The organism is Vibrio sp. B1-2 (assembly GCF_963888445.1).
Classification (GTDB): Bacteria; Pseudomonadota; Gammaproteobacteria; order Enterobacterales; family Vibrionaceae; genus Vibrio; species Vibrio anguillarum.
In genome coordinates, this window is the sequence record NZ_CAWPJH010000005.1 from 1 (window position 1) to 57,671 (window position 57,671).

44 protein-coding genes and 1 other annotated feature (1 of these 45 running past the window's edge) are annotated in these 57,671 nt (G+C 45.5%); of the genes, 27 read left to right on the forward strand and 17 right to left on the reverse strand.

The genetic code is table 11. The features are described from left to right. Positions 1 to 173: 173 nt before the first annotated feature. A complete protein-coding gene (locus AACQ75_RS02470) occupies positions 174 to 629 on the reverse strand; it encodes a DUF721 domain-containing protein (RefSeq protein WP_170889427.1) in 456 nt (151 codons plus the stop codon). Positions 630 to 953: 324 nt separating this feature from the next. On the opposite strand from AACQ75_RS02470, the gene secA reads away from it, so the two are divergent. The 6 genes from secA (at position 954) to AACQ75_RS02500 (ending at position 10,989) form a co-directional block, all read left to right on the forward strand. Beyond that, positions 954 to 3,680, forward strand: coding sequence for a preprotein translocase subunit SecA (secA, locus tag AACQ75_RS02475; protein WP_170889428.1), 2,727 nt, complete (start codon positions 954 to 956; stop codon positions 3,678 to 3,680). A 104-nt stretch (positions 3,681 to 3,784) separates the two neighbouring features. Beyond that, positions 3,785 to 4,183: an 8-oxo-dGTP diphosphatase MutT gene (gene mutT, locus AACQ75_RS02480; protein ID WP_026027953.1), complete on the forward strand. Its 399-nt coding sequence runs from the start codon at positions 3,785 to 3,787 to the stop codon at positions 4,181 to 4,183. A gap of 104 nt (positions 4,184 to 4,287) precedes the next feature. Then, positions 4,288 to 5,097, forward strand: a complete 810-nt coding sequence (gene dapB, locus AACQ75_RS02485) for a 4-hydroxy-tetrahydrodipicolinate reductase (RefSeq protein WP_026027267.1) — start codon at positions 4,288 to 4,290, stop codon at positions 5,095 to 5,097. Between the two features lie 482 nt (positions 5,098 to 5,579). After that, on the forward strand, positions 5,580 to 6,719 hold the full coding sequence (gene carA, locus AACQ75_RS02490) for a glutamine-hydrolyzing carbamoyl-phosphate synthase small subunit (RefSeq protein ID WP_170889429.1): 1,140 nt from the start codon (positions 5,580 to 5,582) through the stop codon (positions 6,717 to 6,719). A gap of 16 nt (positions 6,720 to 6,735) precedes the next feature. Further along, positions 6,736 to 9,966 carry a carbamoyl-phosphate synthase large subunit gene (gene carB, locus AACQ75_RS02495; RefSeq protein ID WP_017046523.1) on the forward strand — a complete coding sequence of 1,077 codons (3,231 nt, stop codon included), beginning with the start codon at positions 6,736 to 6,738 and terminating at the stop codon, positions 9,964 to 9,966. Between the two features lie 243 nt (positions 9,967 to 10,209). Beyond that, entirely contained in the window at positions 10,210 to 10,989 is a 780-nt protein-coding gene (locus AACQ75_RS02500; RefSeq protein WP_017047462.1) for a TSUP family transporter, read from the forward strand. Here the strand turns inward: AACQ75_RS02500 and AACQ75_RS02505 are convergent. The 10 genes from AACQ75_RS02505 to gltB (AACQ75_RS02550) all read right to left on the reverse strand — a co-directional run bounded on the left by AACQ75_RS02505 (position 10,913) and on the right by gltB (AACQ75_RS02550) (position 28,187). After that, a complete protein-coding gene (locus AACQ75_RS02505; RefSeq protein WP_170889430.1) occupies positions 10,913 to 11,785 on the reverse strand; it encodes a LysR family transcriptional regulator in 873 nt (290 codons plus the stop codon). The genes AACQ75_RS02500 and AACQ75_RS02505 overlap by 77 nt on opposite strands. A gap of 102 nt (positions 11,786 to 11,887) precedes the next feature. Beyond that, positions 11,888 to 12,508 carry a TRIC cation channel family protein gene (locus AACQ75_RS02510; protein ID WP_017046526.1) on the reverse strand — a complete coding sequence of 207 codons (621 nt, stop codon included), beginning with the start codon at positions 12,506 to 12,508 and terminating at the stop codon, positions 11,888 to 11,890. Between the two features lie 74 nt (positions 12,509 to 12,582). After that, positions 12,583 to 13,407, reverse strand: coding sequence for a vitamin B12 ABC transporter substrate-binding protein BtuF (gene btuF / locus AACQ75_RS02515; RefSeq protein ID WP_017046527.1), 825 nt, complete (start codon positions 13,405 to 13,407; stop codon positions 12,583 to 12,585). Beyond that, complete coding sequence (locus tag AACQ75_RS02520) at positions 13,408 to 14,361, reverse strand: cobalamin biosynthesis family protein (protein WP_094163208.1); 954 nt, start codon at positions 14,359 to 14,361, stop codon at positions 13,408 to 13,410. Positions 14,362 to 14,378: 17 nt separating this feature from the next. Continuing rightward, positions 14,379 to 15,074: a 5'-methylthioadenosine/S-adenosylhomocysteine nucleosidase gene (gene mtnN, locus AACQ75_RS02525; RefSeq protein WP_013856098.1), complete on the reverse strand. Its 696-nt coding sequence runs from the start codon at positions 15,072 to 15,074 to the stop codon at positions 14,379 to 14,381. A gap of 222 nt (positions 15,075 to 15,296) precedes the next feature. Further along, positions 15,297 to 15,722, reverse strand: a complete 426-nt coding sequence (locus AACQ75_RS02530) for a DUF1499 domain-containing protein (protein WP_170889431.1) — start codon at positions 15,720 to 15,722, stop codon at positions 15,297 to 15,299. 140 nt (positions 15,723 to 15,862) lie between these two features. Further along, a complete protein-coding gene (locus AACQ75_RS02535; protein ID WP_170889432.1) occupies positions 15,863 to 17,275 on the reverse strand; it encodes an FAD-dependent oxidoreductase in 1,413 nt (470 codons plus the stop codon). Positions 17,276 to 17,293: 18 nt separating this feature from the next. Next, positions 17,294 to 21,757, reverse strand: a complete 4,464-nt coding sequence (gene gltB, locus AACQ75_RS02540; RefSeq protein WP_170889433.1) for a glutamate synthase large subunit — start codon at positions 21,755 to 21,757, stop codon at positions 17,294 to 17,296. A gap of 412 nt (positions 21,758 to 22,169) precedes the next feature. Further along, positions 22,170 to 23,639, reverse strand: a complete 1,470-nt coding sequence (locus AACQ75_RS02545; protein WP_094165092.1) for a glutamate synthase subunit beta — start codon at positions 23,637 to 23,639, stop codon at positions 22,170 to 22,172. Continuing rightward, positions 23,640 to 28,187, reverse strand: a complete 4,548-nt coding sequence (gene gltB, locus AACQ75_RS02550; protein WP_170889434.1) for a glutamate synthase large subunit — start codon at positions 28,185 to 28,187, stop codon at positions 23,640 to 23,642. Between the two features lie 538 nt (positions 28,188 to 28,725). Between gltB (AACQ75_RS02550) and AACQ75_RS02555 the strand changes: the two genes are divergently transcribed. The 3 genes from AACQ75_RS02555 to AACQ75_RS02565 all read left to right on the forward strand — a co-directional run bounded on the left by AACQ75_RS02555 (position 28,726) and on the right by AACQ75_RS02565 (position 32,551). Beyond that, a complete protein-coding gene (locus AACQ75_RS02555; RefSeq protein WP_170889435.1) occupies positions 28,726 to 29,661 on the forward strand; it encodes a TIGR01212 family radical SAM protein in 936 nt (311 codons plus the stop codon). 99 nt (positions 29,662 to 29,760) lie between these two features. Further along, entirely contained in the window at positions 29,761 to 32,100 is a 2,340-nt protein-coding gene (gene arcB, locus AACQ75_RS02560; protein ID WP_170889436.1) for an aerobic respiration two-component sensor histidine kinase ArcB, read from the forward strand. 4 nt (positions 32,101 to 32,104) lie between these two features. Further along, positions 32,105 to 32,551 (forward strand): hypothetical protein, encoded by a 447-nt coding sequence (locus AACQ75_RS02565; protein WP_013856107.1) that lies wholly within the window; start codon positions 32,105 to 32,107, stop codon positions 32,549 to 32,551. A gap of 92 nt (positions 32,552 to 32,643) precedes the next feature. On the opposite strand, the gene arcA is transcribed toward AACQ75_RS02565, so the two are convergent. After that, positions 32,644 to 33,360 carry a two-component system response regulator ArcA gene (gene arcA / locus AACQ75_RS02570; RefSeq protein WP_013856108.1) on the reverse strand — a complete coding sequence of 239 codons (717 nt, stop codon included), beginning with the start codon at positions 33,358 to 33,360 and terminating at the stop codon, positions 32,644 to 32,646. 697 nt (positions 33,361 to 34,057) lie between these two features. Between arcA and AACQ75_RS02575 the strand changes: the two genes are divergently transcribed. Then, entirely contained in the window at positions 34,058 to 34,543 is a 486-nt protein-coding gene (locus tag AACQ75_RS02575) for a putative 4-hydroxy-4-methyl-2-oxoglutarate aldolase (protein WP_010318275.1), read from the forward strand. On the opposite strand, the gene AACQ75_RS02580 is transcribed toward AACQ75_RS02575, so the two are convergent. Continuing rightward, entirely contained in the window at positions 34,540 to 35,043 is a 504-nt protein-coding gene (locus AACQ75_RS02580) for a hypothetical protein (RefSeq protein WP_017047473.1), read from the reverse strand. The two genes, AACQ75_RS02575 and AACQ75_RS02580, sit on opposite strands and share 4 nt — an antisense overlap. Positions 35,044 to 35,280: 237 nt before the next feature. Between AACQ75_RS02580 and thrL the strand changes: the two genes are divergently transcribed. From thrL to thrC, 4 genes are all read left to right on the forward strand, one after another. Further along, entirely contained in the window at positions 35,281 to 35,358 is a 78-nt protein-coding gene (thrL, locus tag AACQ75_RS02585; RefSeq protein WP_100208354.1) for a thr operon leader peptide, read from the forward strand. Beyond that, positions 35,296 to 35,413, forward strand: a sequence feature (Thr leader region). Its footprint overlaps the gene before it by 63 nt. Before the next feature lie 29 nt (positions 35,414 to 35,442). Then, on the forward strand, positions 35,443 to 37,902 hold the full coding sequence (thrA, locus tag AACQ75_RS02590; RefSeq protein WP_026027387.1) for a bifunctional aspartate kinase/homoserine dehydrogenase I: 2,460 nt from the start codon (positions 35,443 to 35,445) through the stop codon (positions 37,900 to 37,902). A gap of 18 nt (positions 37,903 to 37,920) precedes the next feature. Then, positions 37,921 to 38,877, forward strand: a complete 957-nt coding sequence (gene thrB / locus AACQ75_RS02595; RefSeq protein WP_170889458.1) for a homoserine kinase — start codon at positions 37,921 to 37,923, stop codon at positions 38,875 to 38,877. After that, positions 38,874 to 40,157 (forward strand): threonine synthase, encoded by a 1,284-nt coding sequence (gene thrC / locus AACQ75_RS02600; protein ID WP_170889437.1) that lies wholly within the window; start codon positions 38,874 to 38,876, stop codon positions 40,155 to 40,157. The genes thrB and thrC overlap by 4 nt, the downstream gene beginning before the upstream one ends. A 109-nt stretch (positions 40,158 to 40,266) precedes the next feature. Here the strand turns inward: thrC and grcA are convergent, their stop codons facing one another. Then, positions 40,267 to 40,644: an autonomous glycyl radical cofactor GrcA gene (gene grcA, locus AACQ75_RS02605; RefSeq protein ID WP_170889438.1), complete on the reverse strand. Its 378-nt coding sequence runs from the start codon at positions 40,642 to 40,644 to the stop codon at positions 40,267 to 40,269. Between the two features lie 298 nt (positions 40,645 to 40,942). On the opposite strand from grcA, the gene nfo reads away from it, so the two are divergent. The 3 genes from nfo to AACQ75_RS02620 all read left to right on the forward strand — a co-directional run bounded on the left by nfo (position 40,943) and on the right by AACQ75_RS02620 (position 43,451). Beyond that, positions 40,943 to 41,860 (forward strand): deoxyribonuclease IV, encoded by a 918-nt coding sequence (gene nfo / locus AACQ75_RS02610; protein ID WP_064625854.1) that lies wholly within the window; start codon positions 40,943 to 40,945, stop codon positions 41,858 to 41,860. 271 nt (positions 41,861 to 42,131) lie between these two features. Beyond that, positions 42,132 to 42,812, forward strand: coding sequence for a uracil-DNA glycosylase (gene ung / locus AACQ75_RS02615; protein WP_170889439.1), 681 nt, complete (start codon positions 42,132 to 42,134; stop codon positions 42,810 to 42,812). Between the two features lie 87 nt (positions 42,813 to 42,899). Next, the gene (locus AACQ75_RS02620; RefSeq protein ID WP_017047477.1) at positions 42,900 to 43,451 is read left to right on the forward strand and encodes a hemerythrin domain-containing protein; all 552 of its coding nucleotides are present in this window, start codon (positions 42,900 to 42,902) and stop codon (positions 43,449 to 43,451) included. Positions 43,452 to 43,501: 50 nt separating this feature from the next. On the opposite strand, the gene AACQ75_RS02625 is transcribed toward AACQ75_RS02620, so the two are convergent. Further along, positions 43,502 to 43,681 (reverse strand): DUF3545 family protein, encoded by a 180-nt coding sequence (locus tag AACQ75_RS02625; protein WP_010318284.1) that lies wholly within the window; start codon positions 43,679 to 43,681, stop codon positions 43,502 to 43,504. A 710-nt stretch (positions 43,682 to 44,391) separates the two neighbouring features. On the opposite strand from AACQ75_RS02625, the gene AACQ75_RS02630 reads away from it, so the two are divergent. The 9 genes from AACQ75_RS02630 to deoD all read left to right on the forward strand — a co-directional run bounded on the left by AACQ75_RS02630 (position 44,392) and on the right by deoD (position 54,020). After that, positions 44,392 to 45,816 carry an alanine/glycine:cation symporter family protein gene (locus AACQ75_RS02630; protein WP_013856119.1) on the forward strand — a complete coding sequence of 475 codons (1,425 nt, stop codon included), beginning with the start codon at positions 44,392 to 44,394 and terminating at the stop codon, positions 45,814 to 45,816. A 109-nt stretch (positions 45,817 to 45,925) separates the two neighbouring features. Next, positions 45,926 to 46,699, forward strand: coding sequence for a peroxide stress protein YaaA (yaaA, locus tag AACQ75_RS02635; RefSeq protein ID WP_026027382.1), 774 nt, complete (start codon positions 45,926 to 45,928; stop codon positions 46,697 to 46,699). A gap of 16 nt (positions 46,700 to 46,715) precedes the next feature. After that, on the forward strand, positions 46,716 to 46,853 hold the full coding sequence (locus tag AACQ75_RS02640; RefSeq protein WP_013856121.1) for a DUF5363 family protein: 138 nt from the start codon (positions 46,716 to 46,718) through the stop codon (positions 46,851 to 46,853). Continuing rightward, positions 46,840 to 47,628 carry a TatD family hydrolase gene (locus tag AACQ75_RS02645; protein ID WP_170889440.1) on the forward strand — a complete coding sequence of 263 codons (789 nt, stop codon included), beginning with the start codon at positions 46,840 to 46,842 and terminating at the stop codon, positions 47,626 to 47,628. Before AACQ75_RS02640 ends, AACQ75_RS02645 begins: the two co-directional genes overlap by 14 nt. A 208-nt stretch (positions 47,629 to 47,836) precedes the next feature. Then, entirely contained in the window at positions 47,837 to 49,096 is a 1,260-nt protein-coding gene (locus AACQ75_RS02650; RefSeq protein WP_013856123.1) for a NupC/NupG family nucleoside CNT transporter, read from the forward strand. Positions 49,097 to 49,742: 646 nt separating this feature from the next. Beyond that, entirely contained in the window at positions 49,743 to 50,519 is a 777-nt protein-coding gene (deoC, locus tag AACQ75_RS02655; protein ID WP_013856124.1) for a deoxyribose-phosphate aldolase, read from the forward strand. Between the two features lie 95 nt (positions 50,520 to 50,614). Continuing rightward, the gene (gene deoA, locus AACQ75_RS02660) at positions 50,615 to 51,976 is read left to right on the forward strand and encodes a thymidine phosphorylase (protein WP_017043061.1); all 1,362 of its coding nucleotides are present in this window, start codon (positions 50,615 to 50,617) and stop codon (positions 51,974 to 51,976) included. A gap of 21 nt (positions 51,977 to 51,997) precedes the next feature. Next, on the forward strand, positions 51,998 to 53,221 hold the full coding sequence (locus AACQ75_RS02665; protein WP_170889441.1) for a phosphopentomutase: 1,224 nt from the start codon (positions 51,998 to 52,000) through the stop codon (positions 53,219 to 53,221). A 79-nt stretch (positions 53,222 to 53,300) separates the two neighbouring features. Continuing rightward, on the forward strand, positions 53,301 to 54,020 hold the full coding sequence (gene deoD, locus AACQ75_RS02670) for a purine-nucleoside phosphorylase (RefSeq protein WP_013856127.1): 720 nt from the start codon (positions 53,301 to 53,303) through the stop codon (positions 54,018 to 54,020). Between the two features lie 58 nt (positions 54,021 to 54,078). Here deoD and AACQ75_RS02675 read toward each other — a convergent pair whose 3' ends face one another. Continuing rightward, entirely contained in the window at positions 54,079 to 54,696 is a 618-nt protein-coding gene (locus tag AACQ75_RS02675; RefSeq protein ID WP_026027378.1) for a YtjB family periplasmic protein, read from the reverse strand. Positions 54,697 to 54,885: 189 nt separating this feature from the next. Between AACQ75_RS02675 and serB the strand changes: the two genes are divergently transcribed. Beyond that, on the forward strand, positions 54,886 to 55,866 hold the full coding sequence (gene serB / locus AACQ75_RS02680; protein WP_170889442.1) for a phosphoserine phosphatase: 981 nt from the start codon (positions 54,886 to 54,888) through the stop codon (positions 55,864 to 55,866). A gap of 86 nt (positions 55,867 to 55,952) precedes the next feature. Here the strand turns inward: serB and AACQ75_RS02685 are convergent, their stop codons facing one another. Continuing rightward, on the reverse strand, positions 55,953 to 57,671 hold the 3' portion of the coding sequence (locus tag AACQ75_RS02685; protein WP_170889443.1) for a PilZ domain-containing protein. 627 nt of this gene lie beyond the right edge of the window; the window shows 1,719 of its 2,346 coding nt (coding positions 628-2,346); its start codon lies beyond the right edge, outside the window — the gene reads right to left on this strand; the stop codon is at positions 55,953 to 55,955.

A 57,671-nucleotide genomic window follows, 5' to 3' on the forward strand; every position in this document is an offset into this window, starting at 1 on the left:
CACAACATGGCTGAAAGCTTAATACTTGAAGGGCGAAGGGAAAGAACATTCCCTAGAACAGTTAAGCCTAGACCACAACGGTATGCTAAGAACAAAAATGCCGTTCACTCTTAAGTGAACGGCATTAAGACAACTGTCTGGCCTTTTTATTTGTACTAATTCATTGATGACGCTTATTTGGGCCTAGCCAATTTCGCCAAATTTTCCAAACGTTTTTTGACTTTAGGGGAAGCGCTACTCGCCACCATCAATAATGCTTGCGCCGTATTTTCAGATAGTGGTGGGCGAGCGACCGTTTCTTTTTCTTCTTTCATACCACGATTACGATAGAGCGCTGGGTTTATCTTGAGCTCAATGCTGATCAATTTGGCAAATCCTTGGTTGCGTAACTGATTCAAAATGTGTAATCGGTCATAATCAAGCTTCATTTTTATTGATGCACTGGCCACTTCAACGATTAAGTGACCACCGCGCACATTAGCGGCTCGGGCATGATCGGCCGTTCCTTTAGGAAGCAACTTATTGAGCACTTTATTTAAAGCGAGGATCTCGGTGGCATGTTGCTGTATTTTTTTCAGAGATGAATCGCTGATCAGCTCTTTCGTTAACGTGGGACGGTGATCGCGCATGGTGTCTCCCTCTTAAGTTGCCATTCAATTCTATTGTGGTGCCTATGATGCGTATAGTAATAAATCCATGTTATTGCTTAAACAGTGCTCAAAAAGCGTAAAAATATTAAGTGTGCTTCAAACAAATAGTTTTGCTATTGGTTGTTGCCGCAAAAATTCCTTACACTATGCGTTACATAATTATTTAATACCTTGAAAATAAACCTCACCGTCACAATATCTGTGATACATGATTTATCTCAGTATCCTTAGTTCAAAACTGGTAGAGACTGACGGCATTAAGAGTAGATCGAAAACGATCTAATAAAGAGAGATTCCTGACACATGATAACTAAGCTACTGACAAAGGTTATTGGCAGTCGCAATGACAGAACGCTGCGCCGCCTTAAAAAAATTGTCAAAGAGATCAACAACTACGAGCCTACTTTTGAAGCACTAACTGATGAAGAATTAAAAGCCAAAACGGTTGAGTTTCGTCAACGTTTAGAGCAAGGTGAAACCTTAGACCAATTACTTCCTGAAGCATTTGCCACCGTGCGTGAAGCGTCCAAGCGCGTATATGGTATGCGTCACTTCGACGTACAGTTGATCGGCGGTATGGTTCTCAACGCGGGTCAAATCGCAGAAATGCGCACTGGTGAAGGTAAAACGTTAACCGCGACTTTACCTGCGTATCTCAATGCCTTGCCTGGCAAAGGCGTGCACATTGTTACTGTCAACGATTATCTTGCTAAACGTGACGCAGAAACAAACCGCCCACTGTTTGAATTTTTAGGCATGACGGTCGGTATTAACGTACCCAATATGCCACCACAAGAGAAAAAACTTTCTTATCAAGCCGATATTCTTTACGGGACCAATAACGAGTTTGGTTTCGATTACTTACGCGACAACATGGCTTTCCGTAAAGAAGATCGTGTACAGCGTGAACGTTTCTTTGCCGTAGTCGATGAAGTGGACTCGATTCTTATTGATGAAGCGCGAACGCCGTTGATCATCTCAGGTCCTGCAGAAGATAGTTCTGAGTTGTACATCCGCATTAATACCCTCATTCCACTTCTGCAAAAGCAAGATAAAGAAGATTCTGAAGAGTATCGTGGTGATGGTCACTACACGGTTGACGAAAAATCAAAACAAGTTCATTTGACTGAAACGGGTCAAGAATTTGTTGAAGAGTTAATGGTGAAAAATGGTTTGATGGAAGAGGGCGATACTCTTTATTCACCCACGAACATTAGCTTACTTCACCACGTCAATGCCGCATTGCGTGCGCATGTGTTATTTGAGAAAAACGTTGATTACATCGTGACAGAAGAGGGCGAAGTGGTCATCGTTGATGAGCACACTGGCCGCACTATGCCAGGTCGTCGTTGGTCTGAAGGTTTACACCAAGCTGTCGAGGCGAAAGAAGGTGTTAAAATCCAAAACGAGAACCAGACTCTTGCGTCGATCACCTTCCAAAACTATTTCCGTTTATACGAAAAACTTTCTGGTATGACGGGCACTGCCGATACCGAAGCGTTCGAATTCCAATCGATTTACGGTTTGGAAACCGTGGTGATCCCAACCAATAAACCTATGGTTCGTGATGATATGCCTGATGTGGTGTATCGCACTGAAGCTGAAAAATTTGCGGCGATCATTGAAGACATCAAAGCGCGTGTTGCGAAAGGTCAGCCAACGCTAGTCGGTACGGTTTCGATTGAGAAATCTGAACTACTTTCTAATGCGTTGAAGCAAGCTAAAGTGAAACATAACGTGCTTAACGCGAAATTCCATGAAAAAGAAGCAGAAATTGTAGCGCAAGCGGGTATTCCGGGCGCGGTGACGATTGCGACTAACATGGCTGGTCGTGGTACTGATATTGTATTGGGCGGCAGCTGGCAGGCACAAATTGAGCAGCTAGAGAATCCAACACAAGAGCAGATCGATGAGATCAAAGCTAAGTGGAAAGAGGTTCATAACCAAGTGTTAGCCGCTGGTGGTCTGCACATTATTGGTACTGAACGTCACGAATCTCGTCGTATCGATAACCAGTTACGTGGTCGTTCTGGTCGTCAAGGGGATGCGGGTTCTTCACGTTTCTATCTATCGATGGAAGATTCACTGCTGCGTATCTTCACCTCAGATCGTATGGCAAGCCTTATCCAAAGTGGTATGGATGAAGGTGAAGCGATCGAAAGTAAGATGCTTTCTCGCTCGATTGAAAAAGCGCAACGTAAAGTCGAAGGACGTAACTTTGATATTCGTAAACAGCTTCTTGAATACGATGATGTTGCTAACGATCAACGTAAAGTAGTTTATGAGCTGCGTGATGAGCTCATGGAAGCAGACGATATCAGCGAAATGATTGAGCAGAATCGTCAAGATGTTCTGACTTCCGTTATTGACGAATACATACCGCCACAATCACTTGAGGATATGTGGGATGTTAAAGGATTGGAAGATCGTTTGAAAAACGATTTTGATTTAGAGCTGCCATTACAGCAATGGCTAGATGCTGATGATAAATTGTACGAAGAAGCGCTGCGCGAACGTATTCTTGAACAAGCGGTTAGTGTGTATCGTGAAAAAGAGAAAGCGGTTGGGGCTTCTGTTCTGCGTAATTTTGAAAAATCGGTCATGCTACAAACTCTGGATACCTTGTGGAAAGAGCATCTAGCGGCGATGGATCATTTGCGCCAAGGCATCCACCTACGTGGTTACGCGCAGAAAAACCCAAAACAAGAGTACAAGCGTGAGTCGTTTGAGCTGTTTGAAGAACTACTGAATTCTTTAAAAACCGATGTGATTACTATCTTGTCGAAGGTGCGCGTACAGCAGCAAGAAGAAGTTGAACGTATGGAAGCACAGCGTCAAGCGCAGGCGGAAGAAGCCGCGCGTCGCCAACAGTTCCAGCACCAAAGTGCCGATAGTTCGGTTGCAGATGAAGCTTCTGAAGATCAAGGACACCAGTCTATGGTTCGTGAAGAGCGCAAAGTTGGTCGTAATGAGCCTTGCCCTTGTGGTAGCGGTAAAAAGTACAAACAGTGCCACGGACAGATCAACTGATCCCTTAAATGATCACCCCAAGAGTCGCTTAGGCGACTCTTTTTTTAACTCAATATTTCTCATCTTTCTTTTCTAGGTTGGGAAGTCGGCGAATCGGAGTCTTTATGAAACGTGTTCATATTGTTGCGGCTATTATCTTCAATAGCGATAAATCAGAAATTTACATTACCAAACGACCAGATCATCTTCACAAAGGCGGTTTTTGGGAGTTCCCTGGCGGCAAAGTTGAAGCGGGAGAAACGATTGAACAAGCCATTTTCCGCGAGCTAGATGAAGAGATTGGTATTCATATTACTGAGCAATCTCCTTACCAATACCTTGAGTTTGACTATTCAGACAAGTCCTTAACTTTTGATTTTATTTGCGTGACACAATTTGATCATCAGCCGTATGGTAAAGAAGGGCAGCAAGGAGAATGGGTAGCGGTTTCTGAGTTGGCAAACTATTCATTTCCTGAAGCCAATGCGCCCATCGTCGAGCGCGTCATGAAAGAGTTTGCCTAAGTCGCTAGCCACCACAAGCAAATGTTGATAGTTTACAGAAACACCTTGAACGAAGAGAAACGATGCAAGCTTAAGCTGATGTCGTCACAATGGAGAATAACGCAATGGTGAGAATTGCGATTGCAGGAGCGGCGGGTCGAATGGGCCGCAATTTGGTGAAAGCCACTTATCAAAATAACCATGCTCGAGTGGGTGCGGGCTCAGAGCGTCCTGAGTCCTCGTTGGTTGGTGTTGATATCGGTGAGTTATGCGGTGAAGGGCGATTTGATATCGCGTTGGTGGATAACCTAGAGAATGCCGTAGATAACTTCGATGTCATCATTGATTTTACAGCTCCTGTGAGCACCTTAGCCAATATTGAGTTATGTAAAAAACACGGTAAGAAGCTAGTGATTGGCACAACGGGCTTTTCTGAAGCAGAAAGAGCACAAATCAATGCTGCCGCACAACAGATTGCGATTGTCATGGCTCCTAACTACAGCGTTGGGGTTAACCTTGTTTTCAAATTGCTTGAAAAAGCGGCTAAAGTGATGGGTGATTACTGTGATATTGAGATAATTGAAGCCCACCATCGTCATAAAGTGGATGCTCCGTCAGGAACCGCAATTGGCATGGGAGAGGCGATTGCTAATGCTATGGGCAACCAACTGAGTGACGTTGCCGTCTATGCGCGAGAAGGTATTACCGGTGAACGTACTAAAAATGAGATTGGTTTTGCTACGATTCGTGCTGGCGATATCGTGGGTGAGCATACCGCGATGTTCGCTGATATCGGTGAACGTGTAGAAATCACCCATAAAGCGACGGATCGTATGACTTTTGCCAATGGTGCAGTGAGAGCGGCGGTTTGGCTTGCTGATAAACCTGCGGGTTTTTATAGCATGACTGACGTGTTAGGTTTGAACGATCTTTGATTACATAATTATGCGTCAGTGTTTGCTGGCGCATCTTTGTTACACCTCTTTTTACCGATTTAATTATCTCTCTTTATTTTCACTTTACTGACTTACTTTTGTTGTATTTTTAGTTGGTATTGCTTTCTTTTTGTTTTAGATCTCTGAAATTGCACTTATTCTCTGCTTGATTAACGTTTGCGTGATTTTGTTTATCGTTGATTGTTTAAAATGCATCAAAGAGTTTCAGTTTGCTGATTCTAATTCCTCCATTCTCATTTTTTTACTCATCAAACCTATCTTTTTGCTGTCTTAGGTTCGATTTTTATCTCTAACGCTTTAAATGTTGCTTTAATTTATTATGAAATGTTGACAGTAATCATGGTGGTCATTAGAATACCGCCAATTTGTCTAAATCACCCTATGGCGCGACTCTATGGCCTTAAGGAAGACAGATTTGCAGTTTAATTTATATTTTTTGCATTTTTATTCTGGAGGTTGTCTTGAGTAAGTCAGCACTGTTAGTCCTAGAAGATGGGACGGTGTTCCACGGTGTATCCATTGGCGCTGATGGAATATCCGTTGGTGAAGTCGTCTTTAATACCTCGATGACGGGGTACCAAGAAATCCTCACTGATCCTTCCTATTCTCAACAAATCGTTACTCTTACTTACCCCCACATAGGCAATACCGGAACCAATTCCGAAGACGAAGAATCCTCTTCTATCCATGCACAAGGCCTTGTGATTCGCGATCTCCCTCTTATCGCTTCTAACTTCCGTAATCAACTTTCCCTTTCTGAGTACCTTAAATCACAAAATATCGTGGGCATTGCCGATATCGATACGCGAAAGCTAACGCGCATTTTGCGTGAAAAAGGAGCTCAGAATGGCTGCATTATGGCAGGTGACCATTTAGATGAAGCATTGGCTCTGGTAAAAGCCAAAGAGTTCCCCGGTTTAAAAGGAATGGATCTTGCGAAAGAAGTTACAACAAAAGAAGCGTACCAATGGAAACAAGGTTCGTGGACGCTCGAAGGTGGACTTCCTGAAGCGAAAGATGACAGCGAGTTGCCCTATCACGTTGTTGCCTACGATTTCGGCGCGAAGCGCAATATCCTCCGTATGTTGGTTGACCGAGGATGCCGCCTAACTGTGGTGCCAGCACAAACCTCGGCTGAAGAAGTTCTAGCGCTGAAACCTGATGGTGTCTTTTTATCAAATGGCCCTGGCGACCCAGAACCATGTACTTATGCGATTGAAGCAACCAAAGTGTTCTTAGAGAAAGGACTGCCTATTTTTGGCATCTGTTTAGGACATCAAATTTTGGCATTGGCGTCTGGTGCAGAAACAGTAAAAATGAAATTTGGCCACCATGGCGCGAACCATCCAGTGAAAGATTTGGATCGTAATGTGGTGATGATTACGGCACAAAACCACGGTTTTGCTGCTGATGAAGCAACGCTGCCTATCACACTTCGTGCAACGCACAAATCGCTATTTGATGGTTCACTACAAGGAATTCACCGCACCGATAAGCCAGCCTTTAGCTTTCAGGGACACCCTGAAGCGAGTCCTGGCCCGCACGATGCCGCCCCTTTGTTTGACCATTTTATTGAACTAATTAAAAAGCACACAGCGTAATTCGGAGTAGTAGACAATGCCAAAACGTACTGACATTAAAAGTATTCTAATTCTAGGTGCTGGCCCGATTGTAATCGGTCAGGCTTGTGAGTTTGACTACTCTGGCGCTCAAGCATGTAAAGCCCTGCGTGAAGAGGGTTACCGAGTGATTTTGGTTAACTCGAACCCTGCCACTATCATGACTGACCCAGAGATGGCTGATGCGACTTATATTGAGCCTATCCATTGGGAAGTAGTGCGTAAAATCATCGAAAAAGAGCGCCCAGACGCGGTATTACCGACCATGGGTGGCCAAACTGCATTGAACTGTGCACTTGAACTGGAAAAGCATGGTGTTCTGGCTGAGTTTGGCGTTGAGATGATTGGCGCAACGGCTGATGCGATTGATAAAGCGGAAGATCGTTCTCGCTTTGATAAAGCGATGAAGTCAATCGGTTTAGCTTGTCCTCGCGCTGATACGGCAAAAACGATGGAAGAAGCTTACCGCGTTCAAGAGATGGTGGGTTTCCCTTGCATTATTCGCCCTTCATTTACCATGGGGGGAACCGGCGGCGGTATCGCTTACAACAAAGAAGAGTTTGAAGAGATCTGCCGCCGTGGCCTTGATCTTTCGCCAACCAACGAGTTGTTGATTGATGAATCACTCATCGGTTGGAAAGAGTACGAAATGGAAGTGGTTCGCGATAAAGCGGACAACTGCATCATAGTCTGTGCGATTGAAAACTTTGACCCAATGGGTATTCACACGGGTGACTCGATCACGGTAGCTCCTGCGCAAACGCTAACTGACAAAGAATATCAGATCATGCGTAACGCATCGCTAGCCGTACTGCGTGAAATCGGTGTGGAAACGGGGGGTTCGAACGTACAGTTTGGTATCAACCCGAAAGATGGCCGCATGGTGATCATCGAGATGAACCCACGTGTTTCTCGCTCTTCGGCTCTTGCATCGAAAGCGACGGGTTTCCCTATTGCCAAAGTTGCGGCCAAATTGGCGGTAGGTTTCACACTTGATGAGTTAATGAACGACATTACTGGTGGTGCAACCCCAGCGTCGTTTGAACCAACTATTGATTATGTTGTGACGAAAATCCCTCGCTTTAACTTCGAAAAATTTGCCGGTGCTAACGATCGCTTAACCACGCAAATGAAGTCGGTGGGCGAAGTGATGGCGATTGGTCGTAACCAACAAGAATCGCTGCAAAAAGCACTGCGTGGGCTGGAAATTGGCGTAAACGGCCTAGACGAAATGGTTGATTTAGACGCGCCAGATGCACTGACTAAAATTCGCCATGAGCTGAAAGAAGCGGGTGCTGAGCGTATTTGGTATATCGCAGATGCTTTCCGCGCTGGTTTGTCAGTGGATGGGGTCTTCAACCTGACTAACGTTGATCGCTGGTTCTTGGTACAAATCGAAGAACTGGTCAAAATGGAACAAGAAGTCAAAGCGGGTGGTTTTGCTGGCTTAAATGCGGATGTTCTACGCAAGATGAAGCGCAAAGGTTTTGCGGATGCGCGTCTCTCTTCACTGCTTGGCGTGGCTGAAAGTGAAATTCGTCGTATGCGTGACCAATATAATATTCATCCGGTTTACAAGCGTGTCGATACTTGCGCGGCGGAGTTTTCGTCTGATACGGCTTACATGTACTCCTCTTATGATGACGAATGTGAAGCACAACCGACCGATAGAGACAAAATCATGGTGCTCGGCGGTGGTCCAAACCGTATTGGTCAAGGTATCGAGTTTGATTACTGTTGTGTTCATGCCTCACTCGCGCTACGCGAAGATGGTTATGAAACCATCATGGTTAACTGTAACCCTGAAACGGTTTCAACAGACTATGACACTTCCGATCGCCTCTATTTTGAACCAGTGACACTCGAAGATGTATTGGCGATTGTTCGTGTTGAAAAACCTAAAGGCGTCATCGTGCAATACGGTGGTCAAACACCACTGAAATTGGCTCGTGCACTTGAAGCTGCTGGAGTGCCTATCATTGGTACTAGCCCAGATGCGATTGACCGCGCCGAAGATCGTGAGCGTTTCCAACAAGCGGTTGATCGTTTAGGTCTGCTGCAGCCAGAAAACGCAACAGTGACCACAATGGAACAGGCGATTGAAAAATCGAAAGACATCGGCTTCCCGCTGGTGGTACGCCCGTCTTACGTTCTTGGTGGCCGCGCGATGGAAATCGTCTATGACGAACAAGATCTGCGTCGTTACTTTAACGAAGCGGTCAGTGTGTCTAACGAATCCCCAGTACTGCTTGATCGCTTCCTCGATGATGCAATTGAAGTCGATATCGATGCGATTTGTGATGGTGAGCGTGTCGTCATTGGCGGCATCATGGAGCACATCGAACAAGCGGGTGTTCACTCTGGTGACTCAGCTTGCTCTCTACCGGCTTACACGTTAAGCCAAGAAATCCAAGATGTGATGCGTGAACAAGTTGAGAAGCTGGCGTTTGAATTAGGCGTTCGTGGTTTGATGAACACGCAGTTTGCGGTTAAAGATAATCAAGTGTACCTGATTGAAGTTAACCCTCGTGCCGCTCGTACTGTACCGTTTGTGTCAAAAGCAACGGGCGCACCGCTTGCCAAAATTGCCGCGCGCGTGATGGCAGGGCAGTCTCTAGAGTCACAAGGCTTTACTAAAGAGATCATTCCTCCTTACTACTCAGTGAAAGAAGTGGTTCTGCCATTTAATAAATTCCCTGGTGTTGACCCACTGCTTGGCCCTGAAATGCGTTCAACGGGTGAAGTGATGGGTGTGGGTGCAACGTTTGCTGAAGCTTATGCAAAAGCGGAATTAGGTTGCGGTAATGTTTATCCTGAAGGTGGCCGAGCTCTGCTCTCTGTACGTGAAGGTGATAAACAGCGTGTGGTTGATTTAGCGTCGAAACTGGTGAAATTAGGTTATCAGCTTGATGCTACCCACGGTACAGCTGTAATTTTAGGTGAAGCCGGTATTAACCCACGTTTGGTGAATAAAGTGCATGAAGGTCGCCCTCATATTCTTGACCGTATTAAGAATAATGAATACACCTACATCATTAATACAGCCGAGGGGCGTCAAGCGATTGAAGATTCTAAAGTTCTTCGTCGTGGAGCATTAGCACAAAAAGTCAACTACACCACAACACTGAATGCTGCCTTTGCAACCTGTATGTCTCATACGGCCGATGCGAAGTCATCAGTTACGTCAGTGCAAGAGTTACACGCGCAAGTGAAAGCACACTTAGCATAAGCGTTAAAAAATAATAAATCAGTAGGTCTAAGACCTACATGACAACCTCATTGCCCGCTGAATTAAGCGGGCTTTTTTTATTCGGCCGAATTGAATCGTTTTACCAATGAAGAAGAGATTTGGCCTAGAGGATAGCTTTTTAATTGATGAAAAATGGGAATGGGTTGTTGTCTTGGCTTTCGCTGTTTTCACCTTTTAAGTGGTGCTATTGTTGGTTTTTATTGTTCAATGCGTTGATAAGAAATGGAACTTTCACTGGAAGTATTAGGCCTGTTGTTTTTGGTTGCAGGGATTGCAGGGTTCATTGATGCGATGGCTGGCGGTGGCGGTTTGCTTACTTTGCCGGCTTTGCTGGCAGTAGGCGTGCCACCGACTCAAGCGCTGGCTACCAATAAGCTACAAAGCTCATTTGGCAGTTTCTCCGCCACTTGGTATTTTGTACGCAATGGCATTGTGAACCTAAAAGAGATGAAGTTGGCGATAGCTTGTACTTTTATCGGCGCTGCGTGTGGGGCTGAACTTGTGCAGCATATGGATGCCAGTTTGTTGACCAGCTTAATCCCGCTGTTGCTGATCGGCATTTCACTTTATTTTCTACTTGCACCCGCGACGAAAACCCACAATGGGCCTGCTCCATTGTCTGAAACGGCTTTTGCTTTTACGGTCGGTTTTGGTATCGGCTTTTATGATGGTTTTTTCGGTCCGGGCACCGGGTCTATTTTTACGGTCTGTTTTGTCGTGTTAGGTCATTTTTCGTTGATTGAAGCGACTGCAAGAACCAAGGTTCTCAACTTCACTTCAAACATTGCTGCGCTGCTTTTTTTTGTTATTGCTGGCTTGCCGATTTGGAAGATAGGGCTGGTGATGGCCGTCGGTGGTTTTTTAGGGGCGAGAATGGGCGCAAAGATAGTGGTGACTAAAGGGCAGAAATGGATCCGCCCATTAGTTATTGTGATGTCGATGTTAATGGCAATAAAACTTCTTTGGCAACAGCATCAGCAATGGTTGTTATCAATCTTTTGACCCTTGGCGAGCGATAACTATTGCTGCGCAGACAGAGATGAACAGGTCGAACTAAAGATTGCAGTTCATCAAAATCAAAGTAATAGCGAGGTTCAATGTTCAGCGCTTTAATCACTGAAAGTGGTACTAAAGCAGGCGTCATGCCTCCTAATGCCAATTGTGCTGCGGCCGTATACGAATCCATTTCCATCTGCGGCGTGATGGAGAGTTTCGCCAATATATCGACTTGATAGGCGTTCGCTGGGTTGGATAAATCATTGGTAACGAGCTGTTTAGGTAACGAAGATAAGGGCGTTCGGCTGACAATGTAAAAGGGTTCATCTACCAGATGAAACGTCATTAGCCCATGATTAGCGGGTAAGTAGCCTGCGCAAAATCCTAATGTCGCTTTGCCTGATTGAACGTGCTGAACAATCCTCGGCGTATGGTTCGTGGTGATGGTGATGAACTTATCGTGCTTGAGGTACTGCCCCATGGTGGTATTAATATAGCCAGCGACTAACGTTTCTGAGCAGTCTATCCTGATCAGTGTGGCATCCGTAAAAGATTGCTGATCGAAAATTAAACCGCATAACTCACTAAAGCTTGGGCCAATAGTTTCAACCAAGGCCTGTGCATCTGTGGTTAATTTAATCTGTCGGCCATCAGGCTCAATCAGCTTTTTACCGACCCTTTTTTCTAAATTAGCAATCCGCTTACTAACGGCGGACTGGCTAATGTAGAGTAGGCTGCCCGTACGCCCCATGGTTTTTTCTTTGCTCAGCACCAGCAAAGTTTCGATACCTTCTAGCAACATAATTAATGACGATGAGGAATAGATTAGCTCATCTTATCGCAAAGCGACCATAACCCATAGCGTCTGTACATGTTACTGTTTGTGGTTTTGATGAGATCGGCTTTATTTATTCAGTGCAAAAGTGGGCAGTGATAAGTGCCAGCGGATCGCGCCAAGTCGAATGATCAAGGTTGAGGCGACTCCGGCCAGAAAGGCGCTTGAGCTATCGTAGTCCATCGCCAGTGCTGTGGTATGAAACAGACCGCCGATGATACAAGCTGTAGCATAGACTTCGCTGCGTAGCACCATTGGAATCTCACGGGCCAGTACATCACGAATAATACCGCCGCCACAGCCAGTAATAACGCCCATGATTACCGCAACCATGGCCGAGTCTTGATAGTTCATCGCCTTTTCAACACCAATGCCAACAAACACGGCTAAACCGATTGCATCACAAACGGGTAAGATCCACCAAGCAACGCGTTTAGGCCTGCGAACCAGCAGCATGGTGAGTAAACAAGTGATGAAAATGACCCAAAGATAAGTGGTGTCTTTTATCCAGAAAACTGGCGTCGCACCCAATGCCATATCACGAATTGTTCCACCGCCAATTGCAGTAACGCTCGCAAGCACGACCACGCCAAACGGGTCCATTTTTAATCGACCAGCTAATAATACGCCAGAAATGGCAAAGATAGCCGTACCAAATAAGTCAATAAGATAGAGCAGCATGGAGTCCATGTTACTGGGTTCTCTTTAGTCGTTAATGGAACAAAATTCGGGCAGGAATTGTACGAGATTTTATTACGCAAGCGTTAGCGTTTTTGGCGAACGACGGAAAAGTACTCACACACTTCTTCTATCGCTTGCAGTGTTCTGGGCGTTGGTCGATTTAACCAATCTGAGGTCAGTGCCCACACAAACCCGTTTTGTACAGCGGGTAGTTGCTGTTGCCACTTTTGCCACATCGTGCCATTTTTTATCGCATGTTCAGAGGTGAAAATTACATCAGGTTTAGCCAGCAGCACTTGCTCAATCCCAACTTGAGGGTAGGGGGATGCGCTGTTGGCAAAAATATTTTCGCCGCCACAAAATTCAAAGACCTCACTGGGCCAACTGCCTTTGGCCAGTGTGATGATCGGTTTTTCACTGAGTTGATAGAAATAACGAACTTTACTTTGGCTGCCATAACTCTGTTTCAGAGTGATGAGTGATTGACGAAAATCACGCGCCGCTTGCTGGCCGATACTCGGATCATCGGCAAATTGGCTAAGTGCTTCAATATTATTGGCAATGTCATCGAGTTTTTGAGTTTTTGTCGTATAAATCCTCAGCCCTAACTGCTCTAATTTATCGAGCTCCTTCGCCGGATTGCCCGCAGGCCAAGCAATCACTAAATCCGGTTTTAGGGTAAGAATGCGTTCTATATTCAACCCTTGGTAATTGGCCACTTTTTCGAGTTTGAGTGCTTGTGCTGGGTAGTCACTGTACTCGCTGACGGCCACCAATTTATCACCAAGGCCAGCCGAAAAGGCCAATTCCGTGGCATGAGGGGCTAAGCTAATGATGCGTTTAACTTGCGCTTGAACTGGAAAAGCTACGCACAGCGTGACGACAATATTGAGAAACAGTAAACGCATCTAAAATCCTTGATGGACGAGCAGCAGTATCGCGCTCTCTAATGCTATCCACGCGAAAATACGCCAAGCTAACAGTTTTTGGATTTGCGCAAGGTGGAAGGCTGATGGGGCGATACGTCCGCCTATTTTTACGCGCAGGGCTTTTTTATCACCGTAGATAGCTGGGCCACCTAAGGCCAGTGATAGTTTATTGCCGACGGCGGTTAACAGCCATGCAGGCCCCGGGAGTGGCCATAAGCGGCTTTGTTGTAACATGGCTGAGAAGGTGTTTGATGCGTTGCGACCAATGATAATCAATAGGCTAAATAGGCGCAGTGGCACAAAGTCAAGCACAGCCAGCAAGCGTACCGATGGAATACCAAAAGGATGAAACGCCGCTCGCGAAGGCGCCCAAGCTCTGGCGAGTTCAGCTATGAGACGGTACATCAACGCGCCAATACCGCCAAGACAGGCGTACCAAAACAGCACCGCGATCACGTTGCGCCCATAGCCAATAATGACGGTTTCAGCCCCCGCCTTACCTAACCCCAGCGCTGACAAGCTATCGGTTTCACGATTCACAAAAGGGGCAAGTACGCTGCGAGCGTATTTTTTGTCTTCTTTGCTGAGTGCACCGATAAGCTGATTGGCTAATAATTCTTGGCTACGCCAATCAAATGCGAGTAATAGTAGCGCTAAATCAAATAGTTGAGGTTGCCATACCAAAGGTTTTAACGCGACTAAGGTGACCCATGCGGGTAGACACATCAATAGCCAAGCCAGTGTGCCGGAAAGTAGGCTTTGTGAATAACTGCTACTGGTATTGACTTTATCCGCTAATATTTCCGCAAATTTTCGCCACAAAGTGACGGGATGAGCGTTACGTGGGATGGGTAAAATAAGATGAAAGGCAACCGCTCCCCACATAACGAGGAGCGTACCGTTGGCATACAAGTAGGTGATTAACTCGTCCATGTTGAGTCTGTCACTGCTTACTTAAGCAGTTCGACCATCTTAATCACCATTTCTGATGAGCTTTGTGCGGCAAGCGGTAAAAATTCATCAAAGGACATCGGAGACGCTTTATCGGCTACATCTGAAATGGCACGAACGACCACAAAAGGCACTTTGAATTGGTGGCAAGTTTGTGCAATTGCTGAAGCTTCCATCTCAACGGCAATCACGGTTGGGAAGTGTTGGCGAATAAAGCTTTGACGCTCAGCGGTACAAACGAAAGCATCCCCGGTACAAATCAGGCCGCGTACCGCGTGCTTATCTTTGATGTGTGTTAGTGCTTGTTCTGCAACGCGGATCAAAGCATCATCCGCTTTGAAAGCGGCTGGTTGACCTGCCATTTGCCCCATTTCATAGCCAAATGCTGTTACATCGGCATCATGGTGACGAACTTCGCTTGAAATGACTACATCACCCATGGTTAAGCTTGAATCAAAACCACCTGCAGAACCGGTGTTAATCACTACATCTGGTTGGTATTCATTAAGTAAAAGAGTGGTGCCAATGGCTGCGGCGACTTTACCAATGCCAGATTGTAGCAGCACCACATCCACCCCATGGATTTGACCTGAAAAATAGGTGCAGCCCGCTTTGCTGACTTCTTGAACATTGTCGATTGCGTCTTTTAATATCGCGACTTCTTGTTCCATCGCGCCAATAATGCCGATTTTCATGAGGTTTCTCTTATTCGGTTAATAGTAAATATCTGGTGAATATACCCTTCCTACTTGAAGCCGCAGCGGTGTTGGCTACGTTCGTTCACCCCAATCACATAGTTTGCCTATGCTCATGGGGACTCACTCACTTGCCGTCTACCTGCAACTCCAAGTTGTTTGGGTATAGCAAAATTGGCCGAAGTTTAGCACGAAACTTTCCGCCAGTGCGATATTGAGCAACTATTCAATCAAGCCTGCTTTGGTGAGGTTTTCTCGCAGTGTTTCTGCTCGCTTACGATTGACGCCCATATCTGAATAACCAATGCGCGATTCAGATCGTACGATTAAACGTCCGTTCTCTATCTTAAGTTCAATATCATCCACAAATCGCCAAATACGACTGGTGCATTCAATGCGGAGATAATTGTCCTCTTTCACCGCCGTTTTAGAGCGGGGAATAGAAAGCGCAACCGCTTCAATTTTATCTAAAGAGACGCCTGTTTTGAGGATAAAGGGAGAGAGCGAGAACGCGTTACGCTCATCTTGAGTTGAAACGCAATTCGGTTTATTTCCGCAAGGGGTCGCAGTGCGATCGGTCATAGTTGTCACTCCTTGGCTGCAAGCGGTTAGTGTGGCAAACATCAGTAAACTTAGTACTACGCGCATGATAGTCCTTATCAAATGAATCCTCATTACCAATCGCCAAAATACAAGCGAGCTGCAGTGTCGATGGCTGAAGGAAAATGGCCTAAGAAAAAAGGATTCACGTCACCATGAATCCTTCAAGGATATTAAGCAGTTAAGGCTTAAAGACCTAAGTAGTCAAGTATTCCTTCTGCGGCTTTGCGCCCTTCGTCAATCGCCGTGACGACCAGATCGGAGCCGCGCACGGCATCCCCACCAGCAAAAATTTTTTCATTACTGGTTTGGTACTGGAACGATTGCTGCGACGCGGCCTTAATGCGTCCCCATTGATCAAGTTCAACACCGAATGGCTCAAGCCATGGCATGGCATGTGGCTGAAAACCAAACGCCATAATGACGGCGTCGGCTGCCAACACATGTTCGCTACCCGCGACGGGCTCGGGCTTGCGACGCCCAGCAGCGTCAGGCTCCCCCAAAGCGGTTTGCACCACTTTAACGCCAATCACTTGGCCTTGTTCATTGACCTCAATGGCGAGCGGTTGCAGGTTGAACATAAATTCTACGCCTTCTTCTTTGGCATTTTTCACTTCTCGGCGCGAACCCGGCATGTTCTCTTCATCGCGTCGGTAGGCACAAATCACTTTGGCGGCATGTTGGCGAATGGAAGTACGCACGCAATCCATCGCAGTGTCTCCGCCTCCAAGTACCACGACTTTTTTGCCCGCCATATCAATAAATGGTTGGGGTGATTCCAAACCCATCACTTTATAAGTATTTGACACTAAGAAGGGTAGAGCATCGTAAACACCGTTTGCTTCTTCATTTTCTAGCCCTGCGCGCATGTTTTGGTAAGTCCCGACACCGAGAAAAACGGCATCATATTCATTAAGCAGCGTTTGCAGTGTGATGTCTTTACCTACTTCGATGTTGAGCTGAAATTCGACGCCCATCTCACTGAAAATACGGCGGCGGTTTTCCATTACGCCTTTTTCAAGTTTGAAAGAGGGAATACCAAAGGTTAGCAAACCACCAATTTCAGGATAGCGATCAAACACCACGGGCTTTACTCCGTTGCGCACTAAAATATCGGCTGCGGCTAGGCCAGCTGGGCCTGCACCAATGATCGCCACTTTCTTATCCGTCCACTCCACGTGTGACATGTCTGGTTTCCAGCCCATCTCAAACGCTTTGTCGTTAATGTATTTTTCGATGTTACCTATGGTGACCGCACCAAAGTCATTGTTTAGGGTACAAGAGCCTTCACAGAGGCGATCTTGTGGGCAGACTCGCCCACACACTTCGGGCAAGCTGTTGGTTTGGTGCGATAGTTCAGCGGCTTCAATAATGCGCCCTTCGTTGGCCAGTTTTAGCCATTGCGGAATGTAGTTGTGTACTGGGCATTTCCATTCGCAGTAAGGGTTGCCGCAATCTAAGCAGCGATCCGCTTGAGCGGTCGCTTGCTGTTTGGTAAAGGGTTCGTAGATTTCGACGAACTCGATTTTGCGAATAGTGAGCGGCTTTTTTGCCGGATCAACTCGATTCACATCAATAAATTGGTATACGTTCTGGCTCATTAATCTGGCTCCTTCCAATTATTGCGCTTGAACGCGAAGTTCGGCGGCACTGCGGCTTTGATGGCCGAGTAGGGTTTGCAGATCCGCCGCTTGGGGTTTGATGAGATAGAACTTTGGAATCCATTCATCAAAGTTCGCTAAGATCTGTTCAGCATGCACCGACCCCGTCTCTTCCAAATGCTCGGCAATTAAACCACGTAAATGTTCTTGGTGAATGTAGAGATCTTGCAATGAAATAGCCTCTACTGATTCACTATTGACTCGACCTTGGAAATCACCGTTTTCATCCATCACGTAAGCAAAGCCGCCCGTCATACCCGCGCCAAAGTTAACGCCTGTTGCACCCAAAATGGCGACGATTCCGCCTGTCATGTATTCGCAAGCGTTATCACCAGCGCCTTCGATAACTGTGATAGTGCCAGAGTTACGCACACCAAAACGCTCTCCCGCTTTGCCAGCCGCAAACAGCTTGCCGCCCGTTGCGCCATATAAACAGGTGTTGCCGATGATCGTAGCGTCGTTGCAGTTAAAAGCGGTACCAAGGTGGGGTTTGATGACCAGCTTTCCGCCTGCCATCCCTTTACCAACATAGTCATTGGCATCGCCAGTAAGGTAAAGCTCAACACCACCCGCGTTCCATACACCAAATGACTGACCTGCTGTGCCATCGAGATAAATTTTAATCGGCGAGGCGGCCACGCCTTGGTTACCATAACGTTTGGCGATTTCACCAGATAGGCGAGCACCGAGCGAGCGATCAGTATTTTGTACGTTGTAATACAAGCAGATCGATTGTTGTGCTTCAACTGCCGCTAAAGCGTCATCGACAAATTGTTGGTTAAGTTGTCCTTTATCAAACGGTGTATTGGGTTGAGTCCAGTAAAGCGGATGACCCTGAGCCGATACTGGCGCTTCCAATAAACCGGATAAGTCCAATTTGCTTTGCTTAGCGGTCATCCCTTCAAGTACTTCTAGTAAATCGGTGCGGCCAATCAGATCGGTGAGCTTTTCAACGCCCAACTGCGCCAAGTAACCACGGACCTCGTCGGCAAGACCGATGAAATAGTTCATCACCATCTCAGGTAAGCCTTTGAAATACTCTTTACGCAGCGTTTCATCTTGCGTTGCTACGCCCGTCGCACAGTTATTAAGGTGGCAAATCCGTAAGAATTTACAGCCCATCGCGACCATAGGAGCTGTGCCAAAACCGAAGCTTTCGGCACCTAAAATCGCTCCTTTAATCACGTCCAGTCCTGTTTTTAGACCACCGTCAACTTGAAGTCGAATTTTGTGGCGCAGGCCGTTTGCGACTAACGCTTGTTGGGTTTCAGCAAGGCCGAGTTCCCAAGGGCTACCAGCGTATTTTACCGAGGTGAGTGGGCTAGCCGCTGTACCGCCGTCATAACCGGAAATAGTGATAAGGTCGGCGTAGGCTTTGGCAACGCCAGTGGCAATGGTACCAACGCCCGGCTCTGAAACTAATTTGACCGAAACCAAAGCTTTTGGGTTAACTTGTTTGAGATCGAAAATCAGCTGGGCTAAATCTTCAATCGAATAAATATCGTGGTGCGGCGGTGGCGAAATTAAGGTTACGCCTTGTACTGAATAGCGCAACTTGGCAATTTCTGCGGTCACTTTATGGCCGGGAAGTTGGCCACCTTCACCCGGCTTCGCTCCTTGCGCCACTTTAATTTGCAGCACGTCAGCATTGGTGAGGTAATGCGGAGTCACGCCAAAACGCCCTGATGCGACCTGCTTAATACGGGAGTTACGTTCAGTGCCAAAACGGCGTGGATCTTCCCCACCTTCACCAGAGTTGGAGTAGCCACCTAAGCGGTTCATTGCGGTCGCTAACGCTTCATGAGCTTCTGGGCTTAAGGCGCCAATCGACATCGCCGCAGAATCAAAACGTTTAAATAGCTCCGTACTGGGTTCGATTTTTTCCAGTGCTAGCGGTGTCGCTGATTTTTTTAAGCGCAGTAAATCGCGTAGCATCGCGACGGGGCGTGCGTTGACCTGCTGGGCAAAGCTTTGGTAATCGGCGCTTTCACCTGATTTAACTGCGGCTTGTAAGGTACCAACCACATCTGGGTTATAGGCATGGTATTCACCACCATGCACGTATTTTAATAAGCCACCTTGTTCGAGCGTTTTACGTTTGGTCCACGCTTTGCGCGCTAAATTAAATAGATCTTGTTGGAAGTCTTCGAAGTTAGCACCTTGAATACGCGTGGTGACGCCTTTAAAACACAACTGAACTACGTCGCTATGTAGGCCAACCGCTTCAAACAGCTGCGAGCAGCGATAAGAGGCAACGGTTGAAATGCCCATTTTCGACATGATTTTCAATAAACCTTTGTCGATACCGTACCGGTAGTTTTGCATCACCTCGCGATAGCTTTTTTCCAACGTGCCATCATCAATCATTTTGCCGAGCGTTTCGTAGGCCAAGTAAGGGTAGACGGCGGTTGCGCCAAAGCCGATTAAGACCGCAAATTGATGAGGGTCACGTGCGGTGGCGGTTTCGATAATGATGTTTGCATCGCAGCGTAAATTGGCTTCGACTAAGCGAGTGTGTACTGCGCCCACGGCCATTGCCGCTGGGATCGGCAGTTTATCCTTATGCAAAGCGCGGTCAGACAATACGATCAATACCGATCCTTGGCGTACGGCCTCCTCTGCTTGTTGGCAAAGTTCGAGCAAAGCTTGCTTGAGATCCTTATGCTGTGGATCGTAATTGATGTCTAAAATGGTATTGCGATAGTGTTTGTCGCTGAGCTCCAATAGCTGTTGCATGTCGGAATAGAGCAAGATAGGTGAATCAAAGGTAACACGATAAGCGTGACCATCGGTTTCACAGAACACGTTCATCTCTTGGCCGATGCTGGTGGCCAGTGACATCACGTGCTTTTCACGTAGTGGATCGATAGGCGGGTTCGTAACTTGGGCAAATTTTTGGCGGAAATAATCGGTAACCAAACGCTCTTTCGAAGAGAGCACCGCCATCGGCGTATCATCACCCATTGATCCCACCGCTTCTTGGCCTACATCTCCCAGTACGCTCAGTACTTGATCAATCTCTTCGTTGCTCATTGCAAACTGTTTTTGATAGGTTTTCAGCTCGTCATTGTTAAAGCTGCGCTCGCCCACCAAGTCGTCACTGAGTTCAGAAAATGGCGTTAATCGGTGGACGTTATTTTTCATCCACTCGCCATAAGGGTGGCGGCTTTTGAGATCGTTATCAATTTCACTAGATTGCCACAATTTCCCATGGCGGGTGTCGATCACCAGCAGTTCACCGGGCCCAACGCGGCCTTTTTCAGCCACTTCATCGGGCGCGTAATCCCAAATTCCGACTTCAGAGGCGAGGGTGATGAGTTTATCTTTGGTGATCACATAACGCGCAGGGCGAAGGCCATTGCGATCAAGGTTACAAGCAGCATAACGGCCATCCGATAACACAATGCCAGCCGGGCCATCCCATGGCTCCATGTGTTTTGAGTTAAAGTCGTAAAAGGCACGAAGGTCTGGGTCCATATCAGGGTGATTTTGCCACGCCGGCGGTACTAACATACGCATGGCACGGAAAATATCCATTCCCCCCGCTAAAAACAGATCGAGCATGTTGTCTAAGCTTGATGAATCGGAACCTGTTTCATTGACAAATGGCGCGGCGGTTTGCAGATCCGGTAGTAGGGGAGAGGCAAATTTGTAAGCCCGTGCTCGCGCCCATTGACGGTTCCCTTCGATAGTATTGATTTCACCATTGTGCGCTAAGTAGCGGAACGGCTGTGCCAGTGGCCAACGTGGCTGAGTATTGGTTGAAAAGCGCTGGTGGAACAAGCAAATGGCTGATTCCATCCGTAGATCAGCTAGGTCAAGATAAAAGCGCGGTAAGTCAGCAGGCATGCACAAGCCTTTGTAAACAATGACTTGAGTCGATAGTGAGCAAATATAGAAATCACGATCTTCGGTGATCTGTTTTTCAATGCGACGGCGAGCAATGTAAAGGCGTCGTTCAATGTCTCGTTCACGCCAACCAGCGGGAGCACTAATAAAGACTTGTTGAATATCAGGCACGGATTCGGCAGCAATAGGGCCAAGTACAGCTTGGTTCGTTGGTACGGTTCGCCAACCTGTCACTGTGAGTGTTTCTTGCGCCAGTTCTTTGTTGATAATATCGCGCGCTGATTGCGCTTTGACCGGATCTTGGCTGAAGAAAATCATACCAATCGCATACTGTTTGGCGAGCTTCCAGCCTTTTTCTTCAGCGATGAGTCGTAGGTAACTATCTGGTTTTTGTAGTAATAGACCACAGCCATCACCGGTTTTACCATCGGCTGCGATGCCGCCACGGTGGGTCATACGATCTAATGCTGAAATCGCGGTTCTGACTAATTTATGGCTGGTTTGGCCTTCCATGTGGGCGATCAAACCAAATCCACAGTTGTCTTTCTCTAAACTTGGATCATATAGAGCCATTGCAATTCTCCCTTTGCTTCTCTGTCATCCAGACAGTAAATGACTAACTATTCTATTTTTGTTGTTTTAAGTGGGTAATTATGCGTTCATTCTCAATTTAAATTTTAACAAAAATGATTATTTTAATTTTCACTGACTTCACAACCTATAGCTTATGGTGCAAAAGGTCAAGTTGTTGGTGAAAAATCATGTTGCAATGGGATTTACCACCTAATCATCTAGATTAATATAATATATTCAATGAGATAGAATTTTTGTTGTTACAGTTTGTTAACGTGGGTAATCTCATGGAATAAGAATTAGCCATAAAAAAGGCCAGCATTAAATGCTGGCCAAAAAGTAGAACGTTGGAAGAAATCATCGCTGCTTAGCGCTCTGGATCACCTTGAACCAGCGAAAAGAGCGCGAGGCACTAGGCTGAAAGCATCAATGAGTCGGCTTTCGCTTCTAAGTTGGTGTTGCCCATCAAGTAAGCGTCGATCTCTCGTGCGCACTCGCGCCCTTCATTGATACAACGTACGACTAACGATTGTCCTGTGCGCATATCACCTGCAGCGAAAACACCTTTTTGGTTGGTCGCAAAACCTTGTGTTGCCACATTGCCACGCTCATCTAACTTGATATCAAGTTGAGCAAGTACACCATGTGGTTCTGGATGTAAAAAGCCCATAGCAAGGAAAGCCATATCACACGCAATAATACGTTCACTGCCCGCGACTTCATCAAAGTTCGGGCGCTCACCCGGTTTTGCATCTTGCCAAACGATATCAGCAACACGTAGCCCCGTGACTTGACCTTGCTCGTTGCCGAGGAACTCTTTGGTTAGAATATTCCAATGACGTTCGCAGCCCTCTTCGTGGGAGGTTGAGGTGCGCAAAATCATTGGATATTGCGGCCAAGGCATGTTGGCTGGGCGTTTATTGGCTGGGATCGGCATGATTTCAACTTGCGTGATGCTTGCGGCGCCGTGTCGGTTTGAGGTTCCGACACAGTCAGAACCAGTATCACCACCACCAATCACCACCACATGTTTGCCCTTAGCGTGGATCTCGTCAGTTTTAAGATCCATGTTATTCGCGCGGCGGTTATTTTGTGCCAGAAACTCCATCGCAAAATGAACCCCTTTTAACTCGCGCCCCGGAATCGGCAGGTTACGAGGCACGGTAGAGCCACCAGTAAGCAAGATGACATCAAACTCTTGGCGCAGTTGCTGTGCGTTGATATCAACACCGATATGTGCGTTTACTTCAAACTTGACGCCCGATTCTGCCATCAAATTGATTTTGCGATCAATAACGTCCATACCCAGTTTGAAATCCGGAATGCCAAAACGCAGCAGGCCGCCGACTTTTTCATCACGTTCAAACACAGTAACTGAGTGACCCGCGCTGTTCAGCTGCTCAGCTGCGGCCAAACCCGCCGGGCCAGAGCCAATGATAGCGATGGTTTTTCCAGTACGAGAACGCGGCTTTTTCGCTTTGGCATAGCCTTCGCGATAAGCCGTTTCCACGATGGTTTTTTCGATATTACAGATGGTAATGGGATCTTGGTTGATCCCGAGTACGCACGAACTTTCGCAAGGTGCAGGGCACACGCGACCAGTAAACTCGGGGAAGTTATTGGTTGAGCTTAAGATCTTCCAAGCTTCTTCCCAGCTATCACGATAAACGGCATCGTTAAATTCAGGAATAATGTTACCGATAGGGCAACCGTTATGGCAAAACGGTACTCCGCAGTCCATGCAACGAGACGCTTGAGTATTAATTTTGCTACCAAACTCTTCGTTGAGGACAAACTCTTGGTTGTTTTGAATGCGAACCGTTGGATCGAGCTTTTTTGGCAGCTCGCGGCCATGTTCTAAAAATCCAGTAGGCTTACCCATTTATACGGCCTCCACTTCTTCCGTTTGTACTTGCGCAGCTGCAGCCTTGCGTTTTTGAAGAACCGCTTTGTAGTCACGCGGCATCACTTTCACCATTTGTGTGAGGTTTGCTTCAAAATTATCAAGGAATAACTGAGCCACTTCACTTCCTGTGAACTGAACATGCTTGTTGAGCATCTCACGTAGCAGATCGGTATCTTCTTGTTGCAGTGGGTCGAGATCAACCAATTCAGCGTTAAGCTTAGTTTCGAAGTCTCCATGTCGATTCCACACGTAGGCTACACCGCCACTCATACCAGCCGCAAAGTTACGTCCTGTCGAACCTAGGATCACTGCGACGCCACCTGTCATGTATTCACAGCCGTGATCGCCGATACCTTCTACGACCACTTTGGCTCCTGAGTTACGCACGCAGAAACGTTCTCCAGCAAGGCCGCGAATATAGGATTCACCAGAAGTTGCGCCATAGAAACAGACGTTACCCACCACGATATTATCTTGCGCAATGATGGTTGAGCGCGTGTCAGGGGAGAGCACTAAGGTACCGCCAGATAAACCTTTGCCCCAATAATCGTTGGCATCACCTTCTACTTCAAACGTTACACCTTTAGCAAGGAATGCACCGAATGATTGTCCTGCGGAGCCGTTGAATTTAACTTTCATTGGCTGAGGTAGACCTTGGTCTTTGTATACCTTCGATATTTCGTTCGACAGCATAGTACCCGTGCTACGGTCAGTGTTGACGATAGGGAAGACTGCGTTAACCGCTTCGCCTTTCTCAAGCGCGGGGTTGGCTACTTGAATTAGCTGACGATCTAGCACGTTTTCTAGATGATGATTTTGTTTGGTTTGGCAATAAACACCATCTTCTGCACGAGGCTCTTGAATGTACAACACTGGTGACAAATCGAGGTTTTTGTATTTCCAGTGGTTGATGTTGTCACGCACTTTCAGTTTATGCGATTGGCCAACCATTTCATCGATAGTACGGAAACCCAGTTCAGCCATGATTTCACGTAAGCCTTGCGCCATGTATTGGAAGAAGGTGACGACATCGTCTACGCGGCCATCAAAGCGCTCACGCAAGGTTTTGTTTTGTGTCGCAATCCCTACTGGGCAGGTGTTTTTATGACACTTACGCATCATGATACACCCTTCAACCACTAGCGCAGCGGTGGCAATTCCCCACTCTTCCGCGCCTAACAATGTCGCCATTGCAAGGTCACGTGGTGTTTTCATCTGACCGTCACTTTGCACGACAATGCGATTACGCAGGCCATTTTTAAGCAAGGTTTGGTGCGTTTCAGCAAGGCCGAGCTCCCAAGGTAAGCCTGTGTGACGAATCGAAGACATCGGTGATGCACCCGTGCCGCCATCATAGCCAGCAATTAATACCACATCCGCTTTGGCTTTAGCCACACCGGAGGCGATAGTACCAACCCCGGCTTCGGAAACTAATTTCACGTTGACGCGGCCGGTACGGTTCGCGTTTTTCAAATCAAAGATCAGCTGCGCCAAATCTTCGATCGAATAGATATCGTGATGTGGTGGTGGTGAAATAAGACCGACTCCCGGAGTCGAGTGGCGTGTCGCGCCGATCCAATCATCGACTTTATCACCCGGCAGTTGCCCACCTTCACCTGGTTTCGCGCCTTGAGCCATTTTGATCTGTAGTTCATCGGCATTGGTGAGGTAGTAGGAGGTCACGCCAAAACGACCAGAAGCGACCTGTTTAATTGCAGAGCGTTCCCAATCGCCATTTTCTTTGCGTTCAAAGCGTGCTGGATCTTCACCGCCTTCACCCGAGTTGGATTTCGCGCCAATACGGTTCATCGCCACGGCTAACGTTGAGTGCGCTTCGTAGGAGATGGAACCAAACGACATGGCACCGGTTGCGAAGCGTTTTAAAATACGTTCAATCGGTTCCACTTCCTCAATGGGAATCGAACTGGCTGGATTTTTAACAAAATCAAGCTGGCTACGCAGCGTGGCAGCGTTGTCGCCTTGGTCATCTACCGCTTTCGCGTATTGCTTGAACTGCACATAATCTTTGTTGCGTGTTGATTGTTGCAGCAACGAAATCGTCTCTGGGTTAAACAGGTGTTTTTCGCCACGCTGTTTCCACTGATAAACGCCGCCCACATCCAACACTTGCACTGGAACTTCGCGAGTCGGGTAGCCCACGCGATGGCGAACTAACACCTCTTTTGCGATGTCATCAATGGTCAAACCTTGGATGCGCGATACAGTGCCAGTAAAGTACTTATCTACCACTGATTTGCTGATGCCCAACGCTTCAAAAATTTGCGCACCGTGGTAAGACTGCAATGTGGAGATGCCCATTTTGGAGAAGATCTTCAGCAGCCCGCCGTTGATGCCTTTGCGGTAATTGTCAAACAGATCTTTCGCTGCAATGGTCGGGTCGAGTTTTTTGACTCGTTGTAAATCGATAATGGTTTCAATGACTAAATACGGGTTAACCGCATTTGCGCCATAGCCAATCAATGTCGCAAAGTGGTGCGTTTCACGCGCGTCGCCGGTTTCTACCACTATGTCACATTTAGCTCGTAAGCCTTTGCGGATCAGGTGGTGATGAACTGCACCGACAGCGAGCATTGCAGGGATCGCCGCATGGTTTGAGTTTACCGCGCGGTCAGTCAATAAAATAATCGAGTAACCATCGATAACCGCATCTTCTGCATATTGGCAAATGCGTTTCAGCGCGCGTTCCAATTTGCCTTGATCTTCACTGGCTTGAAATACGATATCTAAGGTTTTCGCTTGCAGATGTTCGTTATCAATAGCGCGCAGTTTCTCAAGCTCAGAGTTGGAAAGAACCGGAGATTCCAATTCGACTTTTAAGCAGTGCAGGGGGGTCTCTGTCAGTAAGTTCTGATCTTTACCGAGGTAAGTATTGAGCGACATCACCATTCTTTCACGGATCGGGTCGATCGGTGGGTTGGTGACCTGAGCAAACAGTTGCTTAAAGTAGTTGGAGAGATGCTGTGATTGATGCGAAAGCACTGCTAGAGGCCAGTCTGCACCCATAGCCGAAAGCGGTTCATAACCGGTTTTTGCCAAAGGAAGAATGATTTCATTCACCTCTTCTGAGCTGACGCCAAACGATTGTTGGCGGGACATTAGACGCTCAGGAGCAGGTTGGCTGTACTGGTTGCTCGCTTCAGGCAGTTTTTTCAAGCTGAGGAGGTTCTCTTCAACCCATTTGGCGTAGGGCTGCGCATTCGCAATGCTGTCTTTCACTTCCTCATCAGAAATGATGCGTCCTTGCTCTAAATCCGCGACAAAGATACGTCCGGGCTGTAAACGGCCACGGTATTCCACGTTCTCTGGTGCAATTTCAACCACGCCAGATTCTGAAGCCATGATCAGAAAATCATCTTTAGTCACGGTATAACGTGATGGGCGCAGGCCGTTACGGTCCAGTGTTGCGCCAACTTGTACACCATCAGTAAAACATACTGATGCTGGGCCATCCCACGGTTCCATGACGTTAGCATGGTATTGGTAAAATGCGCGGCGGGTTGGATCCATATTTTTATTTTCTTGCCACGCTTCAGGGATCATCATCATCAGGGCGTGTGGCAGGCTGCGGCCAGACAGAACCAATAACTCTAATGCCATATCGAAGTTGGCGGAATCTGAACTGCCTTCTTGGCAAATTGGCAGCAGCATGTCGATTTCAGCTTGTGTAAACAAATCTGATTCGAGGATCGCTTCGCGCGCTTTCATCCAGTTTAAATTGCCGCGAACTGTGTTGATTTCACCGTTGTGCGCAATGTAACGGAAAGGCTGAGCTAAGCGCCATTTAGGGAATGTATTGGTCGAAAAACGAGAATGCACCAGTGCCAGCGCGGTCACCATGGTCGGATTTTGTAGATCAAGGAAGTACTGTGGTACTTGTTCTGTGGTGAGCTGACCTTTATACACCAAGGTTTTGTAAGACATAGAGTTGATGTAAAAATCATCACCAATGTTGGACACACTTTCTAAGCAGACTCGAACGGTGTAATTACGCAGAACGTACAATTTACGCTCTAATTCTGCGGGGGTGGTACTTGGGCCACCGGAGATGAAAACGTGCTCAAATTGAGGCTCAGTGCTAAGTGGGTCTGCGCCAATCATGGAGTTATCGGTTGGCAAAACTCGATAACCCAGTACTTCTAAATCGAGTCTCTTGGCGTTGCGTTCTAAAATATCACGACACTGGGCGCGTTTGTGCTCATCTCTTGGAAACAGCACCACGCCGACGCCGTACTTTTCAAACGAAGGCAGTTTTAAGCCAAGTTTAACGGTCTCTTCAAGTAAAAACTCATGGGGTTTTTGTAATAAGATACCTGCGCCATCACCAGAACATGGGTCACAGCCTTGGCCACCACGGTGTTCCATACGAGCAAGCATGTCTAAAGCTTGAGTCACAACTTGGTGAGACTTACGGTTTTTCAGGTGGGCAACAAAACCGATACCACAAGCGTCATGCTCCAATTCAGGAGTATATAGACCTCGTGAATCCTGCTCTCTATCTACCATAGATACATCCTTCCAGTTCAATTTAGACGCACGTGTGCTAAGGCATACTTAGCGATGCGACTTGTCCTTTAATTGTTATCAATCTAAACCTGCCTGTGTTGGCGGGTTCGAATCCTTTCCGTCTCTCGCCGGAAAAATATGGCGAGAAAAACATTCCTTAGTGATATTCAATTTATTTATGCCACTTGCTAGTGGTTTGTATAGGAGGGGGGCGAATATCACCGATTTTTCCACAACTATTTATGTAAGGAATATCACAAAAAATAGGGTGGATGTGTAAGTATCCTACAATTTTGTTTATAGGAATTCCAACGAAAACTCATTTTAGTCGCCCATTTTTTTCGTTAAAAATGCATGTGCCGTTTAACATTGGTGCAACATTAAGCAAATAACGCTGTTTTTATGAATGTTTATTGATTTTTGTTAGGTTGGAGAGTGTTTGATACGGCTACTCTTTGTGAATTTATTTTGCAGGGATGTAATTTAGTTACATAAATCTAACTGAGATTCATTACTATCTATAAGCGGTATTTCTTCAATGCAATTACATCAACTGGTTAACACGATCGGCCAAGATCTACAGCGCCGTTATGGCGAAAAAGTTCACAAGCTGACCCTGCATGGTGGTTTTAGCTGTCCGAATCGAGATGGCACGATTGGGCGAGGTGGTTGCACCTTCTGTAATGTCGCTTCTTTTGCTGATGAAGAAACACAAGCCCAAAGTATTGAGCAGCAATTGGCAGAACGCGCTGGTGAAATCAAACGTGCCAAAAAATATCTAGCCTATTTTCAAGCTTATACCAGTACCTATGCGGAAGTGCAGGTGTTGAAAAATATGTATCAGCAAGCGCTTCAATCGGCTGACATTGTTGGGTTATGCGTCGGCACTCGGCCTGATTGTGTACCCGATGCTGTGCTCGATTTATTGGCCGATTATGTGCGACAAGGTTTTGAAATTTGGCTCGAACTGGGTTTGCAAACCGCCAATAATCAAACACTCAAACGGATCAACCGTGGTCATGATTTTGAATGTTATGCGTTGATCACTGAGCGCGCTCGAGCCTTGGGGATCAAAGTATGCACGCATCTCATTGTGGGGCTACCTAAAGAAACGCGTACCGATAATCTTCAAACCTTAAAGCAAGTCTTAACGGTAGGCACTGATGGTATCAAGTTACATGGGTTGCATATTGTTGAAGGCAGTACGATGGCCAAAGCGTGGCGAGCAGGAAAATTACAAGCGCCAACGTTAGAAGAGTATGTTGCTATTGCGAGTGAATTGATTCAAATGACACCGCCTGAGATCATTTATCACCGAGTCTCGTCAGCCGCTCGGCGGCCGACACTGCTTGCGCCACTGTGGTGTGAAAATCGTTGGCTTGCAATGACCGAAATAGGCCGAGCACTTAATCAAGGTGGCGCGCAAGGCTCACGCTTAAGTCGACCGTTTGTCTATACGCTTCCAAACAGCTAAAGATTCAGGCAATTTCGCAAATCCTTGTGATTAACTTGGCTGACGAATCGACGTTAAACGCGTTAGACTAGTGGCACTGTTATTACATGGAAGTGTTTAATGAAACCCATGAAAAACCTTGCCCAGTACTATGTCGACCTATTGGTCAAACTGGGCATTCTCCGTTTCTCCATTCTTCTTGCGCTCGCTTTAGTGGCCTTGGCAGTGGTGGTGCAAGTTGGTATCACGTTGGTGCTCAATGGTTACGTTGATGATATCGATATTGTTCGTTCTGTCTTTTTTGGTTTATTGATCACGCCTTGGGCTGTCTATTTCCTTTCTGTTGTGGTCGATCAGTTAGAAGAGTCACGTCAACGCCTCTCGAAGTTGGTTTCTAAGCTCAAAGACATGCGCTCACGCGATCAAGAGCTCAATTATAAGCTTCAGCAAAATATCGAAAAACTCAACCAAGAAATTGTAGAGCGAATTAAGGCAGAGGAAGCGCGTGAAGAGGCGATGGCCGATTTAGAAAATGAGGTCTATCAACGCGAAAAAACGCAGCTTGAATTGGCAGAAAGAACCGCCTTATTGCGCTCTTTTATCGATGCCTCTCCTGATCTGATTTACTACCGTAATGCGAACGGCGTTTTTTCTGGCTGCAACCGAGCGATGGAAGAGCTAACGGGCAAGCGTGAGCATCAGTTGGTTGGGTTAACTCCGTGGGATGTCTATAGCAAAGAAGTCGCGCAACAGATCGTTGAAACTGACGAAAAAGTGTTTGCTGACAATCAAGCCATCACTTATGAGCAGTGGCTTGAATACCCTGATGGCCGCAAAAACTATTTTGAACTGCGTAAAGTCCCTTTTTATAGCAAAGATGGCCGCCACTTAGGGTTGGTGGGCTTTGGGCGAGACATTACCGAACGTAAACGCAATCAAGAGTCTTTGGAAAAAGCGAGCCGGGATAAAACCACCTTTATTTCGACCATCAGCCACGAATTGCGCACACCACTCAACGGTATCGTTGGTTTGAGCCGCATGTTGCTCGATAGCCCCATGACCCCAGAACAGCGTAAGTACATGCAGACCATTAATGTCAGTGCCATTACGTTAGGTAATATCTTCAACGATATCATTGATATGGATAAGTTTGACCGCCGGAAACTAGAACTACTGCCAGCGCCGTTGAATTTTGAAGAATTTGTTGCTGAAATTGAAAGCATCTCGGCGTTGATGGCAGAGCAAAAAGGGCTTAGGTTTGATCTCGAACGGCTCAGTGATTTACCTGTTGCGATTGAAGTGGATGCTACGCGCCTGCGTCAGGTATTGTGGAACCTGATAAGTAATGCGATGAAATTTACCAAAGAAGGTGGCGTCGTCATGACGGTCTGCGCTGACATTGAGGATAAGTTTGCGCACATTACCATGGAAGTTGAAGACACAGGCATTGGTATACCAGAGGCTGAACTCGATAAAATCTTCGCCATGTATTACCAAGTTAAATCGGGTAAGGACAATTTGCATGCTGTTGGCACGGGGATTGGCTTAGCGGTATCTCGCCAGTTAATCAACTTAATGGATGGTGATATTTCTGTGAGCAGTGAAGAAGGTTTTGGTAGCACCTTCACCGTTTCAATTCGTGTGCCTTTGGCACAAGATGCCCAATTCAAACCAACGTTACCCGTTCCTCAAAAAAGTTTAGCCATTTTTATGGTTGAAGATATTGAGCTCAATATTACAGTTGCTCGTTCTTTGCTAGAAAGTTTAGGACACACGGTTACCGTCGCTATGACAGGTGAAGAAGCCAAACAAAAATTTGTGCCGCAAGAGTACGATCTGGTTTTCCTCGACATTCAACTGCCAGACATGACCGGGTTTGATGTCGCTGCGTTTTACCGAGAAACTTATGATAACCTTCCGCCATTAGTCGCATTGACCGCCAACGTATTGAAAAATAAAGCTGAATATCTAGAGAAAGGGATGGATGACGCGATCAGTAAACCATTGTCAGTACTGGCGATTCAAGAGGTGATTGCAAAATTCACCCATAGTGAGGCGATTCAACTTGCCGACGCTAAGGTTAAGGCTGCCTCAGAAGAACACAGTGAGTTGAACACGCATTTGCTCGATCTTGAAATGCTTGAGTCTTATATCGATATTGTTGGCCCGAAACCTGTGCTGGAAAGTATCCAAATGTTCGAGCAGATGATGCCCAGTTACGTTGAAGTGCTAGACTCCAATATGGTAGCAAAAGATCAAGCAGGCATTGTTTCAGAAGCACACAAAATCAAGGGTGCTGCGGGTTCAATTGGTTTGAAACACATCCAAAACGTTGCACAAAAGGCACAGTCACCAGAGCTACCTGCTTGGTGGGAAAATATTGGTGACTGGATAGATGAAATTAAAAATGGGTATCAACACGATATTCAAGTCTTGAAACAATGGTTAACTCAAAGGTAATGGTATGAAAAAAATCGGGTTGGCTTCATTAGTCATGGCGCTACTATCTGGCTGTAGTTCACCGCAAGTGAATTGGCTGCAGGACAGCAGTGCCGTGATATCAAATATCACCATTGGGTTGAAAAGTAACCTTTGGATCAATCAAATGCCTACAGCTAATGAGAGCGAAATACCTCTTGTGCATGGGACATTAAGATTGGATTCGTCGGCAATATTACCTGCCAATTTAACGATTGACGCGTTGATGGTCCAGCAAAGGGATAAAAATTGGCTGGTGGGCAGTGAATCGTTAGATTTACGGACTCAAAGTGAAGATCAATGGGAAGTTGTGTTTGAATGGCCGATGCAGCTTAATGTGGATAAGCCCGTTAATGTAGCTTTGCAATTGAGCGATGGTACAACAGCGCAGTGGCTTATCGAAAAGAGCGTCTTCATCGACAAAGTCTATTAGATTTATAGAACGGCTCCACGCGCAGTAGTCAGCCATGAAAAAAGCCCTTTAACCTGAGGTTAAAGGGCTTCTAACTATCTGGGGGTAGACGTTTAGTCTTCTAGATCACCACAGAAGCGGTAGCCTTCGCCATGAATTGTGGCGATGATCTCTGGCGTACCTGAGACTGATTCAAAGTGTTTACGGATACGACGAATCGTCACATCTACTGTTCTGTCGTGTGGTTTCAATTCACGGCCAGTCATCTTTTTAAGCAAATCTGCGCGAGTTTGGATTTTTCCTGGGTTCTCACAGAAGTGCAGTAAAGCGCGGAATTCTGAGCGAGGAAGCTTGTAGCCTTCACCATCCGGATTCACTAAAGAGCGGCTATTGATATCCAATACCCAACCGTTGAACTCATATTTTTCCACACTGCGTTTCTCTTCTTGAGTCGTATTGGTATTCATTGAACGACCTAGAAGATTACGAGCACGAATCGTCAGTTCACGTGGGTTAAATGGTTTGGTGATGTAGTCATCAGCCCCGATCTCTAAACCGAGGATTTTATCAACTTCATTATCACGACCAGTCAAAAACATCAGTGCAACATTAGCCTGTTCACGAAGCTCACGAGCTAACAGAAGGCCGTTTTTACCTGGTAAATTGATGTCCATAATGACCAAGTTAATGGGGTTATCAGACAGCACATGGTGCATCTCTTCACCGTTACTGGCCTCAAAAACAGCGTATCCCTCTGCTTCAAAAATACTCTTAAGAGTGTTACGAGTTACTTGCTCATCTTCAACGATAAGAATCTGCGGGGTTTGCATTGGCGGTACCTAAACTTGTGAAAAAATTGTGCTAATAGAATTAATTGTAGGCAAAAAATTGCAACATACAGGTAATCTGCTGCCGATAATAAACTAAAGTTTTGAAAAAAACACTTACTTCAGTTGCCCGCCGTCCTTAGGCATATCTTGCATTGAGGTCTCCATACCCTCGGTGTTCTACTAGTCTTTAAGGCGGATTCTATAATGTTAACAGCATGCTAACAACGGCAGAATGTTAATTCCAATCACTTTGTTGATTTACATCAAGAGTTCTAATGTAACAAATATTAATCGTCTTAAGCAGTTGTAAATTTACACCACATTACCCATGCAAATAGCATGCTTTTTGGGGATTTTCGCTGGGGATGCTAGCATTAGGCGCAATGGGCTTTACCTCACATGGAAATTTACCAGCAAAGAACTTGTTAACTCGATACTTGTCAAAAAATGGGAATTGCGTAAAAAATCAACGTTTACAGCGGGGGATATCGCACTATTATGGATGTCACCAATATGAATATTCAGTCTTTTAAATGCAGTTGGCCGCCAAGTTATGCTCATTCTCAGCGGGTTTTTCTTTGCATCGTTTGTATGAATAGGTGAGTAAAGTATCTGGCATTATGGTTCATTGAGCTGTGGTTTTACAGCGCGTCTAATGTGTCAGATGAAAATAATAAACAATAATCAAGGAAGAAGGATGATAGATATCACACCAGATATTTGCGATAAATTTGAATCGCAAATCAATATATTGGATTTGCCTTTGCAAACTTTTGGTTTAAGGAGTGCTTTTTGGGGGCAAATTGTCACCGTGCGTTGCTATCACGATAACTCTAAAGTTCGTGACGTATTAAGCCAAAATGGTAAAGGTAAAGTTTTAGTCGTCGATGGTAACGGTTCGTGTCAAAGAGCCTTATTGGGTGACCAACTGGCGATCATGGCGATTGAAAACGGTTGGGAAGGGGTCATCATTTATGGAGCGATACGCGATGTTGCTGCGTTATCGCAAATGGATTTAGGTGTGAAAGCGTTAGCGAGTTGTCCACTTAAGACCGATAAGAGAGGTGCAGGCGAAATTAATGTGACGCTGACTATCCTCAACCAGATGATTCAGCCGGGTGACTATGTTTATGCCGATTGGAATGGTGTTTTAACGTCAACTCAAGCGCTAGACTGGCACTAGAATCTGAAACCCACCCCAAATTGAACGCCTTGTTGCCACTCTTGATAATCAAGGGTGGCATGTAAATCAACGTTTTCTGACAGTTGAAGTCGGCTAGATAGCTCCGCCGCCATAGCATCGGCACTGCTCGTATCATTCGGATTACTGGCGGCTGACCGTAAGGTGCTTTTTAGTGATAATTTTGGGGTTAGCTGGTAGCTAAGGCCACTTAAAAAACCACTTTCGGATCCGTAGTCGGAATTATTTATCCTCGCTCCAATGTACAGATCTAAATTGTCAAAAAGGTTATAAGAATAACCGCCATCAATAGTCCAACTATCAAATTGTTGACCATCACTTTCGCTTGAAAGAAATAAGCGATGTGGAGATTGGCTCTGTGAAGAAGGAAGTGCAGGTAAGGTATTGGCCATGCTAGATAAAGAGACAAGCAGAAATAAACATAGTGCGACTTTTAGTTTCATCTGCCTCTCCTTATTATTGTTTTGAGTTACTGCGTCCACTGCGGTAACAACAATTAAAGCACAAATTTCACACGATGACAGCGTTATGTATATAGCATTTTGTTATTTGCTTATGTGCAAAATGGTTGCACTTAATGTGCAATAAGTATCTTATTTGTGTTTTTTAATTTGATTAATTCGGAATGACTATAAAAAATAGCAGATTTTCGTTGACTAATGATGACGAAGTAAGGTAAACGTAAAGGCAATTAAACACACGAGTATTTAAATTTTTCTATGTTACAGCGCAGCCTAGTAGTAATGACAACCACCATTATTATTACCGACATGACACATGTTGGGGCGGGCCGCTGAGCGAAAAGTTTTTACAAAAAAGGCCTGTATCCCACCAGATACAGGCCTTTTTTTATACCAATTTGAACTGTTTTGGAGGAAGGGATGCGAGTATTAAAGTTTGGAGGTTCATCGTTAGCCGATGCTGATCGTTTTTTAAGGGCGGCAGATATCATCGTTAACAATGTACAGCAAGAAGAAGTCGCCGTTGTGCTCTCTGCACCGGGAAAAACCACCAATAAATTAGTGGCAGTTATTGAGAGTGCTTTGCGTAATGGCGAAGCAGAACGCCAAATAGCGGAACTTGAATTCTCATTTTTCGATCTACTCGCTGGCATCAAAGCACAATTGCCTAATGTGGATTCGGCCGCTTTTGACAATCAAGTAAAAACGTCACTGTCTCAGTTGCGTCAATTTGTACACGGCATTAATTTACTCGGTATGTGCCCAGACAACGTCAATGCGCGCATTATCAGTAAAGGTGAGCGAGTCTCTATCCAACTGATGAAAGCGGTACTTGAAGCAAAAGGACAAGCGGCTGCATTGATTGACCCAGTACAATATCTTTTTGCTAAAGGTGAGTACCTTGAGGCAATGGTTGATGTTGAGATCTCCACGCAAAATTTCAAGCAAAATCCACTTCCGCAAGCGCATGTTAACATTATGCCGGGTTTCACGGCTGGTAATGAAAAGGGTGAATTGGTCTGTCTAGGCCGTAATGGCTCGGATTATTCTGCGGCTGTGCTTGCGGCATGTTTACGTGCAGATTGTTGTGAGATTTGGACCGATGTCGATGGCGTTTATAACTGTGACCCACGTTTGGTTGCGGATGCTCGTTTATTAAAATCACTCAGCTACCAAGAAGCGATGGAGCTTTCGTATTTTGGCGCGTCAGTGTTACATCCCAAAACCATTGCACCGATTGCACAATTTCATATTCCGTGTCTTATCAAAAACAGTTTTAATCCTCAAGGCGCAGGCACGCTGATTGGTCAAGATACTGGTGAAGATAAGCTGGCTATCAAAGGTATTACTACACTCAATAATTTGACTATGGTCAACGTCTCCGGCCCTGGCATGAAAGGAATGGTCGGCATGGCTAGCCGTGTGTTTGGCGCGATGTCTGCCGCAGGCGTTTCTATTGTGCTGATTACACAATCCTCTTCAGAATACAGCATCAGTTTCTGTATTGAGGCGCAAGATAAAGCCCTTGCCAAAAGAGCATTATCGGAAGCGTTTGAACTGGAATTAAAAGATGGCCTACTTGAGCCTGTCGAGTTTATGGATGACGTTGCGATTGTCACTCTGGTTGGTGACGGCATGCGCACTTCGCGCGGAGTGGCTTCTCAATTTTTCTCATCGCTGGCTGAAGTTCACGTCAATATTGTTGCCATTGCACAAGGCTCTTCCGAGCGAGCTATTTCGGCGGTGATTCCAGAAGATAAAATTTCAGAAGCGATCAAGGCTTGTCATGAAAATCTTTTCAATTCTAAGCATTTCTTGGATGTGTTTGTGGTCGGTGTCGGCGGTGTCGGAGGCGAATTAGTTGACCAAATTCATCGTCAGCAAGCCAAACTAGCCGATAAAGGAATTGTGATTCGAGTGTGTGGCCTTGCGAATAGTAAGGCACTATTACTGGATAGCGAAGGCTTGCCGCTGGAGCATTGGCGTGATCGAATGCATAGCGCGAGTGAAGAATTTAGCCTCGCAAGGCTTATCTCTCTAGTGCAGCGTAACCATATCATTAACCCTGTCTTAGTTGATTGTACTTCCAGTGAAGTGATTGCTAACCAGTACGCCGAATTTCTGGCTGCGGGTTTTCATGTTGTGACGCCTAATAAAAAAGCCAATACCGCAAGCATGGCCTACTATCACCAGCTGCGTGAAGTGGCGCGCAACTCGCGCCGTAAATTGATGTACGAAACGACGGTTGGTGCTGGTTTACCTGTGATTGAAAACTTGCAAAATCTCATTGCCGCTGGTGATGAGTTGGAAAAATTCAGCGGTATTTTATCTGGCTCTCTTTCGTTTATTTTCGGCAAACTGGATGAAGGTATGACTCTTAGTCAAGCTACGCAGCTAGCTAAAGACAAAGGTTTTACTGAGCCTGATCCTCGTGATGATCTGTCGGGAATGGATGTGGCTCGCAAGCTGTTAATTTTAGCTCGTGAGGCGGGAATGCCTTTAGAACTGGATGATGTAAAAGTCGATCTTGCTTTGCCGCCGGGTTTCGATATTTCGGGTACAGTTGAAGAGTTTATGGCGCGCTTGCCGCAGGCTGATGCTTATTTCCAAGAGCTATCCACTAAGGCTGCCGCCGAAGGTAAGGTATTACGTTATGTTGGTGAAATATCAGAAGGTCAATGCAAGGTAAAAATTGCAGTGGTCGATGAAAATGACCCAATGTTTAAAGTCAAAGATGGTGAGAATGCACTGGCGTTTTATAGCCGTTATTATCAACCGATTCCATTGGTGTTGCGTGGTTATGGGGCGGGTACAGAAGTAACAGCAGCAGGGGTGTTCTCTGATGTGATGCGCACCTTAGGTTGGAAGTTAGGGGTTTAATTGATGAGTTCAAGTGACATGAGTGTGGTGGTGTATGCCCCAGCTTCAATTGGTAATGTGAGCGTTGGGTTTGATGTTTTAGGGGCGGCTGTGTCGCCAATTGATGGCAGTTTATTGGGGGATCGTGTTGAAGTTAAAGCGGGCAGCGAACCTTTTGTACTCGAAACAGCAGGTCGCTTTGTCGACAAACTGCCAGAAGATCCAAAGCAGAATATTGTTTACGATTGCTGGCTTGTTTTTACCAGAGAGCTTGAAAAAAAGAGCATTGCAGTAAAGCCGTTGCAAATGACGTTAGAAAAAAATATGCCGATTGGTTCAGGCTTAGGTTCCAGTGCTTGTTCAATTGTTGCAGCTTTAGATGCATTGAACCAGTTTCACGGTAACCCACTTAATCAGACTGAGCTTTTAGCGCTGATGGGCGAAATGGAAGGTAAAATTTCAGGCGGTATACATTATGATAACGTTGCCCCCTGCTACTTAGGCGGCGTGCAATTGATGCTTGAAGAGCTAGGTATCATCAGCCAAGAAGTGCCTTGTTTTGACGATTGGTATTGGGTGATGGCGTATCCTGGGATTAAAGTTTCCACAGCCGAAGCGCGAGCGATCTTACCTTCACAATATCGTCGACAGGACATCATTGCGCATGGTCGTCATCTCGCAGGTTTCATTCATGCTTGTCACTCAGGTCAGCCTGAGCTAGCGGCTAAACTGATCAAAGACGTGATTGCTGAACCGTATCGTGAGAAACTTCTGCCCGGCTTTTCGGATGCGCGTAAATACGCTGCATCAGCCGGAGCGCTCACCACTGGCATTTCCGGCAGTGGCCCAACACTGTTCAGTATTTGCAAAGAAAAAGAGGTTGCCGAGCGAGTTGCTCGTTGGCTTGAACAACATTATGTACAAAATGAAGAAGGATTCGTCCATATTTGTCGCTTAGACAAAAATGGCTCGACCGTTACAGGAAGTGCTCTATGAAGCTTTACAACATAAAAGAAAATGATGAACAAGTCTCTTTTGGCCAAGCCGTACGCCAAGGATTAGGACGCAATCAAGGGCTGTTTTTCCCAGCAGAGTTGCCTCAGTTTGAAGATATTGACGCGTTACTAGCCGAAGATTTTATCTCTCGTAGTACAAAAATTCTCAGCGCCTTGATTGGTGATGAATTACCAGCAGAGCAAGTGAATGCGATGGTTGATGCGGCTTTTCAGTTTCCAGCACCGATTAAGCAAGTGAAAGGCGGCATTTATGCTCTAGAGCTTTTCCACGGTCCAACGCTGGCATTTAAAGATTTTGGTGGTCGCTTTATGGCGCAGTCACTGGCCGCCGTTTCAAATGGTGGACAGATCACCATTTTAACCGCGACTTCTGGTGATACTGGCGCTGCGGTGGCTCATGCCTTTTATGGAATGCCCGACATCAAGGTCGTGATACTTTACCCTAAAGGTAAGATCAGCCCGTTACAGGAAAAACTCTTCTGCACTCTGGGCAACAATATTCACACTGTCGCGATAAATGGTGACTTTGATGCTTGCCAAGCGTTAGTTAAGCAGGCTTTTGATGACGCCAAGCTTCGCCAAGAGATCGGTTTAAACTCTGCAAATTCAATCAATATCAGTCGTTTAATGGCACAAATTTGCTACTACTTTGAGGCCGCATCACAATTAAGCAAAGCGCAGCGTGAAAACTTAGTCATCTCCGTACCGAGTGGCAACTTTGGCAACCTAACCGCTGGTCTGTTGGCAAAAGCATTGGGCTTACCAATCAAGCGTTTTATCGCGGCAACCAATGCCAATGATACCGTTCCTCGTTACTTAGAAACGGGTCAATGGGATCCAAAACCCACTGTCGCGACCACATCGAATGCGATGGATGTGAGTCAGCCGAACAACTGGCCGCGCATCGAAGAGCTTTGTCGCTTAAAGGGCTGGGGGCTAGATACCTTAGGTAAAGGTGCGGTATCTGATGCACAAAGTGCGGATTCAGTTCGTGAACTTTACGCGCAAGGTTATTTGTGTGAACCGCATGGTGCCATTGCGTATCGAGTTTTGGATGAGCAGTTACAAGCGGGAGAAACGGGGCTATTTTTGTGTACTGCGCACCCTGCCAAATTTAAAGAAGTCGTTGACGATGTGCTAGGCACTGACATTGAATTACCAGCTCCTCTTGCAAAACATGCAGTGATGACGTTGCTTTCTGAAGAGTTAGACTATGATTTTGACGCTCTAAAAACGGTGTTAAGACGCGTTCAGCCTTAAAGAGATCCTGATTTCATCTTATTGAAGTCAGGATGATATTCCTCTAACGATAAAAATGGCGCTCATTGAGCGCCATTTTTGGATATGAATATTCTCATCAACGCTATGATTATAGCGTCTCAGTGAAAGTACGTGCGATAACGTCACGTTGCTGTTCTTGAGTCAATGAGTTGAAACGAACAGCGTAACCAGAAACACGAATCGTCAGTTGCGGATACTTCTCAGGGTGTGCAACGGCATCTTCAAGAGTTTCACGCTTAAGAACGTTCACATTTAGGTGCTGACCGCCTTCGATGCGAGGTGCTATTTCAATCGCAACTTCACGGCTTTCATACTCACCAAGGTCGCTGACCGCGATAACTTGATCTGCTTGGTAGCCTGCGTTAGCGGCAACGCAACGTGCTTCATTCTTTTCATTATCGAGTAACCAGATAGAATTTAGTAGGTTGTCGTTTGCTGCTTTTGTAATTTGAATGCCTTGAATCATCACTATCTCCTAGTCCACTTAAGTGGCGTTATTGGTGTTTATTTTCTAACTTTGTTGAGTTGGTTATTATATAGCTAATATCCTTAAAATTAATATTGATTTAGGTCAAAAAACAACGATAAACATTGATAATATGGGGCTTATTTTATTGATTTAAATCAATAAAGCATTTAAAAACAATGAGTTCTACTTTTTTTTAATACATAAAATATTTTTTATTTATTGTTTTGTTGTAATTTTACTACATTTTTAGCGCGTGTTTGACCTAAGTAACAGAAAATCAGACAATTGAAGTCCAATGTTGAAAGTACAAAGTGATTTAATGACAAATAGAATTCAGGGCCGTGGAATGAAATTTATTGGTGCTCATGTATCGGCCTCTGGCGGCGTTGACCAAGCCCCATTGAGAGCGAGAGAAATTGGAGCAAATGCATTTGCTTTATTCACTAAAAACCAGCGCCAGTGGGTTGCTAAACCGCTCGAAGAGGCAACCATTCGCGCTTTTAAGGCTAACTGTCACATGCTTGGTTTTAAAAGTGAACACATTTTGCCGCATGATTCATACCTTATTAATCTGGGCGCGCCAGAAGCCGATAAGCTTGCTAAGTCACGCGAAGCTTTTATTGATGAAATGCAACGTTGCCAGCAACTGGGGCTGACGCTTCTGAATTTTCATCCGGGTAGTCACCTTAAACAAGTCTCAGAAAGTGAATGTCTTGCGACGATTGCAGAATCGATAAACCTTGCACATCAAGCCGTGCCTGAGGTCGTTGCTGTGATTGAAAACACCGCAGGGCAGGGGACGAATCTAGGCTGGCGTTTCGAACATTTAGCCGAAATTATCCAGCAAGTTGAGGATAAATCGCGAGTAGGTGTGTGCCTTGACACGTGTCATACTTTTACTGCAGGTTATGATTTGCGCACAGTTGAGGCGTGCGAGGCAACCTTTTCAGAGTTTGATAGCGTGGTGGGAATGCACTACTTACGTGCAATGCACATCAACGACTCAAAGGCAAAGTTTGCCAGCCGTGTTGACCGCCATCATTCTCTAGGGCAAGGCGAAATTGGTTGGCCATGCTTTGAATTTATTGCCAAAGATTCAAGGTTTGATGGTATCCCATTGATTTTAGAAACAATCGATCCAGACATTTGGGCCCAAGAAATTCAAACATTAAGAGATCTACACGCACAATCGGTAGATTCAGTAGCATCTTAAATAAGTTGGCATCTTTCTTTCATAAAGACAAAGGCATAGCCGCGTCAAAATGAAGGAGGATGTCACTATGTTTCATATGATCTCACGTTCACCATCAATAGCTCGACCACCAGTCCGATTGCCTATACCTAACCGACATGTGAACGGTCAAGGGCATACTCGAACGCCACAAAAATCACATTAACTGGCAAAAGCTCTGTGACATGGACTCATGCAGTGGTGGCTTTTTATGGTTACAATGCGGTAATTAGTTAATTTGCAGAGCGTTGTTATGACTCAATCATTGACTTGGCACGATGTTATCGGCCATGAAAAACAGCAGGAGTATTTTCAACAGACGATAGCGTTTGTTGAAAAGGAAAGGCTGGCGGGGAAAGTGATTTATCCACCTGCTGCTGACGTGTTTAATGCGTTTCGTTTTACCGAATTTGGCGATGTTAAGGTTGTGATTTTAGGGCAAGATCCTTATCACGGGCCAAATCAAGCTCATGGGTTATGTTTTTCGGTGTTACCCGGTGTTAAAACCCCACCTTCACTGGTGAATATCTACAAAGAGCTGGTGCAAGATATCTCCGGTTTTGTTACTCCTCAGCACGGTTACCTAAAAAGTTGGGCCGAGCAAGGGGTGCTATTGCTCAATACCGTATTGACTGTTGAACAAGGTATGGCGCATTCGCACGCTAATACTGGTTGGGAAACCTTTACCGACCGGGTGATTGAGGCGGTAAATCAGCAGCGTGAAGGTGTTGTTTTCCTGTTGTGGGGTTCACACGCGCAGAAGAAAGGCAGCATGATTGATCGCAGTAAACATCATGTATTAGTAGCACCGCATCCTTCTCCTCTTTCTGCGCATCGAGGCTTTTTGGGCTGTAAACATTTTTCAAAGACTAATCAATTACTTATTGAGCAGGGGAAAGCGCCTGTGAATTGGCAACCCGTATTGGATAAGTGATTAATTGATGTTTTTTCGAGCAGGGTCAAAACAAGCACGCTGAAGCTTTTATACACTTATCTAAAATAAGTGTAATGGAGAAGCACAATGATGATTGAAAGGATCCGTAGAGAACACGGGTATATGGCGCGTTTGCTTGCCATTTTGCGAGATAAACAACGGCAATTGAGTAATGAACAAAGTATCAACTACTCCTTAGTGAGAGAGATTATTGACTACTTAGCGACACATTCAGAGTCAGTACACCACCCCAAAGAAGATATTCTCTATCACTATTATATTGATCATTATGGTCAACATAATGATATTCAAAATTTAGCGAGAGAACATGTAGAACTTTCTGAGAAAACTCATGCTTTTCTAGAGATAGTCGATATGATTTTGCAAGATGCCGTTGTACCACAGCACGTGTTCATCGAGCAGCTTGATGCATTTATTTCTTCCCAGAAGCGTCATCTGGAGTTAGAAGAACAATCGGTTTTACCTTTGATCAGCCGCACCTTTAATGTAACTGATTGGCAAGCGGTGGAGGCGAGCTGGCAACAATCCGAAGATGATCCAGTATTTGGTGAGACAATTGCGGAGCAGTACCAACAATTAGCTCACCGAGTTCGACAAACCGCACAAGAGTGCCAGTAATCTCTGCTGATTCAGTTAAACAAAAAGGCACTGTTGAAGTGCCTTTTTACTCAGAGTTTTATTTGATCAGCCTCGAAGCAGACATCCATCTCCATCAATTCTCTTTGTAACCGTTTTTGATCCTGAATCGCTTCAATTTCTCGCCACATTCTTTTTACTGGTTTAGTGCGACTAGAGCGGAGTTTTGTGATTTCCATTTCCAACATTTCGTCAAATTGCAAGCTTTCCATAAGCAACCTCTTGTTGTTGTTATTACGCCATGTCGTGCTCTCTAGATAGCACAGTTTTCGCTAGCCTAGCTATGATTTGTTTCTCATTTGTTTCCTTTTGATGAACCTTTTATTGGATTTTGACCAGAATTTCACAGTTTCAGTGGGATTCTTTAGTACAAAAAGGGAGCGGTTAAGCGACGCAAACGATTTTATTTGCATTTTAAAATGTTAAATAAATGTTGTTTTGAAAATTTACAATTGCCTGGTTGGTTGTTTTATGACCATTCAATAAAAAATTATCATAAATTTATGCAAGATTTAGTGGTGAAACTGATTAGCCCTTTATTCTCAAGGGGTGAGATTAAGTGAGTGCAACTGGGTTTTTATGGTTGTTTTTTATCTTTCAATGTTTCCAGTTTGGGTTGTTTTGGTTGCTAATCTGTTGCTGTGTTGGTTTGTTAAATGTTAATTAAAGGTGATTTTATAGTGAAAAATAACATTTTAACTAAACTTATTGCATATTGATTTTTGTTCTTTCAGGTTGCATTATCCGCCCGTCAAAAATACGTTGCCCCTTCAAAAGTTGAGACTCCTCACTTTTTGGACGAATAAAATGCATTGCATAATATCGATAAAAACATGCTGGTTAGAACGTTGACTCGCAGCATGTGCATTTTTTCGTGAAGCTTTTCGCTTAGGTCAGCGCTATCACTCTATGAGAGGTTCTTGTGACAGACTTAATCAATTTAATGAATGATTTACTTTGGGGATCCATCCTTGTTTATCTTTTAGTCGGTGTTGGTGTGTACTTCACCGTTCGCCTAGGATTCATTCAATTTCGCCATTTCGGCCACATGTTTAGTGTGTTGAAAAACAGCCGCAAAGCAGATAAAGCCGGTATTTCTTCTTTCCAAGCACTTTGTACTAGCCTTGCTGCGCGTGTTGGTACGGGAAACATGGCCGGTGTAGCCGTTGCTTTAACGGCGGGTGGTCCAGGCGCGATTTTCTGGATGTGGTTGATTGCTATGCTTGGTATGGCGACTTCATTTGCTGAAAGCACGTTGGCTCAGCTATACAAAACCCGTGACAAAGATGGTAACTACCGCGGTGGCCCTGCGTACTATATGGAAAAAGGCCTTGGTATGCGTTGGATGGGTGTCCTGTTTTCCATCTTCCTGATTATTGCTTTTGGCCTAGTATTCAATGCCGTTCAAGCTAATTCAATTGCAGGGGCTATGAAAAATGCTTTTGGATTTGATCCGCTGTATGTCGGTATCTTCATCGTTGCAATTTCGGCTTTCGTCATTTTTGGTGGTATCCGTAAAATTGCGCGTACCGCTGAGTTGATTGTACCTTTCATGGCATTAGCTTACTTAGCGATTGCGATGTTTGTAATGGTCACTAATATAGAAAAGCTACCAGCCGTATTAAGCCTTATTTTCAAAAGTGCATTTGGCCTTCAAGAAGCGGCCGCAGGCGGTTTAGGTTACGCGATTGCTCAAGCCATGATTAACGGCATCAAACGCGGTCTGTTTTCCAATGAAGCGGGTATGGGTTCAGCACCTAATGCAGCGGCTTCTGCAACGCCTTATCCGCCGCATCCTGCTTCTCAAGGTTACGTGCAAATGTTGGGTGTTTTTATTGATACGATTGTGATCTGTTCAGCAACCGTCGCCATTATTTTGATGTCGGGTGAATATGTACCGCACGGTGAAATTACCGGTATCGAGCTGACTCAGCGCGCATTAAGCTCACAAGTGGGCAGTTGGGGTGGGATTTTTGTTGCTTTTGCGATTTTCTTCTTCGCCTTTACTTCAATTATTGCCAACTACTCTTATGCCGAAACGAACCTGATTTTCTTAGAGCACAACAATAAGAAAGGGTTAACGTTGTTCCGTATTGTTTTCCTTGCCATGGTGATGTTTGGCTCATTGGCGACTTTGCCTACCGTATGGGCAATGGCGGATGTCTCGATGGGGTTAATGGCGATTGTTAACTTGGTGGCGATCATTCTGCTCTCTGGCATTGTGATTAAGCTCGCGAAAGATTATAACCGTCAGCTAGCCGCAGGTAAGGTTCCCACCTTCGATGCTAATGATTACCCTGAGTTAAAATCTCAGTTGGAAGATGGCATTTGGTACAACAACAAATAGCCTGTTATCGTTACTGACGATTAAATAGATTGAAAAAGCCATGCAGACACCGCATGGCTTTTTTTGTACTCTGTGAGCCATAAAATAAGAATAGAAAGGAAGGAAAATTATGCTCATTGTTGTTTCCCCAGCCAAGACGTTAGATTACGAATCCCCGTTGGTGACAAGCAAATATACTCAGCCGGAGCTTATTGACCATTCAGCTCAGTTGATCGATGTTTGCCGTCAATTGACTCCTGCCGACATCTCAGCGTTGATGAAAGTGAGCGATAAAATCGCTGGGCTCAACGTGGCTCGCTTTGCGCAGTGGAGCCCAACCTTCACGTTGGATAATGCACGTCCCGCCATTTTGGCGTTTAAAGGGGATGTTTATACAGGATTTGAAGCAGAAACATTATCGGATGCCGGATTTGAACATGCACAACAGCATTTAAGAATGCTCTCTGGCTTGTATGGTGTATTAAAACCACTGGATCTGATGCAACCATACCGTTTAGAGATGGGCACGAGATTGGGTAACCCGAGGGGGACTAACCTGTACCAGTTTTGGGGGGATATCATTACCGATAAACTCAATCAAGCTCTGAAAGAGCAAGGCGATGATGTGTTGATTAATCTCGCTTCCAACGAGTATTTTAAAGCGGTTAATCCGAAAAAACTTAAGGGGAGCATCATTACTCCGGTATTTAAGGATTGTAAGAAAGGGCAATACAAAGTCATTAGCTTCTATGCTAAGAAGGCTCGTGGCATGATGGCGCGCTACATTATCGATAAACAAATCTCTTCTGTAGAGCAATTGGCTCAGTTTGACAGTGCTGGCTACTATTTTGTAGAACAGGAGTCATCAGCAACTGAGTTGGTCTTTAAACGCGAAGAGCAGTGATGTAAGAGAGGCGGTTATGTGGCAGTGGTTGAAAAAGCAGGTTGCGCGTTATGATCGCTGGTGTGAGAACATGGGTTTAACACCAGATAAAAAACGTAGCTGTGTTCCTTATCGTCAAGATCCTGTTCAGAGTAAAGAACGTGAGCGAGAATAAGAAGCTGCGTTTATTTGATACGCATTGCCATCTCGATTTTTCTATCTTTGAGCGTGAGTTTGAACACCATTTACATTTAGCTCGCCAGCAGGGGGTTGAGAAAATAGTGATTCCCGCCGTTGGTCCAAGTAACTGGCAACGAGTGGCCGAGCTTGCTAACGGTTATCCTGAACTCTATTTTGCTCTCGGGTTCCATCCCTGTTTTTTATCAACCTCTTCCCCTGCGGATATCGACGAGCTTGAGCAAAAGTTACTTCAAAAACCAGCTCAATGCGTGGCTCTGGGGGAGTGTGGCTTAGATTTTGCGACTGATATTGCTCCCGCTTTGCAAGAAACAATGTTTGAAATGCAACTAGAGCTTGCGAAACGAGCCAGACTTCCATTGATATTACACAGCCGCAAAGCGCACAACCGCCTTATACAACTGTTAAAAAAACATCAATTTAGCCAAGGTGGAGTGCTGCATGCTTTTTCTGGCAGCGTTCAACAGGCAAACCAGTTTATTGAACTGGGTTTTAAGATTGGCGTGGGTGGTGTTATTACCTATCCAAGAGCCAACAAAACCCGTCTTACTATTGCGGCACTCCCCATCGAAAGTTTAGTGCTAGAAACAGATGCTCCTGATATGCCACCCAATGGTTTTCAAGGGCAAGCGAATCACCCACAAAAACTGCCGATTATCCTGCAAACGCTTGCGTTGCTGAAGAACCAATCAGAGCAAACGGTTGCTGATGTTTTGTGGAAAAACAGCCATTCTCTGTTCTTTCCGGTGTGAATAAATTCGAAATGAAATGTAGGTTTAATGATTCTAGTATTAGTAAATATTGAACGTGCTCACATAAATGAGTGAATGGGCAGTGAATCTTATAAGAAAGTGTGAGGCTGGCATTACTTTATCTTAGTGGTGATGAGTATAATCACCCCGCTTCATGAGCTCCATTTTATAACACGCCAACAATAACCTAATAAGGAAATCATAAACTATGAGCCTGTTTATGAGCCTAGTCGGTATGGCAGTTCTGCTAGGACTTGCAGTTCTACTGTCTGATAACCGCAAAGCTATCAATCTAAGAACAGTGGGTGGCGCTTTTGCTATCCAATTTATTATCGGTGGTTTCGTTCTTTACGTACCATGGGGTCGTGATCTCCTTGCAGGTTTCTCTGCGGGTGTTCAAAACGTCATAGACTTCGGTAAAGACGGTACTGGTTTTCTATTCGGCAGCCTAGTTAACTTTTCAGTTGACGGTATTGGCTTCATCTTTGCTTTCCAAGTTCTACCTACTCTAATCTTCTTCTCGGCACTCATCTCTGTGCTTTACTACATTGGCGTTATGCAATGGGTAATTAAGATTCTAGGTGGTGGTTTACAAAAAGCACTCGGTACCTCTCGTGCGGAATCGATGTCTGCTGCAGCCAACATTTTCGTAGGTCAAACAGAAGCGCCACTCGTGGTTCGTCCGTTTGTACCTAAAATGACTCAATCTGAGCTGTTTGCAGTAATGTGTGGTGGTTTGGCTTCAGTTGCGGGTGGCGTACTTGCTGGTTACGCATCGATGGGTGTACCGCTAGAGTACCTTGTTGCGGCCTCTTTCATGGCAGCACCGGGTGGTCTACTGTTTGCAAAAATCATCAAACCAGAAACCGATACTCCAGATGAAGAACTGGGTAGCGATATGGATGGCAATGATAAACCTGCCAACGTAATCGATGCTGCTGCAGGTGGTGCTTCTGTTGGTCTGCAACTTGCGTTAAACGTAGGTGCAATGCTACTTGCCTTCGTTGGTCTAATCGCCTTAGTTAACGGTATGCTTGGTGGTGTGGGTGGTTGGTTCGGTATGCCTGAACTGACTCTAGAACTACTGCTTGGTTGGCTTTTCTCTCCATTAGCATTCCTAATTGGTGTGCCATGGGAAGAAGCAACGCTAGCGGGCTCTTTCATCGGTCAAAAACTGGTTGTAAACGAATTTGTTGCTTATCTAAACTTCGTACCTTACGTGGGTGAGAACGCACAGATCGTTGCTGCTACTGGTGCGGTGATGTCTGAGAAAACTCAAGCTATCATCTCATTTGCACTGTGTGGCTTCGCCAACCTTTCTTCTGTTGCGATTCTACTCGGTGGTTTAGGTGGTCTTGCTCCTAACCGTCGTCACGATATCGCGAAGATGGGTGTAAAAGCCGTTTGTGCTGGTACACTGTCTAACTTAATGGCAGCAACCATTGCTGGCTTCTTCCTTTCTTTCTAATTAAACAAGAGAAAGAGATATAGACGCCGTTTAACATCGCCCCGTAGCAAGAGATTGCTGCGGGGCTTTTTTGTTTTGGCGAAAGGAATACTTTGATTCACTCTTTAGTCGGGTGGTCAGTGTTTATCACCTCAAGCTCTCTTTTATAAGTTAGCTTTTAATGGATAGATCAGAGTTTATCGGTAAACGAGATTATCGTTGACGCTGATCTTTTTTGAGATACAAACCGTTTGCTCTATGAATGACGCTACAGTTTTGTAGTGAAAATCTATACTGTATCAGTGGGATTCATTTTCAATAGAAGAGTGAAGATATCAGCTAGCGCCAATCAATACATGGAGTATGATTTGACGCAAAGGCAGCCCGTTTTATCATGTCGTGTTGCTTTGATATAAATTAGATACGGGTATAAGTTACACACGGATATACGTTAGACACGGCGATAAGTGCAAATAAGTGGCATATCATGGTTGTGCCATAGGCCAAATTGGTACTGTGCGGTGACAGGGATAGCAATTGAAATGCAAGTGCATTTCGAGTCTTCAAGGAACCAAGTCCGTTCATTTGTGGCTAGCAAGCCATCTCGCTCTCAACACTGAGCGTGGTTTACTAGTGAACTATTTGAATATATTGATCGGAGATAGAAATGAGCGATTTAAAAGCAGCCGCACTACGTGCACTGAAATTGATGGATTTGACTACGCTAAACGATGATGACACGGATGCGAAAGTGATTGCCCTTTGTCATGATGCCAAAACGGCTGTAGGTAATACCGCTGCAATTTGTATTTACCCTCGCTTTATTCCTATTGCGAAGAAGACACTTCGTGAGCAAGGCACGCCAGAGATTCGTATCGCAACCGTTACCAACTTCCCACACGGTAATGATGATATTGAGATTGCCGTTGCGGAAACTAAAGCCGCTGTTGCGTACGGTGCTGATGAAGTCGACGTTGTGTTCCCTTACCGCGCATTAATCGCCGGTAATGAGCAAGTCGGTTTTGATCTTGTTAAGCAATGTAAAGCCGCGTGTGGTGACATTCTGCTTAAAGTGATCATCGAAACAGGTGAGCTAAAAGAAGAAGCATTAATCAAGAAAGCGTCTCAAATCTGTATTGAAGCGGGCGCTGATTTCATCAAAACCTCAACGGGCAAAGTCCCTGTGAATGCAACACCAGAATACGCACGCATGATGCTAGAAGTGATTCGCGATATGGGCGTTGCCAAAACTGTAGGCTTTAAACCTGCGGGCGGTGTACGCACAGCGCAAGATGCTGCATTGTATCTCGCGATGGCTGATGAGCTACTTGGCGCAGATTGGGCCGACAGCATGCACTACCGTTTTGGGGCTTCAAGCCTGCTAACCAATCTTTTGAATACATTAGAAGTAACAGACCAAAAAGCCGATCCAGCTGCGTATTAATTATGCGCTGAAGTAGGACTGATAATAATAAGTCTGACTCGTGGAGCTGAGCCATCAGCTCCCGATTACCTCTTTACCTTACTGACCAAAGCATCATGCTTGGGAGGCAACTAATGTATTCAACTCAAACTTTTTTACCTCAAGAAATCATTCGCAAAAAGCGTGACGGTGAGATCCTCACCACCGAAGAAATTAACTTTTTTATTCAAGGTGTGGCGAATAATACCGTCTCCGAAGGCCAAATTGCGGCCTTTGCCATGACGATTTTCTTCAATGAAATGACTATGCCAGAGCGCATTGCACTGACGTGCGCTATGCGTGATTCTGGGATGGTGATCAACTGGGATGCGATGAACTTCGGTGGTCCTATCGTTGATAAACACTCAACTGGCGGCGTGGGCGATGTTACTTCGCTGATGCTTGGCCCCATGGTCGCAGCCTGCGGTGGTTTTGTCCCTATGATTTCAGGGCGCGGCCTTGGTCATACGGGCGGCACGCTGGATAAATTGGAGTCGATTCCCGGTTATAACATCACTCCAAGTAATGACGTATTTGGTCAAGTAACCAAAGAAGCGGGCGTTGCTATCATCGGCCAAACGGGTGATCTCGCGCCAGCGGATAAACGCGTATACGCCACACGTGACATTACCGCAACGGTCGACAACATTTCACTCATCACCGCCTCGATTCTTTCTAAAAAATTAGCCGCTGGGTTAGATTCCTTGGTGATGGATGTCAAAGTCGGTTCTGGCGCATTTATGCCGACTTACGAAGCTTCTGAAGAGTTGGCTAAATCTATCGTCGCAGTGGCTAACGGCGCAGGTACGAAAACCACGGCTATTTTGACGGATATGAACCAAGTGCTGGCCTCTTCGGCAGGTAATGCCCTTGAAGTGCGTGAAGCGGTACGCTTTTTAACTGGTGAATATCGCAACCCTCGCTTACTGGAAATTACCTTGGCCTCTTGCGTTGAGATGTTGTTGTTAGGCAATTTAGCAAAAGACAGCAATGATGCTCGTGCGAAACTGATGTCCGTTCTTAATAACGGAAAAGCGGCTGAATGCTTTGGCAAAATGGTCAAAGGGTTAGGCGGCCCCGCTGATTTTGTTGAAAATTACGATCACTATCTTGAAAAAACCGAGCTGGTTAAGCCCGTTTACGCTCTAGAAAGTGGCGTCGTATCGGCAATGGATACTCGCGCGATTGGCATGGCCGTGGTGGAGATGGGCGGTGGACGCCGCGTCGCAACTGACACTATTGATTACGCGGTTGGGTTTGACCAATTTATTCGCCTAGGTGACGTTGCCGATAGCAGCAAGCCGTTGGCGGTGATCCATGCGCGTAATGAAGCGCAATGGCAACAAGCGGCCAAAGCATTACAAAGCGCCATTCAAATTGGCGGAGAATACACACCAACACCCGATGTCTACGGCCAAATTCGCGCAGAAGACGTATAAAAATATCGGTTGGAGAGAGCAATGAAAAGAGCATTTATTTTAGTATTAGATTCATTTGGTATCGGCGAAACCGCTGATGCACCACAATTTGGTGATGTTGGCGCTGACACTTTGGGCCACATCGCAGACCAATGTGCTAAAGGCGAAGCGAATAATACGGATCGCCAGGGCCCATTGACGCTGCCAAACTTATCGAAACTGGGGCTTGCCATGGCGCATAAAGAGTCAACGGGGCGTTTTGCTCCGGGGCTTGATGCCAACGCTGATATTATCGGTGCGTACGGTCACGCAGCCGAGCTTTCATCAGGTAAAGATACTCCTTCGGGTCACTGGGAAATTGCTGGTGTTCCTGTACTGTTTGAATGGGGTTATTTCAGTGATAAGCAAAATAGTTTCCCGAAAGAGCTGACAGATCGCATTGTTGAACGCGCAGGTTTGGATGGTTTTCTTGGTAACTGCCATGCATCAGGCACTCAGGTTTTAGATGATTTGGGTGAAGAGCACATGAAAACGGGTAAACCGATTTTCTATACCTCAGCTGACTCAGTGTTCCAAATTGCTTGTCACGAAGAGACGTTTGGTCTTGATCGTTTGTTAGAACTTTGCCAGATCGCACGTGAAGAATTGGCGGATTACAACATTGGCCGCGTGATTGCGCGTCCGTTCATTGGCCCGAAAGCGGGAGAATTTGCTCGTACTGGTAACCGTCGTGATTTATCCGTTGAGCCGCCAGCGGCGACCGTGCTGCAAAAATTGGTTGATGAGAAGCAAGGTAACGTGGTTTCTATTGGTAAAATTGCCGATATTTACGCCTACTGCGGCATCACTCATAAAGTCAAAGCGACAGGCATCCCAGCTTTATTTGATGCAACACTAGAACAAATCAAACAAGCGAAAGATAACACCATCGTCTTCACTAACTTCGTTGATTTTGATTCCGCTTATGGTCATCGCCGTGATGTAGCGGGCTACGCTGCGGCACTGGAGTACTTTGACAAGCGTCTGCCACAAGTGCTTGAGTTAATGGAAGAGGACGATGTACTTATTCTTACAGCGGACCATGGTTGCGATCCAACTTGGCCGGGTACGGATCATACGCGCGAGCATATTCCAGTCTTGATTTATGGGCATAAAGTGGCCCCCGGTTCATTGGGCCGCCGTGAGACGTTTGCTGATATTGGTCAGTCACTGGCGCACTATTTCGGTACGTCTGCGATGGATTACGGCACCAATTTCTTACAGTAAGCGTAGCGATTCATTTTTTGAGGATGAATAGAGAGATCACTTTCTATTCTTTGGTCAATTTAGATAAAGGATACTTTTAATGGCAACTCCACATATTAATGCTGAAATGGGTGCATTTGCAGACGTCGTTTTAATGCCGGGTGACCCACTTCGCGCAAAATACATCGCAGAAACTTTCCTTGATGATGTGGTTCAAGTGTGTGATGTCCGTAACATGTTTGGTTATACAGGTACATACAAAGGTCGTAAAATTTCGGTAATGGGCCATGGCATGGGGATCCCTTCATGCTCAATTTACGTGACGGAACTTATCAAAGATTTTGGCGTGAAAAAAGTGATCCGTGTCGGAAGCTGTGGTGCGGTCAGCGACGATATTAAAGTGCGTGATGTTGTGATTGGTATGGGTGCTTGTACCGATTCCAAAGTTAACCGCATCCGTTTTAAAGACCACGACTTTGCTGCGATTGCCGATTACAAAATGGTTAAAGCCGCAGAAGAAGCGGCTACGGCGCGTGGTATTAACGTGAAAGTGGGTAACTTGTTCTCCGCAGAGCTTTTCTACACGCCAGATCCAGAGATGTTCGATGTTATGGATAAATACGGCATTGTTGGTGTAGAAATGGAAGCGGCAGGAATCTACGGCGTAGCGGCGGAATATGGCGCAAAAGCACTGACGATTTGCACTGTCTCTGATCACATCAAAACTGGCGAGCAAACGACTTCAGAAGAGCGTCAAAACACTTTCAATGAAATGATTGAAATTGCGTTAGATTCAGTATTGATTGGCGACGCTCAATAATATTCTTTTATAAAAAACCTCAGTGTCGCAACTGAGGTTTTTTTATTTACAAAGCCTGCTAAGTCATATCATCCACATTCTGTAGCAGCAGGTTCTCTCCACCACTCTTTGGCTTTCGGCGCAGCAGTAGCAGTGTGAGCAATACACCGCTGACAAAGCTGGTTAGCAGCATGAGATACATGTAGCGATCACTTTTACGATAGTGGTGATCTGAAATTGCGGTGACGCGGCCAGTTTCAAAAGTAATGCGGATAAAACCAATGATACTGCTTTCATGATAGACAGGCTCAACCAGTTGCTGACGGCCAATGCTGGCCGTGCGCAGTGGTGTATCCAATCCTAATACTTCGCGTACGCTTAACGCGTTATCGCTGGCGGCTAATTTGACCCCTTCGGAATCATAAATGGTGGCATCAAACACCAGTTTGTCTTGAGCTAACTGGTTGGTGAGGGCTAGCAGGCGCTCTTGATCTTGCTCTGATATCATGCTGCCCGCAGATAATGATGCCTGTGAAATCAAAACCTTAGTTAATGTTTCTAGTTGGTTAGCCTGAATTCGTTCGTTACCTTTACTGATCACAACGCTGTTTTTTACGGTAAAGAAGAACATGCCTGCTAATAAAATGACGGTAAGCACACGAATTGCGACGCGAAATGAAAATAAAGAGCCGTCCATAACCCACCTGATTGGATAAATAAAAACTTTACTCATATTGAGACTTGCGTTTTTAAATTGCAATAGGGTAACGTCAGGGGCATACACCCATTTATTGATACTCGAGCATTGAATCGAGTTGATCCCTTTTTGCTTGTGGTGCGTTTAAGCAGGCTGAAGGAAAAGGATTGATTAAGGAATGATATAAACATGGATGCCCTCAAAACATTGCCGATCAAAAGGCACACAACGCTGCTCAACCGCTTGCCTGAAACTCGTTTCTCTTCACAATTTGACAAAGCAAAAGCAAGTTGGATTGTTTTTGCACCTTATCTCTCCACTCAACATTTTGATGATATTGACTTTTTTACAGGTTACTACAACGCTGTCCTCGATATGTGGAAAGTGGGGCATTATGAAGTGGCGTTGATGTCAGGTGAGCTGACAACAGAGCACGAGAAAATTTTACAAGGGCTCGAAATTGATTATGCCCGTTTGTGTGAAGTACCAGACCTTTCTAAACCGGGTTTGATTGTGATGGATATGGACTCCACGGTGATTCAAATTGAATGTATTGATGAGATAGCTAAGTTAGCGGGTGTCGGAGAGGAGGTGGCCGAAGTCACTGAGCGAGCGATGCAAGGTGAATTGGATTTTGAGCAAAGCTTGCGTCAGCGGGTTGGAAAGCTTGCTGGTGCCGATGAGTCGATTCTTGAAGCGGTTCGCTCTACATTACCCATGATGCCCGATTTACGTGAACTGGTAGCAACACTGCATGCATTGGGGTGGAAAACGGCGATTGCATCCGGTGGCTTTACCTATTTTTCAGATTATTTAAAAAGCGAACTGCAACTTGATCATGCGCAATCCAATACGTTGGAAATTGTTGATGGCAAGCTTACTGGTCAAGTACTAGGTGATGTCGTTTCGGCACAAACCAAAGCCGATATTTTGGTTGAGTTAGCACAACGTTATGAGATTGAATTGCACAATACTGTCGCGGTTGGCGATGGGGCGAATGATTTAGTTATGATGGCTGCCGCGGGGTTAGGCGTTGCTTATCATGCTAAACCTAAAGTTGAAGAAAAAGCACAAGCGGCGGTCCGTTTTGCAGGCCTTGGTGGCGTGCTCTGTATTCTCTCTGCCTCATTGGTGAAGCAGCAAAAACTCAGTTGGAAAGTGAAGCCTTAAGTAAAGCTCAACAGCAAGAGATAAGAGAGTGAGCGATGCCCACTCTCTCTTTTACCCACACTCTCTTTTACAAAAGTCAGTCGCTTTTACAAGGTCAGCTCTAAGCGAATCAATACTTCTTCTGTAATATCGATCACCTCTCCATAACCAATGATTGAGGTGATCTCTTTTTCTAGCGTACGAGCGTGATGAAGACTAATTTGTGCCAACTCATTGAGATCACTGCGCAGCAGCGTAGTGATTGGGTCAAAGACGGGTGCACTGCAAATCCTCAAGATGTAAATTTCACCCATGTGCTGCGCTTTTTGAATGAAATCAATACGCTCTTTAGTGTTTTCAAAATCACTTAATAATTTCGATTGGATTGATTGAATACGCGTGCCAAATTTGATTGCCGCAATATAAACGTCGTGATATTGCGGTATCGCTCCTTCAATGCGCCGCATCGGTTTAGCCAGTAGCGTATTGGTGTGGCCTTTGAATATTGGCTCTAACGTGATGCGATTTTCTTGGCCTAATTTAGCCAGTAACACAAGATGAGGCGGCAAGGGGTAATTTACGCCAATCACTTTAGGGCGTAAATTTGCACCGTGTTTATCAACGAAAATTGGCGAACTTATCATCTTATCAAGCAAAATGTTGTGCAACCCTTCCAGCAAGTTATGACTTGGTAGTACTTCTTCTTTCTGTAACAACTTATCTTGATTGTTTTCTATAATGCTATTGAAAAAAGCGATTGTTTTGATGGTATGTATATTTTCTTCTATCACCAATTGTAGACGCCGACCTTCGGGCCCAATTCGAATGACATTATAGGGAAGGCTATGCAGTGGCAGCTTTTTGTCGTAAAGCTGTAATTCGTGGTAATTGATGGTGACGTTATCGCCTGCTTTCACTGGTAGTGGTGTATCAACAATAATACTTAAACCACGTTTAGATAAATCAACCGTATGGCCAGCCGCATTTACTCCAGAGTCTGAGGTGATGGTTAGCGGTGTCTTGAATTGGTAACGAGGCTCTTTTCTACGCGAGCGAGCATCAAAATAAATGCCTGTAGGTTGACCAATGATCTGCCTTGGATGACGAAATTTATTGAGTTCGCTATTGGGTAAATTGGGTTTGTCAGTCAATAGGTAATCTTTTGCCGAATCCTCATCGCCAATTTCTTGTAAAACGCCACAGTGCGTTAAGTGGCTTGAGCGATCTGACAATTCATGGGCATGAACCGCAAGTTCTTGACGCTCTTCATCCGAGAGTTCAAAGACAAATAAGCGAAACGCTTTCCAACTTTGTCGACGAGCACCAACATGCCAAAACATTTTTCTTTGTTCACGGTTGGCCTCTGGCATCATCATTGAAAAAAAGAGCGTTTTTTCCTGATGTTCATGCTTAAAAGCATAAAGCACATTATTGCTACCCCGCATCCCCGGCTTGGTTAACTGTTCCATCCGCTCTTTATTGAATAACGAACCGAGTGCTTGTTGATTACGCTCGTCGTGCCAGTATTGCCAGATCGGTTGGTTATTTTCAGTCAGCAGCACCAACTTCAATTCACTGCCACTAAAAAACACTGGTAAGTTACAGGTGTGTTTTAAATAGGTGTGCTCGTAACCACGGGTTCGAGCTCGGATTAGTTTATCTTGGTTATCGTGGCGCGCTTTTTGAGTGTTATTTTGCAGCGATTCAGTAATCACTTTTTCGATGATGTTAGTGTCGGAAAGTTTTAGTGTACGCAGAAATTTCACGGCATCGTTATCGTAAGACTCATCAATACCTAAAATACGATATTCAATGGCGTGGTGCAG

Coding starts and splice junctions, on each gene's coding strand:
- AACQ75_RS02535 (WP_170889432.1), bottom strand. CDS start 17,275: ATGAGCCAGAACGTATACCAATTTATTGATGTGAATCGAGTTGATCCG.
- arcB (WP_170889436.1), top strand. CDS start 29,761: ATGAAACCCATGAAAAACCTTGCCCAGTACTATGTCGACCTATTGGTC.
- yaaA (WP_026027382.1), top strand. CDS start 45,926: ATGCTCATTGTTGTTTCCCCAGCCAAGACGTTAGATTACGAATCCCCG.
- thrC (WP_170889437.1), top strand. CDS start 38,874: ATGAAGCTTTACAACATAAAAGAAAATGATGAACAAGTCTCTTTTGGC.
- AACQ75_RS02500 (WP_017047462.1), top strand. CDS start 10,210: ATGGAACTTTCACTGGAAGTATTAGGCCTGTTGTTTTTGGTTGCAGGG.
- carB (WP_017046523.1), top strand. CDS start 6,736: ATGCCAAAACGTACTGACATTAAAAGTATTCTAATTCTAGGTGCTGGC.
- AACQ75_RS02625 (WP_010318284.1), bottom strand. CDS start 43,681: ATGGAAAGCTTGCAATTTGACGAAATGTTGGAAATGGAAATCACAAAA.
- serB (WP_170889442.1), top strand. CDS start 54,886: ATGGATGCCCTCAAAACATTGCCGATCAAAAGGCACACAACGCTGCTC.
- AACQ75_RS02675 (WP_026027378.1), bottom strand. CDS start 54,696: ATGGACGGCTCTTTATTTTCATTTCGCGTCGCAATTCGTGTGCTTACC.
- AACQ75_RS02470 (WP_170889427.1), bottom strand. CDS start 629: ATGCGCGATCACCGTCCCACGTTAACGAAAGAGCTGATCAGCGATTCA.
- thrL (WP_100208354.1), top strand. CDS start 35,281: ATGTTACAGCGCAGCCTAGTAGTAATGACAACCACCATTATTATTACC.
- AACQ75_RS02650 (WP_013856123.1), top strand. CDS start 47,837: ATGAGCCTGTTTATGAGCCTAGTCGGTATGGCAGTTCTGCTAGGACTT.
- AACQ75_RS02555 (WP_170889435.1), top strand. CDS start 28,726: ATGCAATTACATCAACTGGTTAACACGATCGGCCAAGATCTACAGCGC.
- AACQ75_RS02530 (WP_170889431.1), bottom strand. CDS start 15,722: ATGCGCGTAGTACTAAGTTTACTGATGTTTGCCACACTAACCGCTTGC.
- thrA (WP_026027387.1), top strand. CDS start 35,443: ATGCGAGTATTAAAGTTTGGAGGTTCATCGTTAGCCGATGCTGATCGT.
- ung (WP_170889439.1), top strand. CDS start 42,132: ATGACTCAATCATTGACTTGGCACGATGTTATCGGCCATGAAAAACAG.
- AACQ75_RS02665 (WP_170889441.1), top strand. CDS start 51,998: ATGAAAAGAGCATTTATTTTAGTATTAGATTCATTTGGTATCGGCGAA.
- AACQ75_RS02575 (WP_010318275.1), top strand. CDS start 34,058: ATGATAGATATCACACCAGATATTTGCGATAAATTTGAATCGCAAATC.
- deoA (WP_017043061.1), top strand. CDS start 50,615: ATGCTTGGGAGGCAACTAATGTATTCAACTCAAACTTTTTTACCTCAA.
- arcA (WP_013856108.1), bottom strand. CDS start 33,360: ATGCAAACCCCGCAGATTCTTATCGTTGAAGATGAGCAAGTAACTCGT.
- gltB (WP_170889433.1), bottom strand. CDS start 21,757: ATGGCTCTATATGATCCAAGTTTAGAGAAAGACAACTGTGGATTTGGT.
- AACQ75_RS02545 (WP_094165092.1), bottom strand. CDS start 23,639: ATGGGTAAGCCTACTGGATTTTTAGAACATGGCCGCGAGCTGCCAAAA.
- mtnN (WP_013856098.1), bottom strand. CDS start 15,074: ATGAAAATCGGCATTATTGGCGCGATGGAACAAGAAGTCGCGATATTA.
- dapB (WP_026027267.1), top strand. CDS start 4,288: ATGGTGAGAATTGCGATTGCAGGAGCGGCGGGTCGAATGGGCCGCAAT.
- mutT (WP_026027953.1), top strand. CDS start 3,785: ATGAAACGTGTTCATATTGTTGCGGCTATTATCTTCAATAGCGATAAA.
- deoD (WP_013856127.1), top strand. CDS start 53,301: ATGGCAACTCCACATATTAATGCTGAAATGGGTGCATTTGCAGACGTC.
- AACQ75_RS02640 (WP_013856121.1), top strand. CDS start 46,716: ATGTGGCAGTGGTTGAAAAAGCAGGTTGCGCGTTATGATCGCTGGTGT.
- gltB (WP_170889434.1), bottom strand. CDS start 28,187: ATGGTAGATAGAGAGCAGGATTCACGAGGTCTATATACTCCTGAATTG.
- secA (WP_170889428.1), top strand. CDS start 954: ATGATAACTAAGCTACTGACAAAGGTTATTGGCAGTCGCAATGACAGA.
- grcA (WP_170889438.1), bottom strand. CDS start 40,644: ATGATTCAAGGCATTCAAATTACAAAAGCAGCAAACGACAACCTACTA.
- AACQ75_RS02565 (WP_013856107.1), top strand. CDS start 32,105: ATGAAAAAAATCGGGTTGGCTTCATTAGTCATGGCGCTACTATCTGGC.
- AACQ75_RS02620 (WP_017047477.1), top strand. CDS start 42,900: ATGATGATTGAAAGGATCCGTAGAGAACACGGGTATATGGCGCGTTTG.
- nfo (WP_064625854.1), top strand. CDS start 40,943: ATGTTGAAAGTACAAAGTGATTTAATGACAAATAGAATTCAGGGCCGT.
- AACQ75_RS02510 (WP_017046526.1), bottom strand. CDS start 12,508: ATGGACTCCATGCTGCTCTATCTTATTGACTTATTTGGTACGGCTATC.
- AACQ75_RS02505 (WP_170889430.1), bottom strand. CDS start 11,785: ATGTTGCTAGAAGGTATCGAAACTTTGCTGGTGCTGAGCAAAGAAAAA.
- btuF (WP_017046527.1), bottom strand. CDS start 13,407: ATGCGTTTACTGTTTCTCAATATTGTCGTCACGCTGTGCGTAGCTTTT.
- deoC (WP_013856124.1), top strand. CDS start 49,743: ATGAGCGATTTAAAAGCAGCCGCACTACGTGCACTGAAATTGATGGAT.
- AACQ75_RS02520 (WP_094163208.1), bottom strand. CDS start 14,361: ATGGACGAGTTAATCACCTACTTGTATGCCAACGGTACGCTCCTCGTT.
- thrB (WP_170889458.1), top strand. CDS start 37,921: ATGAGTGTGGTGGTGTATGCCCCAGCTTCAATTGGTAATGTGAGCGTT.